The sequence below is a fragment of the Lelliottia sp. AC1 genome (assembly GCF_023278595.1).
GTDB classification, from domain to species: Bacteria; Pseudomonadota; Gammaproteobacteria; order Enterobacterales; family Enterobacteriaceae; genus Enterobacter; species Enterobacter nimipressuralis.
In genome coordinates this window covers 853,494-911,164 of the sequence record NZ_CP025699.1, presented here as the reverse complement: position 1 = coordinate 911,164, position 57,671 = coordinate 853,494, and the positions used below count along the sequence as shown (strand labels likewise).

Sequence of the window (57,671 nt, the reverse complement as noted above, 5' to 3'; positions counted from 1 at the left end):
TCGGTACGGGCACAGAGATCGAAAAGCTCGCGGAAGTAACCGCCATTGTTACGCGCTTCGATAATGGCTTCGATTGGGCCTTCGCCTACGCCTTTGATGGCGCCAATCCCGTAGACAATTTCGCCGTCGTCGTTGACGTGGAAATGGTACATCCCGGCGTTAATATCCGGAGGCAGGATTTTCAGCCCCATGCGACAGCATTCATCGACCAGGCCGACCACTTTCTCGGTGTTATCCATATCGGCGGTCATGACGGCCGCCATAAATTCTGCCGGGTAGTGCGCTTTCAGCCACAGGGTTTGATACGAAACCAGCGCATAAGCAGCAGAGTGCGATTTGTTAAATCCGTAACCGGCGAATTTCTCTACCAGGTCGAAGATTTTTATCGCCAGCTCACCGTCAACGCCACGGCTTTTCGCCCCCTCTTCAAAGGTGCCGCGCTGCTTGGCCATCTCTTCCGGCTTTTTCTTACCCATTGCACGACGCAGCATATCCGCGCCGCCAAGGGTGTAGCCGGAAAGCTCCTGAGCAATCTGCATCACCTGTTCCTGGTACAGGATAATGCCGTAGGTTGGCTCAAGAACGGGTTTCAGACACTCGTGCTGCCACTGGACGTCAGGGTAAGAGATCTCTTCGCGACCATGCTTACGGTCGATAAAGTTATCTACCATCCCTGACTGCAACGGCCCCGGACGGAACAGGGCCACCAGTGCGATCATATCTTCGAAGCAGTCGGGCTGAAGACGTTTAATCAGATCTTTCATGCCGCGCGATTCAAGCTGGAATACCGCTGTGGTTTCCGAGCGCTGCAGCATGTCGAAGCTTTTCTTGTCATCGAGCGGGATGGCGGCGATATCAATCGGCTCCAGGCCCTGTTTGGCCCGGCGCGGGTTGATCATCTTCAGCGCCCAGTCGATGATAGTGAGCGTTCGCAAACCAAGGAAGTCGAACTTCACCAGGCCCGCGTACTCTACGTCGTTCTTATCAAACTGGGTGACCGGATGTTGCCCTGATTCATCGCAATACAGCGGGGCAAAATCGGTGATTTTAGTCGGCGCGATGACCACGCCACCGGCGTGTTTACCGGCGTTACGCGTGACACCTTCCAGCTTGCGCGCCATGTCGATCAGCGCTTTCACCTCTTCGTCAGCTTCGTAGATTTCCGGCAGCTGAGGTTCCGCTTCAAAGGCTTTCGCCAGCGTCATACCTGGATCAGGTGGCACCAGTTTGGAGATGCGATCGACAAAACCGTACGGATGGCCGAGCACGCGGCCCACGTCGCGGATAACCGCTTTCGCCGCCATCGTACCGAAGGTAATAATCTGCGATACCGCGTCACGACCGTACATGTCCGCGACGTGCTCAATCACCTGGTCGCGTTTCTCCATGCAGAAGTCAACGTCGAAGTCGGGCATCGAAACACGTTCCGGGTTAAGGAAACGTTCAAACAGCAGGTCGAATTCCAGCGGATCGAGGTCGGTGATTTTGAGCGCGTAGGCGACAAGTGAACCCGCACCGGAACCACGCCCAGGGCCTACCGGCACGCCGTTATCCTTCGACCACTGGATAAACTCCATAACGATCAGGAAGTAGCCGGGGAACCCCATCTGGTTGATCACCTGGAGTTCAATATCCAGACGCTCATCGTAGGCCGGACGTTTTTCGGCGCGCTCGGCCGGATCCGGGAACAGGAATTCGAGACGCTCTTCCAGACCCTCTTTCGATTTCACCACGAGGAAATCTTCGGTGGTCATATCACCGGTCGGGAATTGCGGCAGGAAGTATTCGCCTAAACGAACAGTGACGTTACAACGGCGGGCAATTTCGACGCTGTTTTCCAGCGCTTCCGGAATGTCGGCAAACAGCTCACACATTTCGTCTTCGTTGCGCATGTACTGCTGCGACGAATAGTTACGCGGACGCTTGGGGTCGTCGAGAGTAAAACCATCGTGGATGGCCACGCGGATCTCGTGCGCATCAAAGTCGCCAGGCTCAAGGAAACGCACGTCGTTGGTCGCGACGACGGGCAGACCGCGTTCTTCCGCAAGGGCCACCGCCGCATGCAGATAGCTCTCTTCATCAGGACGACCGGTGCGGATCAGCTCAAGATAGAAACGATCCGCGAAGTGTTCTTCATAAAATGCAACGCACTGATCCACCAATGCGCTGTTGCCGCGCAGCAGGCTTTTGCCCACATCGCCCAGGCGGCCACCGGAGATCAGCAGTAAGCCCTCGTTAAGCTCTGCAAGCCACTCGCGGTCGATCCACGGACCCGCCGCGCCGTAGCCGCGCTGGTAGGCGCGGGAAATCAGCAGCGTCAGGTTCTGGTAGCCGGTGTTATTCATGGCTAAAACGGAAATCTGCGTCAGCTCATCGCCGATCAAATCGCACTGGACGTGAAAATCCGCACCGACAATCGGCTTCAGGCCGGAGCCGTGCGCCGTTCCGTAGAACTTCACCAGACCGCATAAGTTGGTGAAATCGGTGATCGCCAGCGCAGGCATGCCAAGGGAGGCCGCCTTTTTTACCAGCGGCCCGGTCTTCGCCAGCCCATCAATCATGGAGTAGTCGCTATGCACCCGCAGGTGTACGAAACGTGGTTCAGCCATCTTCAGATTCCGCGTTACTTAATTACTTGCGTATTGATTCAGGACACCAGTCCCAGTGCGCGTTTCACCGGACCAAAACTGCGCCGATGATGTTCAGTTGCGCCGTGTTCAGCCAGTCTTTCCAGATGGAAAGCGGTTGGATACCCCTTGTGCTGGGCAAAGCCATACTGGGGAAAGGTGAGGTCCAGCGCGGCCATTTCGGCATCGCGCGTGACTTTGGCAATGATAGACGCTGCGCTGATTTCAGCCACACGGCTATCGCCCTTCACCACCGCCATCGACGGCATAGGCAGCGCAGGACAGCGGTTTCCGTCGATCAGCACATATTCAGGGACGATATTCAGCCCGGCAACGGCACGCTGCATCGCCAGCATCGTGGCATGCAAAATGTTCAGCGTGTCGATCTCTTCTGGCTCGGCGCGGCCTAAGCTCCACGCCAGCGCTTTTTCTTTGATCTCATCGAACAGCGCCAGGCGGCGTTTTTCAGAAAGCTTTTTTGAGTCGTTCAGCCCGACAATCGGGCGAGCCGGATCGAGGATCACGGCAGCGGTCACTACCGCACCCACCAGCGGACCGCGTCCGACTTCGTCCACACCCGCAACCAGGTGCGTGTGAGGGTAAACAAATTCCATCATTTTGCTAACTCCAGCACCGCATCAGCCGCCTGCTCATCGGCATTACAGCGGATCTGCTGATGCAACTCCCGGAAAGTGTCATGCATCTGGTGGCTGGTTTTGCCGTCTGCCAGCAAGGGCAGCAGCGCGTCAGCTAATGCCTGAGGCTGACACTCATCCTGCAGTAACTCTTTCACCAGCTCGCGCCCGGCAAGCAGGTTAGGTAATGAGACATAATCCGTCTTCACCAGACGTTTCGCCAGCCAGAAGGTGAACGGCTTCATGCGATAACCCACTACCATCGGACATTTCGCGAGCATGCATTCCAGCGCCGCAGTTCCCGAGGCCAGCAGCGCAGCGTCGCTGGCGAACATCGCCTCGCGGCCTTTGCCATCCAGAAGGTGGATGTGCAGATCAGGGGCCACTTCGGCTTTGATACGCTCGAACTGCTCGCGGCGTTTGGCATTTACCAGCGGCACAACGACTTCAAGATCGGGGTAAGTCTGGCGAAGGATTTGCGCCGTTTTCAGGAAATCGGCGCTGAGCATTTCCACTTCAGCACCGCGGCTCCCTGGCAACAGGGCCAGACAGTGGGCGTCGTGCGGAATGCCAAGAATATCGCGCGCCGCATTTTTATCCGGATCCAGCGGCATGGCGTCTGCCATGGTATGGCCGATAAAGCGGCAAGGAACATTGAATCTATCGTAAAACGCTTTTTCGAAAGGCAGAAAAGCAAGCACCAGATCGGTCGATCTGCCTATTTTGAAAACACGTTTCTGTCGCCACGCCCAGACGGACGGACTGACGTAGTGGATCGTTTTGATACCCTGCTTTTTCAGGTTCCCTTCGAGGGTAATATTGAAATCAGGGGCATCGATCCCGACGAACACATCGGGTTTGAGATCGGTAAAACGACGGGTGAGATCGGCGCGGATGTGCAGCAGGCGGCGCAAACGGCCTAGCACTTCAACAATGCCCATTACCGCCAGCTCTTCCATTTCGTACCAGGCTTCACAGCCTTCGGCCTGCATCAGCGGGCCTGCCACGCCGACAAAGCGGGCATTGGGTACGCGAGCCTTGAGTGCGCGGATAAGACCTGCACCAAGAATATCGCCGGAGGTTTCTCCGGCGACCAGGGCTATCGTTAATGGACGAGTGTCGACCATTAACGGATCAGACCGCGAGTTGAGCGTTCAAAAAACTCGGTGAACGCTTTCACTTCAGGGTGCTGTTCTGCCAGCTCTGCAACTTCTGGCTTGGCCTCTTCCAGCGTTTTGCCGCTACGGTACAACAGTTTATACGCGTTGCGGATCGCGGTAATCGCTTCGCGGCTAAAGCCACGACGCTTAAGACCTTCAATGTTGACGCCAAACGGCGTCGCATGGTTGCCCTGCGCAATCACATACGGTGGGACATCCTGCGCCACACCGGAGCAACCGCCGACCATCACGTGTGCACCAATGATGCAGAATTGATGGACTGCGGTCATGCCGCCAATGATTGCGAAATCGTCAACCGATACGTGTCCTGCCAGCGTTGCGTTGTTGGCGAGGATACAGCGGCTGCCCACAGTACAGTCGTGCGCGATATGCGCGTTGACCATAAAGAGGTTGTCGCTGCCCACCTTCGTCAATCCACCACCCTGTACTGTGCCACGATGAATGGTGACGCTTTCGCGAATGCGGTTGCGATCGCCGATTTCCACACGGGTCGGTTCGCCAGCATATTTCAAATCCTGGTTCACTTCGCCAATGGAGGCAAACTGATAGATCTCATTATCGCGGCCAATAGTCGTATGACCATTCACCACCACGTGAGATTTCAGTACGGTACCCTCGCCAATAACGACATGGGGTCCGACAATACAAAAAGGACCAATGTGGGCGTTAGCACCAATTACGGCGCCCTCTTCCACAATGGCGGTTGGATGAATAAAGGCGGATTTATCAATCACGTATCAGGCCTCCCGGCTACGCGCACACATCATGGTCGCTTCGCAAACAACTTTGCCGTCAACCAGCGCAACGCCTTTGAAGCGCGTCAGGCCACGGCGCGTTTTTTCAAAAGTCACTTCCATGATCATCTGATCACCAGGCACGACTGGGCGCTTAAAGCGCGCTTCATCAATACCCGCGAAGTAATACAGTTCACCTGGCTCCAGTTTACCGACGCTTTTAAACGCCAGAATACCGGTAGCCTGTGCCATCGCTTCCAGGATCAACACACCCGGGAAGATAGGTTTACCAGGGAAATGTCCCTGGAAGAATGGCTCATTTACAGAGACATTTTTCACTGCGCGCAGAAAACGACCTTCTTCAAAATCCAGCACACGATCTACCAGCAAAAACGGGTAGCGGTGCGGCAGAAGCTCTAAAATCTCTTCAATATGCAGAGTATGAGTGTCGGTAGTCAAAATACTCTTCCTGTCAAAATTTACTGAATAGCAATAATAACACGGCCTGCCGGTTTATAAGAAAGCCGACAGGCCGGGAAATTTAGCGTTATAGGGATGAACGTTTAGTCTTGTTGATCGATTTTGCGCTCAATCGCTTTGAGACGCTTGCTCATATCATCAATGTTCATCACCAGAGCTGCGGTTTTACGCCACACTTTGTTCGGTTGCAGCGGAATGCCGGAGGAGTAGACACCAGGCTCAGTGATAGGACGCATCACCATACCCATGCCTGTCACCGTGACCTTGTCGCATATTTCCATATGCCCATTGATCACGCTGGCACCACCGATCATGCAGTAACGGCCAATTTTCAGACTGCCTGCCATGATCACGCCACCTGCAACAGCTGTATTGTCGCCAATCACAACGTTATGCGCAATCTGACATTGGTTATCAATGATAACACCATTACCAATGATGGTGTCGTCGAGGGCACCGCGGTCAATCGTTGTGCATGCGCCGATTTCAACGCGATCGCCGATAATTACCCGGCCGAGCTGAGGGATCTTAATCCAGTTACCACGATCGTTGGCATAACCAAACCCGTCCGAACCGATCACGGTACTGGACTGGATCAGGCAATTTTCGCCGATTTCGATCTCATGATAGACGGTCACATTGGCCCACAAACGGGAGCCTGCACCAATTTTAGTCTGTTTACCCACGAAACAACCCGCGCCAATCACCACGTTATCACCGAGAACAACATCGGATTCGATAACGGCATTCGGGCCAATTGCAACGTTATTACCCAGCTTCGCCGTCGGATCAATGACTGCACTGGCAGCAATGTTCTGCGCCGGCTGCGGCGTGGTATCAAGAATTTGAGCCATACGCGCGTAAGTCAGGTAGGGATTTTTTACTACCAGTGCGCTTGTCGTGACAAACGGAAGGTCGTCCTGCGTCAGAACGACAGCAGACGCCTGGCATTGAGCCAGGTGCTCACGGTACTTCGGGCTTACCATGAACGTTATTGTGCCTGCTTTAGCAGATTGCATGGACGCAACAGCGGTGATGACGATATCGCCATCACCGTGTAATTCTGCATCCAACTGCTGAGCGAGATCAGCCAGTCGAATTGAAGGCATTACTTATTTAACCTGTTTCAGTACATCAGCAGTGATGTCTTTCACATCGCTACTGTTGAAAGCAACGGCATTCGCATCAACAACCAGATCGATGTTCTGATCGGCTGCAACAGCTTTCACAGCAGACTGAATACGAGTTACCAGTTTGCCACGCTCTTCGTTAGAACGACGCTGACGATCCTGCTCGAAAGCCTGTGCTTTCTGAGAGAAAGTCTGACGCTGTGCCATTACGTCTTTTTCCAGCTTGCTACGGTCGCTCGCTTTCATGGTAGAACCATCGCGCTGCAGACGCTGCATTTTGGACTGAAGATCGTTTTCCATACCTTGCAGTTCACCAGCACGGCCTTTGAATTCGTTTTCCAGAGTCGCAGAAACACCCGTTTTCTGGGCTACCTGCTGGAAAAGATTACCCATGTTGACGATTGCAATTTTGTCCGCTGCCTGAGCAGAAGTCACCATTGCCAAACCCAGACCTGCAGCTAATAACCACTTTTTCACAATAAACTCCTTACCATCCCATTGGTACCCGAAGGTACCGTTCTTTGCGTGGCAAGGCGATCGTCTATGCGATCGCCGGTTGTCAGCGCTACACTGCCAACGCATTCCATTGCAACGGATAATTACCAGGTTTTACCAATGTTAAACTGGAACTGTTCCGCTTTGTCTCCATCGTATTTCTTAAACGGCTGGGCGTAGGAGAAGACCAACGGCCCCAACGGTGACATCCATTGTAATGCGATACCTGCAGACATGCGAATGTTGCTCGGATCGCTGTAATCCGGCACACCTTCTGCTTTCATCTGAGCAGTGTTATCCCAGTTGGTATCCCACACGGTACCCGCATCCCAGAAGAACGAGGTACGCACAGAGTTCGCATACTTATCGCTGATGAACGGCGTAGGCGTAATGATCTCCAGGCTGGCGACGCCCATGGCGTTACCACCCACCGCGTCATCAGAGCTACAGACTTCTGACGAAGACTTCTTATCACAGTTATCAGAGTCGTTGCCGCCGTAGTACACCGCTTTCGGACCAATGTTATTGGACTGGAAGCCACGTACTGTGCTGGAACCACCGGCATAGAAGTTTTCATAGAATGGCAACTCTTTGCCACCTAAGCCATCACCGTAACCCCAACGTGTACGACCCAGCACAACCCACTTGTGATCCTCATCAATTGGGAAGTAAGACGCCGTGTCCAGCGTAACTTTGTAGAACTCGTTATCAGAACCCGGAACGGTCACTTTACCGTTCAGGTTGACGCGAGAACCCGCTGTCGGGAAGAAACCACGGTCAAGGCGGTTATACGTCCAACCGTAGTTAAAGGTGAAGTCATCTGCAGCGAAACCGTTGTTGTCGCTGGAGGTGCTCGCCGACTGACCGATAGAGTCCAGATAACGCCACATTGCCACCTGCGGTTGCATATTGGACAGGTCGTTATGCACGTAACCTAAACCAGCACGCAGGGTGTTGTATTCGTTAATCGGGAAGCCAAGCGTGCCATCAACACCGTAACTTTTGTTGGTGTACGAGGACAGGTCCGCATCGTCTGCTTTAAAGTCGTTATAGAAAATACGACCGCCCAGGCTCACACCGTCAACGGTGAAGTATGGGTTAGTGACAGAGAACTCGGAATAGGTCTGGTAGTCGTTCTTGGTACCGTTGATGCCAACGGAATAGCCCGTACCTAACCAGTTATCCTGCTGAACGCCGACCTGGAAGCTCACGCCACTTTCGGTGCCGTAACCCACACCGAAGTTAAAGCTACCGGTGTTACGCTCTTTCACCTTGTAAACCACGTCTACCTGATCCGGGCTGCCTGATACACGCTGTGTATCGGTATCGACCGTTTCGAAGTAACCCAGACGGTTCAGACGCTCTTTACCCTGGTCAACGAGGTCGCTGCCCAACCATGCGCCTTCCATCTGGCGCATTTCGCGACGCAGTACGGAATCTTTGGAGGTATCGTTACCTTCAAAGCGAATTTTCCGCACATAGAAACGGTTACCCGCATCCACGTTAACGTGGAGCTTAACGGTTTTATCCGTGTCGTTGATTTCTGGCTGAGTCTGTACGCGCGGGTAGGCATAACCATAACGGCCGAGCAGCTTTTTAATGCCGTCTTCCATTTTGGTCACTTTCGCGCCGCTATACAGTTCACCCGGTGCAAGCTTGGTCAGACTCTCGATCTCAGCGGAATGACCCGCCAGGTTTCCGCTTACTTCAACACCGGAAAGCTTGTACTGATCGCCTTCAGTGATGTTAACCGTAATGTAGATACCTTTCTTGTCCGGAGTCAGACTGACCTGAGTAGAGTCAATGTTGAAACGGGCATAACCGCGGTCCAGATAGTAGCTACGGAGGGTTTCGAGATCGCCCGCCAGCTTCTGTTTCTGGTATTTACGATCGCCGACTACGTTCCACCACGGCACTTCATCGCGCAGCTGGAAGGTAGAGATCAGCTCGTCCGTACTGAACGCGTGGTTGCCCACGATGTTGATCTGCTGGATCTTCGCTGAAACGCCTTCCTGGAAGACGAGTTTCAGATCGACGCGGTTACGCGGCAGCGGAGTGACAACGGCTTTGACGCTCGCGCTGTACTTACCGACGCTGTAGTAGAAATCTTCCAGTCCTTTTTCGATGTCGGACAGGGTTGTGCGGTCCAGAGATTCACCCACACGAACACCAGATGCTTCAAGGTTTTGCTTGAGCATATCGTCTTTCACCGATTTGTTACCGGAGAAAGTGATACTGGCAATCGTCGGGCGTTCTTTCACCTGAACCAGCAGCGTATCACCATCGCGCAGGACGCGAACGTCCTCAAAGTTGCCAGTGGCAAACAGTGCACGAATGGTGTTACTGATATCTTCATCATTAACCGTGTCGCCCTGGCGAACTGGCATACTGAGGAGGGCCGCACCGACGGCGACACGCTGAAGACCTTCGAAATGAATATCCTTCACTACGAAACCTTCAGCACCGTATACGGTTGCGCTGCTAAACAGCAGCGACGCTATGAGCAACTTTTTCATCGCCATCGTTATTATGCATTCTTCCTAACTATCTCTCTTACAACCGAGAGAAATCATTGAAAAGCGCAAGCCCCATTAACAGCACTAGCAGTATCGAGCCAATGCGATAACTAAAGTCTTGAACTCGCTCGGATACCGGTCCACCTTTTAGCTTTTCGATCGCTAAAAACAGCAGATGCCCCCCGTCTAATACGGGAAGCGGGAACAGGTTGATTATCCCGAGGTTCACGCTAATGAGCGCGAGAAACATGAGATAGTAAATCACCCCGAATTCCGCTGACATCCCAGCCCCTTGAGCGATAGAAATCGGCCCACTGAGGTTGTTCAGTTTTACGTCACCGGTAATCAATTTCCCCAACATGTTGACCGTCAGCTTCATCAGTTGCCATGTTTTATCCGTGGCTTCAAGGATGGCGCTGAACGGCCCATACTGGCGTATTGTCTTGTACTCATCTGGCAGCGGTATCACTTTGGGCACTACGCCCGCAAATCCTTCTGCCTTACCACCGCCCGGCTTGGTGTCCGGGATTAGCGTCAAGGAGAGCGGACTCCCCTGTCGTTCGATCTCAACTGCCAGCGGTGTGCCAGGATTATCGCGCACCAGAATAACAAACGTCATCCATTGTGTTAACGGTTGACCATCGACTTTAACGATCCTGTCGCCCGCTTGCAAACCTGCTTTACTCGCCGCTGAATCAGCCTGCACTTCAGCTAACACCGGTTCGATCTGCGCACCGCGTGGGCGAATGCCCAATGCCGCAACCGGATCTTCTTTATCTGGCTCAAACGCCCAGTGACGCAAATCGAGGACTTTGTCCTGACGCTGACTGGCACCAAAGGGTGAAACAGTGATGGTGGTCTGATCATCGCCGATTTTAGAAACCAATTGCAGCCTGACAGCTTCCCAATCAGGGGTTTCGATACCATCGATCGCTTTAAGTTCCATGCCTGGTGCAATTTGCGCCGTCGCGGCGATGGAGTTGGCGTTTATTTCACCAACAACCGGACGAACACCAGGGACACCGATGATAAACACCAGCCAATAGGCGAAGATGGCGAAGATGAAGTTCGCTACCGGACCGGCAGCAATGATGGCGGCGCGCTGGCCGACGGTTTTGTTGTTGAAGGCGTAGTGTCGCATCTCAGGCGCAACAGGCTCTACGCGCTCATCCAGCATTTTCACGTAGCCGCCGAGCGGGATCAGCGCGATGACAAACTCAGTACCATGGCGATCAGTGCGACGCCAAAGCGCTTTACCGAAGCCAATCGAAAAACGCTCGACCCGCACACCGCAACGCCGCGCAACCCAGAAATGGCCAAATTCGTGCACAGTGATGAGTACACCAAGTGCAACAATGAACGCCGCCAGATTCCATAGGATGCTCAACATAAAACCTTCCGTTAAATCGTGCCAAATACCAGCAACAACAGGCATGCGAAGACCGGTACCGCAGCCGTCAGGCTATCGATGCGATCCAGTATTCCACCATGTCCTGGGATAAGGTGACCGCTGTCTTTGATCCCTGCTTCACGCTTGAACATGCTCTCGGTTAAATCCCCAAGAACGGACGCCAGCGCGGCAAAAATAGAACAAATCAGCAGCGTGGTCGGTGCGACGTCAAGATTCGCCCACACGCCATATCCCCAGGAGATAATCGCCGCCGTAAACAGACCGCCGATGAACCCCTGCCAGGTTTTGCCAGGCGACACTTTCGGCGCCAGTTTATGTTTGCCAAAGAGTTTACCAAACATATAGGCCCCGGAGTCAGCACCCCAGACGAGAATCATCACATAGAGCAGCCACAGTGAGCCGCTGTAGTGGTTGTCGTCGTAGTGCCAGACACGCAGCACAAGCATACCCCAGAAAAAAGGAACAATTGTGAGCAGGCCGAAAATCAGGCGCAGCGTTTTAGAGTTGCGCCAGAATGTTGCAGAGCCGGGATAAAAAAGCACCAGCAGCAATGCGACAACCCACCAGCCCAGCGAGGCCCACAGGGAACCCTCAATCAATGGCTGATGGATATTGTGATGGTACTCAGGCAACAACAACAGCATCAGCGCCAGTAACAGGCCACAGAGTACAGCCAGCCATACCCGCTGAGTGCGCGAAGTAAAGCCGCTAAGCTGCCCCCATTCCCACGCGGCGAGCATACACACCACCAGCGTGACAATGGCAAATCCCACCGGCGGCAGTAAAAACAGCGCCGCGATAACGATGGGTATTAATACAAAAGCGGAAATCAGGCGATACTTCAGCAAAAGCTACCCCCATCAGACTTTTTCGGCGCCTGGCTCAGTGCCGCCGAAGCGACGCTCACGATTGGCAAAGGCATTCAGCGCACCTTCAAAGTCTTGTTCATCAAAATCGGGCCAAAGAACATCCGTAAAGTAAAGTTCGGCATAGGCAATTTGCCAAAGCAAAAAGTTACTGATTCGATGTTCTCCCCCTGTCCTAATAACCAAATCCACAGGTGCCAGTTCGTTCATGCAGATTTGCTGACCCAGCGCCTCTTCATCAATTTGGTCGGGTCTTAACAGCCCTTCCTGAACTTGCTCAGCCAGATGCCGAACACCCTGGATAATGTCCCAACGTCCACCGTAATTCGCCGCGATATTGAGCGTCAGACCGGTATTGTTTTCGGTCACCGCTTCCGCTTTACGAATGCGTTCCTGCAGACGTGAGTTGAAACGACTGGTATCACCGATAATGCGCAAGCGGACGTTGTGGCGGTGCAGGCTTTTTACTTCGCTGTCGAGCGCCCACACAAACAATTCCATCAACGCAGTCACTTCCTGCGGCGGTCGATTCCAGTTTTCACTGCTGAAAGCATAGAGCGTTAACGCATCAATGCCGTTATTGGCGGCAAAAGATACGGCGCGGCGAACAGATTTCGCCCCAGCTTTATGCCCAAAGGCTCGTATCTTCCCTTGTCTTTTCGCCCAGCGGCCATTGCCATCCATGATGATTGCTACATGGCGACAGCCATGAGCTGGCAAGTTTTCGCTTATTGGTTGATTCGCAGACAACATAACGCGTTTTTAGTCCCTGAAAGGATTTAACGGTACTCAGGAATACTGAAGCCTTTCCACAAAAAAGCCGTGTAAACCACGGCTTACCTGACCACTCTACGTCAAATACCAGCGATCAGGTGGCGCAGACTATATCACCGAAGCCCAACGCTAACAAATAGCACGACGACTCGTGGGTGGATTATCGCCCGCTTGCGAGATGCGTCACTTGTTCGCGTGCAACGACGCGCGCTTGCGCATCGACTGCCAGCACTTCTTCCACGCTCTGCGGTTCACGCAAATCCATCGCCTCAAGCACCGAAAGATTGAGTGCCGCGATATCCGTAAAGCGGATGTGCTGATTCAGAAATGCCTCAACGGTCACTTCATTGGCGGCATTGAGCGCGGTAGTCGCCGCTTGTCCCTGATCGAAGGCGTTCATCGCCAGTTTCAGACAAGGGTAGCGATCGTAGTCAGGCTCGCTGAAAGTCAGTGAGCTGATTTTGCAAAAGTCGAGCGGTTTTACCCCTGAGACTACACGGTTCGGCCACGCCATCGAATGGGCGATAGGCGTGCGCATGTCCGGTTCGCCCAGTTGCGCCAGCACGCTACCGTCCTGATAGCGCACCATCGAGTGAATCACCGACTGCGGGTGGATCAGCACTTCCATCTGTTTCGCCGATGCATTAAACAACCAGCGAGCTTCAATGTATTCCAGACCTTTGTTCATCATAGTGGCGGAATCGACGGAGATTTTTCGTCCCATCGACCAGTTCGGATGCCGACAGGCCTGATCGGGCGTCATTGCGGCCAGTTCAGACAGCGGCGTTTCACGGAATGGGCCACCAGACCCGGTAAGCAAAATTGACACCACGCCATTCTGCTCAAGTGAAGCGTACCCCAGGTTTTCCTGAAAAGGTTGCGGTAAACTCTGAAAAATCGCGTTATGTTCGCTATCTACCGGTAAAAGTCGCGCACCTCGCGCTTTCACGGCTTCCATAAACAGGCGGCCGCAGGTCACCAGCGACTCTTTATTTGCCAGCAGTACCGTCTTACCGGCATCAATAGCAGCAAGCGTTGGCAGTAAACCCGCTGCCCCCACGATGGCCGCCATGACCTGGTCCACGTCACTTAGCGCAGCCATTTCGCATGCGGCCTGCTGACCACTTAAAACCTCAGTGCGACTGCCATTCTCTGTCAGTAACGTTTTGACCTGGCGAGCACTTTCCTCGTCATCCATCACCGCATAGCGGGGAGTAAACTCCAGACACTGTTCAACCATGCGCTGCACGTTCTTACCGGCCACGAGGGCGATTACCGTGTACTGGTCAGGGTTGTGACGAACAACGTCGAGAGTGCTGCAACCGATAGAGCCGGTCGAGCCGAGAAGAGTTAAATGCTTCATGAGATGCCCGGAAGAAAAGTTAGACCATATAAAAGCAAAACGCCGCCAGCAAAGTCACAGGACTTTCTGAACGGCGTTTTATCAGATGACGTCAGAAATCAGAACTGCATCAGTTCCGCTTCTTTATCTGCCAGCGCCGCGTCAACTTTCTTGATCGCAGCGTCAGTCATTTTCTGCACGTCGTCCTGAGAACGACGATCGTCATCTTCGCTGATTTCTTTCTCTTTCAGCAGTGCTTTCACTTTATCGTTCGCATCACGACGCACGTTACGCACGGCAACGCGAGCGCCTTCAGCTTCGCCACGCACGACTTTGATCAGCTCTTTACGACGCTCTTCTGTCAGTGGAGGCAGCGGAACGCGGATATCAGTGCCCGCAGAGCTTGGGTTCAGACCCAGATCGGAAGCCATGATGGCTTTTTCAACAGCAGGACCCAATGAACGATCGAAAACGTTGATTTTCAGGGTACGGGTGTCTTCAACCGTTACGCTCGCCAGCTGACGCAGCGGAGTTGGGGTACCGTAGTATTCCACTACAATGCCATCCAGCAGGCTTGGGGAAGCACGACCAGTACGCACTTTGCTGATTTGGTTTTTGAACGCTTCTACGCATTTTTCCATGCGTGTTTCAGCATCTTTTCTGATGTCGTTAATCACGTTACGAATCCTTGAACACTAGTCTCAGGCAGACTATCCGCCAGCACAGCCGCTATAGGTGTGCTAAGTATAGTCGCGTTTAATTCATGACAACGCCAAAGGCGCGTCCAGGTAACAAACCCACTACAAAAGTAATGCGGAATCTTACCTGTATTTGTCGTCAACGGAAATTATTCCGTGATCAAAGTGCCTTCTTTTTCGCCCATCACTACGCGGCGCAGTGCACCAGGCTTATTCATGTTGAAAACACGAATCGGTAATTTGTGGTCACGAGCCAGCGTGAAGGCGGCAAGATCCATCACTTTTAGCTCTTTATCCAGCACTTCATTGTAGCTCAGCTGATCATACATGGTCGCAGTCGGATCGGTTGCTGGATCGGCAGTAAACACGCCGTCGACTTTGGTGGCTTTCAGCACCACGTCTGCTTCGATCTCGATCCCGCGCAGGCACGCTGCGGAGTCGGTCGTAAAGAACGGGTTACCGGTACCGGCGGAGAGGATCACCACGCGGTTATTGCGCAGCAGGCTGATCGCCTCTGCCCAGCTGTAGTTATCACATACGCCATTCAACGGAATAGCGGACATCAGGCGGGCGTTCACATAGGCACGGTGAAGCGCATCACGCATCGCCAGGCCATTCATCACGGTTGCCAGCATACCCATGTGGTCGCCCACAACGCGGTTCATACCCGCTTTCGCCAGACCAGCGCCACGGAAGAGGTTGCCACCGCCAATAACTACGCCAACCTGGATACCCAGTTCAACCAGTTCTTTGATTTCCTGTGCCATGCGGTCAAGAATGCTTGCGTCAATACCGAAGCCTTCCGTTCCCTGCAGTGCTTCGCCACTCAGCTTAAGCAGAATGCGTTTGTACACGGGTTTTGCATTGGTAGCCATGTTTCTTTCCTGAGACTGTCAACGATTAAGATGGGGGTTAATTCTGGCGACATAGTATGCCGCTTATCAGTACAGAAACCAGAGGGCTCTGTCTGATTTACACATGAGGGGCAAAAAGAAGCCGCCCTCAGGCGGCTCCTTCGCAATCATTAAGACTGCTTGGACATTGCAGCAACTTCTGCTGCGAAGTCAGTTTCAACTTTCTCGATGCCTTCGCCCACTTCGAAGCGGATGAAGCCAGTTACGTCAGCGTTGTGCTCTTTCAGCAGCTGAGCAACAGATTTGCTTGGATCCATAACGAAAGGCTGGCCAGTCAGAGAAACTTCGCCGGTGAATTTCTTCATGCGGCCTTCAACCATTTTCTCTGCGATTTCTTTAGGCTTGCCAGACTGCATGGCGATGTCCAGCTGAACCTGGTACTCTTTTTCTACTACTTCAGCAGACACGTCTTCTGGTTTCACGAATTCTGGCTTGCTTGCAGCGATGTGCATAGCCAGCTGTTTAACCAGCTCTTCGTCAGCGCCTTTAGCCGCAACCAGAACACCGATACGTGCGCCGTGCTGGTATGAACCCAGAACGTCGCCTTCCAGTGCTGCAACACGACGGATGTTGATGTTCTCACCGATTTTAGCAACCAGAGCAACACGTTCTTCTTCGAACTGTGCTTTCAGAACGTCAACGTCAGTGATTTTGCCAGCAACCGCTGCGTCCAGTACTTTGTTTGCGAAAGCCTGGAAACCGCCGTCTTTAGCGACGAAGTCAGTCTGGCAGTTAACTTCCAGAATGATGCCGTAGGTGCCGTCGATCTTAGTGATGATCACGCCGTCAGCTGCAACGTTACCTGCTTTTTTCGCCGCTTTGATTGCGCCGGATTTACGCATGTTTTCGATTGCCAGCTCGATGTCGCCGTTCGCTTCAGTCAGCGCTTTTTTGCAATCCATCATGCCTGCGCCAGTACGCTCGCGCAGCTCTTTTACCAGGGATGCGGTAATTTCAGCCATTCTTTAATCCTCGGGAGAGATGTCCTGCCCGGTTTAAGAAACCAGACAGGCTTAAAAGTGAAAAAGGGGCCAGATAGAGGCCCCTATTTATACACGGTACTAAATAAGGGACAGAACCTTATTATTCAGCTTCTACGAAGCTTTCTTCCGCCTGGGAAGCCAGATCCTGGGAACGGCCTTCACGAACGGTAGCAGCAACAGCGCTCAGGTACAGGCTAACAGCACGGATTGCATCGTCGTTACCCGGGATAACGAAGTCAACGCCGTCCGGATCGGAGTTGGTATCAACGATAGAGAATACCGGGATACCCAGGTTGTTAGCTTCTTTGATTGCGATGTGCTCGTGATCAGCGTCGATAACGAACAGAGCGTCTGGCAGACCGCCCATGTCTTTGATGCCGCCCAGGCTGTTTTCCAGCTTGTCCAGCTCACGAGTACGCATCAGCGCTTCTTTTTTGGTCAGCTTATCGAAAGTACCGTCCTGAGACTGGGTTTCCAGATCTTTCAGGCGCTTGATGGACTGACGAACAGTTTTCCAGTTGGTCAGCATGCCGCCCAACCAGCGATGGTTCACGAAGAACTGATCGCAGCTGTTTGCAGCTTCTTTCACAGCTTCGCTTGCAGCGCGCTTAGTACCAACGAACAGAATCTTACCTTTACGGGAAGAGATCTTGTTCAGCTCAGCCAGGGCTTCGTTGAACATTGGTACAGTTTTCTCAAGGTTGATGATGTGAACTTTGTTACGCGCGCCGAAGATGAAAGGCTTCATTTTCGGGTTCCAGTAACGGGTCTGGTGACCGAAGTGAACACCAGCCTTGAGCATGTCGCGCATGGAAACAGTTGCCATGTTTAAAACCTCTATTTAAAAGTTGGGGTTATGCCTCCACGTATCCCATATTACCGACCCCGAAGGGCACCCCGGAATATGTGCCGATACGTGTGTGTTATTTACACAATGTGAGAGTTGTCGCCTCTGGTCCATCTTGTGTATTACAAATGGATCGGAAGTCCGGCGCGCTTTATACCACAAAACGCCACCATAAACCAATAATTGTTGGCGGTGTGTGCTGTTAATGATTCTCAATTTGGCAGGCAACGCTCCAGACTGGTACCATTGACAACACTTAGACTAGTATTGTCGAAAAAATCGACACCGATGGACAGATTACATGGCTATCTCTATTAAGACCCCTGAAGAAATTGAAAAGATGCGCGTCGCCGGTCGTCTGGCCGCTGAAGTGCTGGAAATGATCGAACCGTACATCAAACCGGGCGTCAGCACCGGCGAACTGGATCGCATCTGTAACGACTATATCGTCAACGAGCAGCACGCGGTCTCCGCCTGCCTCGGCTATCACGGTTTCCCGAAATCCGTCTGCATCTCTATTAATGAAGTGGTGTGTCACGGTATTCCGGATGACGAGAAGCTTCTGAAGGATGGCGACATCGTTAACATCGACGTGACCGTCATCAAAGACGAGTATCACGGCGACACCTCCAAAATGTTTATCGTCGGCAAGCCGACCATCCTCGGTGAGCGCCTGTGCCGCATCACCCAGGAGAGCCTCTACCTGGCGCTGAAAATGGTTAAGCCGGGCATCCGCCTGCGTACCATTGGTGCCGCGATCCAGAAATTCGTGGAAGCGGAAGGTTTCTCCGTCGTGCGCGAATACTGCGGTCACGGCATTGGCCGCGTGTTCCACGAAGAGCCGCAGGTTCTGCATTACGATGCGGATGACGGCGGTGTGGTGCTGCAAAAAGGCATGACCTTCACTATCGAACCGATGGTGAACTCCGGCGACTACCGCATCCGTACCATGAAAGATGGCTGGACGGTAAAAACCAAAGACAGAAGCTTGTCTGCGCAGTACGAGCATACTATTGTGGTAACAGACAACGGCTGCGAAATTATGACGTTGCGAAAGGATGACACCATCCCGGCGATACTCTCGCACAACGAATGATAAGAAGCCGGCAAATGCCGGCTTTTTTAATGGCTATAGCTTTTACTTATGGGTGGCGCACGAGATGAGTAACCTTTTACCCGAACAGTATCCGAACACGGCACTCCCCACCCTGCCCGACCAGCCGGACAACCCTGGAGTCTGGCCGCAGCGCGAGCTCACGGTGGCGGATATTAAAGCGCATATCGACGTTTTTCAGCGCTGGCTGGGTAAAGCCTTTGACGAGGGTATTTCGGCGGAAGAGCTCATCGAAGCGCGCACCGAATTTATCGATCAACTGCTGCAACGCCTGTGGATCGAGTACGGTTTTGGTCAGATAAGCGACGTCGCGCTGGTCGCCGTGGGCGGCTACGGGCGCGGTGAACTGCACCCGCTTTCCGATATCGACCTGCTGGTGCTGAGCCGCAAAAAGCTGCCCGACGAACAGGCGCAAAAAATTGGCGAACTTCTGACACTCCTGTGGGACGTGAAGCTGGAAGTTGGCCACAGCGTCCGCACGCTCGAAGAGTGCCTGCTGGAAGGGTTATCGGATCTCACGGTCGCCACCAACCTGATTGAAACGCGCCTGCTGATCGGCGACGTCGCCCTGTTCCTTGAGCTGCAAAAACATATCTTCAGCGACGGTTTCTGGCCGTCGGAGCGCTTCTTCGCCGCAAAAGTAGAAGAGCAAAACGTACGCCACCAGCGCTATCACGGCACCAGCTATAACCTTGAGCCGGACATCAAAAGCAGTCCCGGCGGCCTGCGCGACATTCACACTTTACAATGGGTCGCCCGTCGCCATTTTGGCGCGACGTCCATGGATGAGATGGTCGGTTTTGGCTTTTTAACCGAAGCCGAACGCAACGAGCTTAACGAATGCCTGCATCTGCTGTGGCGCATCCGTTTTGCTCTGCATCTGGAAGTGACCCGCTACGATAACCGTCTCTTGTTCGACCGCCAGCTCAGCGTCGCCCAGCGCCTGAACTACAGCGGTGAAGGCAACGAGCCGGTTGAACAGATGATGAAGGATTTCTTCCGCGTCACCCGCCGCGTCTCTGAGCTTAACCAGATGCTATTGCAGCTCTTTGATGAAGCCATCCTGGCGCTGACCACCGATGAAAAACCGCGTGCGATTGATGACGAATTCCAGCTGCGCGGCACGCTCATCGATCTGCGCGATGAAACGCTGTTTATCCGCGAGCCGGAAGCGATCCTGCGGATGTTCTACACCATGGTGCGCAACAGCACGATCACCGGGATCTACTCCACCACGTTGCGCCATCTGCGCCATGCGCGCCGCCATTTGACGCAGCCTCTGTGCTATATCCCGGAAGCGCGTTCACTCTTTCTGAGTATGTTACGCCACCCCGGTGCTGTCAGCCGTGGCCTGCTGCCGATGCACCGCCATAGCGTGCTCTGGGCCTATATGCCTCAGTGGTCGCACATTGTCGGCCAGATGCAGTTTGACCTGTTCCACGCTTACACGGTGGACGAACACACCATTCGCGTGATGCTGAAACTGGAAAGTTTCGCCAAAGAAGAGACACGGTCGAAGCACCCGCTGTGCGTTGAGCTTTGGCCGCGCCTCAGCCACCCGGAACTGATTCTGATTGCTGCCCTGTTCCACGATATCGCCAAAGGGCGCGGCGGCGACCACTCGGTGCTCGGTGCCCAGGACGTACTGAAATTTGCTGAACTACACGGCCTGAATTCGCGCGAAACCCAGCTGGTCGCCTGGCTGGTGCGCCATCATCTGCTGATGTCCGTCACCGCCCAGCGCCGCGATATTCAGGACCCGGAAGTGATCAAGCAGTTCGCCGAAATCGTTCAAACTGAAAACCGCCTGCGTTTTCTGGTCTGCCTGACGGTCGCGGATATCTGCGCCACCAACGAAACCCTGTGGAACAGCTGGAAGCAGAGCCTGTTGCGCGAACTCTATTTCGCGACCGAAAAACAGCTGCGTCGCGGGATGCAAAATACGCCGGATATGCGTGAACGCGTGCGTCACCACCAGCTTCAGGCACTGGCGCTGCTGCGAATGGACAACATTGATGAAGAAGCGCTGCATCAGATCTGGTCGCGCTGCCGGGCCAACTACTTTGTCCGCCACAGCCCAAATCAGCTCGCCTGGCACGCGCGGCATCTGCTGAAGCATGATCTGAAAAAACCGCTGATCCTGCTAAGCCCACAGGCAACGCGCGGCGGGACCGAAATCTTTATCTGGAGCCCGGATCGGGCCTATCTGTTTGCCGCCGTCTGCGCAGAACTCGACCGGCGCAATCTGAGCGTTCACGACGCGCAAATTTTCACCACCCGCGACGGCATGGCGATGGACACCTTTATCGTGCTGGAGCCGGACGGCAGCCCGCTCTCATCCGACAGGCACGAAGGCATTCGCTTCGGTCTGGAACAGGCGATTACCCAGCACAGCTGGCAGCCGCCACAGCCGCGTCGCCAGCCGGCGAAATTGCGCCATTTTACCGTCGATACGGAGGTCAATTTCCTGCCGACCCATACGGACCGGAAATCGTTCCTCGAACTGATCGCCCTTGACCAGCCGGGCCTGCTGGCGCGCGTTGGCCAGGTTTTTGCGGATCTGGGAATTTCGCTGCATGGCGCCAGAATTACAACCATTGGCGAGCGAGTAGAAGATTTATTCATAATCGCCACCGCCGACCGACGTGCCCTTAATAATGAGCTGCAACTTGAGGTACAACAACGGTTGACAGCAGCCCTCAATCCAAACGATAAAGGGTGACGTGTTTTTTAGTGAAATGGAAAGAGTAAAAACAATGCAGCAGTTACAGAACGTTATTGAGTCCGCCTTTGAGCGTCGCGCCGAAATTACCCCGGCAAATGTGGATACCGTCACCCGCGAAGCGGTGAATCAGGTGATTTCTCTGCTTGATTCCGGCGCGCTGCGTGTCGCGGAAAAAATTGACGGCCAGTGGGTAACTCATGAGTGGCTGAAGAAAGCCGTGCTGCTCTCTTTCCGTATTAACGATAACCAGGTTATCGACGGAGCAGAAAGCCGCTACTTCGATAAAGTGCCGATGAAATTCGCTGATTACGACGAAGCGCGTTTCCAGAAAGAAGGTTTCCGCGTGGTTCCGCCTGCGGCCGTTCGCCAGGGCGCGTTTATCGCACGCAACACCGTACTGATGCCGTCCTATGTGAACATCGGTGCTTACGTTGACGAAGGCACCATGGTGGATACCTGGGCAACCGTCGGTTCTTGCGCGCAGATTGGTAAAAACGTTCACCTGTCCGGTGGCGTCGGCATCGGTGGCGTTCTTGAGCCACTGCAGGCCAACCCAACCATCATTGAAGATAACTGCTTCATCGGCGCGCGCTCCGAAGTGGTTGAAGGCGTGATCGTAGAAGAAGGCTCAGTGATCTCAATGGGCGTCTACATCGGCCAGAGCACCCGCATTTACGATCGTGAAACGGGTGAAGTGCATTACGGTCGCGTTCCGGCCGGTTCGGTTGTCGTTTCCGGTAACCTGCCGTCTAAAGATGGCAAATACAGCCTGTACTGTGCGGTTATCGTAAAAAAAGTCGATGCGAAAACGCGGGGCAAAGTCGGTATCAACGAACTGCTGCGTACGATCGATTAATCGGGTATAACAAAAAGCGGGGGCCACCCCGCTTTTTTTACATCTGATGGTGGCGAAGATAGATTTTTTCGTTAATTATTCATAGGTTATGTTGAGCTCAAGGGTACCGCTATGTACGATAATCTGAAAAGTCTGGGCATTACCAATCCTGATGAAATTGATCGTTACAGCCTCCGCCAGGAAGCGAACAACGATATTCTGAAAATCTATTTTCACAAGGACAAAGGAGAGTTTTTCGCGAAGAGCGTGAAGTTCAAATACCCGCGTCAACGTAAAACCGTCGTCGCTGATGGCGTCGGCCAGGGGTATAAAGAGGTTCAGGAAATCAGCCCGAATCTCCGCTATGTCATTGATGAACTCGATCAGATCTGCCAGCGCGATCGCACCGAAGTCGATCTTAAACGTAAGATCCTTGACGATCTGCGTCATCTTGAAAGCGTTGTGACCAACAAGATCAGCGAAATTGAATCGGATCTTGAGAAGTTAACGCGCGGGAAATAAATGCAAAACGGCAACTCCCGGTTGCCGTTTTTTGTTTTTCACTCTTCCTTAAAAGAGGGCGGAGTTAAGGCGTCAGGCCGTACATCACCGCTGCTCATCCAGTTGCAACGCCACATACAGCAGCAACCTGTCATCGAAATTCCCCAGATCCAGACCGGTCAGTTCCGAAATACGATTCAACCGGTATTCCAGCGTATTGCGGTGAATAAACAGCGCTTTTGAGGTCGCCAGCGGCTGAACGTTATGACGAAACCAGGCCTGTAACGTACGGCGCAGTAGCCCGTTATTATCCATCGCTTTCAGGCGCACCAGCGGTCGCGCCAGCTCATTGGCCTGCCAGCCGCCGCGTAAACTGTCGAGCAGCACCGGCAACATTAAATCCTGATAGAAATAGCCCCGGCTTTCGGGCATCCGCTGTTTCCCCACCATCATGGTGGTGCGCGCCGTTCGCCATGAACGCGCGATGCTGCCCGGCCCGCTGAAATAGTTGCCGAGCGCGACGCGGAAACGCAGCTGCCCGTTCTCTTTCATGCGTGAGATAAGTTGCTCAACCCGACGCCGATGGTCTTCCGCATCCCAGCGGCCAAACGGGTTCAGCGCCGGTTTCAGCACCACCATTTCTGTCAGCGACACGATTGCTACCAGGTTATTCCGCTCCGGTGTCGCCAGCGCGTTTTGCAGCTGCTGCAGCTCCGCCATTGCGCTATCCACACCAAGCTGACCGCTGTCTACCTCAATCACCGCCACCACGCGCGGTTGATTGAGATCGATACCCAGACGCTGCGCCCACTCCGTGAGCGCCGGCGTGTGCTCTTCGGCCTGAATCAGGTTCATCACCAGCTCTTCGCGCAGACGGCTGTCCTGGGCCAGGAGGTGCATCAGGCGCGATTGCTCCAGCATCATCTCGGCGGTCATGCACACCAGTTCACCGTATTTTCGCAGTGATTCTGGCTCGCCGGTCAGGCCGATGACGCCTACGATCTCCCCTTCCAGACGTAGCGGCAGGTTTATCCCCTGACGCACGCCGTGCAGGTGTCGCGCCACCGCATCGTCGATATCCACCACCCGCCCCTGGGAAAGCACCAGAAGCGCGCCTTCGTGCAATTCCCCAATGCGCTCGCGATCGCCGCTGCCGATAATTCGCCCACGGGCATCCATTACGTTGATATTGGTATCGATGATGCGCATGGTTCGCGCCACGATTTCCTGCGCCATTTTGGTATCAAGATGCCAGCCAGCCATGTAACCCTCCTGTGAGCTGAGCTCAAGCATAGGGGAGTTCAAAGGGTGTCGCATTGTGCGGATGCACAAAGTCAGGGGGAGAAGTATGGACTTGTGGAAAGGGTCACAGAAACGAAGAAAGCCCCTGCCTGATAGCAGGCAGGGGCTGAGGGGATTACTGCATCAACAGGTACAGCGTAGTGTCACCACGCTGAATATTCAGCGCCAGCACCGTTGGTTTGCTGTCGAGAATTTTGCGCAGTTCCGCGATGTTTTTCACCGGCTGCTGGTTTGCACCGATAATCACATCGCCTTTTTTCAGGCCAATACGCGCCGCCGGAGTGTTAGCTTTGACATTGCTCACCACCACACCTTTATCCGCGCCTTTGTTGCTCATATCCGCACCTTCAATACCGCTGAAGATAGTGCTGGAATCGACCTGATTCTGGCTGCTCTGCTGCAGTTCCAGACTCACGTTCACCGGTTTGCCATCGCGCAGCAGTCCCAGGTTCACTTTGCTGCCGACCGGCATAGAGCCGACTTCAGCACGCAGCGCCGCGAAGCTGCTGATTGGCTTGCCGTTCAGGGTGGTGATCACATCACCGGCCTTGATACCGGCCTTCGCCGCAGAAGAGCTCGGCATGACCTGGCTGACGAATGCGCCGCGCTGAGCGTCAACTTTCATTGCTTTCGCCAGCTCGGAGTTCAGCTCTGTACCCAGAATACCCAGCTCGCCGCGTTTCACCTGGCCAAACTCAACCATCTGACTGGTCAGGTTTTTCACCATGTTGCTTGGGATCGCAAAGCCGATACCGATGTTGCCGCCGTCCGGTGCCAGGATCGCGGTGTTAATCCCGATCAGCTCACCGTTCAGGTTCACCAGCGCACCGCCGGAGTTACCACGGTTAATCGCCGCATCGGTCTGAATGAAGTTTTCGTAGTTTTCCGCATTCAGGCCGCTACGACCCAGCGCAGAAACGATACCGGAGGTCACGGTTTCACCCAGACCAAACGGGTTACCGATTGCCACGGTGTAATCACCGACGCGCAGAGCATCGGAGTCAGCGAGTTTAATCGCCGTCAGGTTTTTCGGATCCTGAATCTGGATCAGAGCGATGTCAGAGCGGGGATCTTTACCCACCACTTTGGCATCAAATTTACGGCCATCGCTCAGCTGCACTTTGATGGTGCTGGCGTTGTCCACCACGTGGTTGTTGGTCACAACATAGCCTTTCGCGGCATCAATAATGACACCTGAGCCGAGCGCCATGAATTTCTGCTGCTGACCGCCGCCGTTACCCGTACCTGGGCCATCATCGCCCGCGCCGCCACCCTGACAGAATGGCGAACTCTGGAACGGGGAACCGTCCTGGCAGAACGGTGAGTTGTCACCGAAGAACTGCTGGAAGTTGCGCGGCATGCGCGGTGTATTAACGGTTGTGCTCCCCTCAACGTTAATACTCACCACCGATGGCATCACTTTTTCGAGCATCGGGGCAAGGCTTGGCATCTGCTGCGCCGTGGCGGCCGAAGAGGCGGTCTCAGCTGCGGTGGCAGTCAGAGGGGATAACGCTAAACCTAAACTCAGAGCCAGTGCACTCATTGCTAATGTGGTTTTTTTCATGTTCTCAATCTCGATTTACAGATAACGCAAAATTGCTGTGTACATCAGATTCGTTTTATAGCCCGAAGTTCCGGGAATAAGTTTTTGGAAAAAGTAAAAATTTATTGTTCGTCTTTACAAAACTCATTCATTATTCCACTGCCATCAGGCGCCGGTATTCATCCCATGCATACAAATCGGTCATTCCGCTGATATAGTCCTGAATAAGACGGCAGCGATAATAATATTCCAGCACCGGCCACTGGACGGTATCGCGTTCAATTTTACTCACCGCTTCGACGTAGGCAAGACGATGGCGTGTCGAGAGTTTATGCAGCAGCCGCGTTTCTATCGGCAGACGCTTAATACGATCTTTTTCCACCAGCTCGGTAAAATCGTCGACGGATAATTGCAGCAGCGGTCGATAAATTTCCAGCAGGCCGCTGATCACCCGGTAACCCTGCAATTCCAGCTGTTCGACGTCGGGATGGCTGAATACATGCCGCATCGCAACGTTCTTATACAACTCAAGCAGTTGGCTGAAGCCACTGTCATCTTCCAGCAGCGCGTGATTAAACTCCCCGCTAAAAATCGCCGGCAAATTATCGATAAAACGTGATGCCGCGTAGGGCACCAGTTTATTTAATGTATTGACGCGCAAATACATGAAGAACTGATCTTCGGTGCTGCGACTCAATGAATTAGAACGCGATTTATCCCACGCATTTTCGACCACCTGAGAAAACAGAGAGCCTTTCTCATGCGTGCCCCAGGCCTCGTAAAGATGCTGGTAAAGCTCTTCAACGCTAAATATTCTTTTCTCAACCGCGTCTTCCAGATCGGCCACGCAATAGGAGATATCGTCCGCGGCTTCCATAATCCAGGTCAATGGAAAGCGGCCATGCGGGGTCAGCGAAAGTTCTTTACGCAGCCTTTCAATATAGCGTTCTTCGGATAAATAATAGCCGGGCTTTTTCATTAAATAGCTGTGCGTCGCGGGCGGTTCACCCATCCACCACGCCGGGCGGGTGTATTTCAGAATGCAGCCAACCTGCGCCCACGTCAGGTTCATGCGCATCAGGGAGTGCACCAGCCGAATCCCCTGTGCATTGCCTTCGAACTGGCAAAGATCCTGCCGCACCTTGCGGCGCAAATCGTTTAAGGTCTCCTCGCCTTCGCGCAGACGAAGCGCCCTGACGATACAACGGTCATCGCTCAGCGGCTGGCTTGCCGCATCGGAGGGGAACAGCTTCTGTTTGAACCAGTCGTTTATCGCCGCCTCGCCAAAATGACCAAACGGCGGGTTGCCAATGTCATGCATCAGACAGGCCATCTCTACGATGCTCTCGAACGGTCCGGTCAGTTCATCCAGACCGTAGGTTTCGAGCAAACGCTGCTCTTTCAGGCGACTTAAAATCTCTTTGGCGATGTAACGCCCGACCTGCTGTACTTCCATGGAATGGGTGAGGCGCGTGCGAACCGCGGCATTACGCTCCAGCGGGAACACCTGGGTTTTTTGTTGCAGGCGGCGGATCGCCGGGGAGTTCACAATGCGCCCGCGATCGCTTTCAAAGATACGCAGGATCTCGTGCTCGCTCTTTTCTCCCTGCGGAGAACGGAAACGACGATGCCAGTTAATTTTGTTGCGAAAATCGATTGGTGCCATGAGCTCCCCCGCCTGAGAATGCGTTTCCCCTGATGCGCATGATAGACTATGCATCTTAACAAGGCACATCGCGAGTAAATCTATGAAAATCGGCATTATTGGTGCAATGGAAGAAGAAGTTACGCTGCTGCGTGACAAAATTGAGAACTGTCAGACGCTCTCTCTGGGTGGATGTGAAATCTACACCGGCCAGTTGAACGGAACTGACGTCGCTCTGCTGAAATCAGGCATCGGTAAAGTGGCGGCAGCACTGGGCGCGACCCTGCTGCTTGAGCGCTGCAAACCGGACGTAATCATCAACACCGGTTCTGCGGGCGGTCTGGCTCCTACGCTGAAAGTGGGCGATATCGTGGTCTCCGATGAAGCGCGCTATCACGATGCCGATGTCACGGCATTCGGTTACGAATATGGCCAGCTGCCTGGCTGCCCGGCAGGCTTTAAAGCCGACGATAAGCTGATTGCTGCCGCAGAAAGCTGCATCGCCGAGCTGAACCTGAACGCCGTGCGCGGTCTGATTGTCAGCGGTGATGCGTTCATCAATGGCTCTGTCGGTCTGGCGAAAATCCGCCACAACTTCCCTCAGGCGATTGCCGTAGAGATGGAAGCGACCGCTATTGCACATGTGTGCCACAACTTCAGCGTGCCGTTTGTGGTGGTTCGCGCCATCTCCGACGTGGCCGATCAGCAATCCCACCTGAGCTTCGACGAGTTCCTGGCAGTTGCCGCCAAACAGTCCACCATCATGGTTGAAACCCTGGTGCAGAAACTGGCGCGTGGCTAAGTATGCAAGGGCGCTGGTCGCCCTCTTCTTACTTACACCGGCGTGGCTTGTGGCCGCGCCGCGTGTTATTACCCTCTCCCCCGCCAATACGGAACTGGCTTTTGCCGCCGGGATCACCCCCGTGGGCGTGAGCAGCTTTTCTGACTATCCCCCGGAAGCGAAAAAGATCGAAGAGGTCTCGACCTGGCAGGGGATGAATCTCGAGCGCATCGTGGCGCTAAAGCCGGACCTGGTGCTTGCCTGGCGCGGCGGGAATGCCGAACGTCAGGTCAATCAGCTCTCATCGCTGGGGATAAAAGTGCTGTGGGTCGATGCCATCAGCATTGAGCAAGTGGCGCAGGCGTTACGTGATTTAGCCCCCTGGAGCCCGACGCCTGAAAAAGCGCTGCAGGCCGCACAGCAAATGCTGAACGACTACGCTGCACTGAAGAAAAAATACGACACGCCGGTGAAAAAGCGCGTCTTCCTGCAGTTTGGCAGCCAGCCGCTGTTTACCACCGGAAAAGGGTCGATTCAGAATCAGGTTCTGGAAGTGTGTGGCGGTGAAAATATCTTCGCAGCAAGCCGCGTTCCCTGGCCTCAGGTCAGCCGTGAACAGGTACTGGCGCGTCAGCCACAGGCCATTGTGGTGATAGGGAATGCGAGTGAGATTCCGAAAATTGAAAATTTCTGGCAAAGCCAGCTAAAAATTCCCGTTATTGCCCTACACAGTGACTGGTTTGAACGGGCAAGCCCGCGTATTATCCTCGCCGCAAAACAACTCTGCTCTGCCCTGGCGCAGAGCCATTAATTAGGCCCTCATTCTCTGAGGATTGAAAAATGCTCGTTTATTGGCTGGATATCCTTGGCACAGCCGTTTTTGCTATCTCCGGCGTTCTGCTTGCGGGCAAATTACGCATGGACCCCTTTGGCGTATTAGTGCTCGGCGTGGTGACGGCCGTCGGCGGTGGGACGATCCGCGATATGGCGCTCGATCATGGCCCGGTGTTTTGGGTCAAAGATCCCACCGACCTGGTGGTCGCGATGGTGACGTGCCTGCTGACCATCGTGCTGGTGCGCCAGCCACGCCGGTTACCAAAATGGATCCTGCCGGTGCTTGATGCCGTGGGTCTGGCGGTGTTTGTCGGGATTGGCGTCAATAAAGCCTTCATGGCAGGAACCGGCCCGCTGGTGGCAATCTGCATGGGCGTATTGACCGGCGTTGGCGGCGGGATTATCCGTGATATTCTGGCGCGCGAAATCCCAATGATTCTGCGCACCGAAATCTACGCCACCGCCTGTATTATCGGCGGAATTGTCCATGCAACCGCGTTCTACACCTTTGGTGTAGAGCTGGAAACCGCAGCGATGATCGGCATGGTGGTGACGCTGGTGATCCGTCTGGCGGCAATTCGCTGGCACCTTAAGCTGCCGACGTTTGCACTGGATGAAAACGGAAGGTAAAAGCAAAACGGCAACCCAGGGTTGCCGTTTTTGGTGTTCGTACCCTCTCCTGGTCGGAAAAGGCCGCATCACAGTTAAATACTGAACGAAGATCCACACCCACAGGTGCTTTTCGCGTTCGGGTTAGTCACCACAAAGCGCGAACCTTCCAGGCCTTCGGTGTAATCCACCGCGCCACCGACCAGATATTGCAGGCTCATCGGGTCAACGACCAGCGCGACACCCTGCTTCTCAATGGTCATGTCACCGTCGTTGATCTGATCGTCAAAGGTGAAACCATACTGGAAGCCGCTGCAGCCACCGCCGGTAATATAAACACGCAGTTTCAGCTCCGGATTATTTTCATCCGCAATCAGGCTTTTCACTTTAATGGCTGCTGCTTCGGTAAACTGCAACGGCAGCGCTACGTCATCACTCATTTTTTGCTCCCATGAATACTGCTACTGAATCGGATTAAAAAACATCCAATTCTTTTTTTCATTATCTAATACCCTGGTAATTCATTCAAGTATTCTGCTTCTCAGCCAGTGCCGCCTCCTGCTTCGCCAGGGTACGCGCAAGAATGGTGGAGTATAACGGCTTTCCGCCCAGGAATTGGGCTAATAGTGTCGCGCCGAGACAGGTAATGATCATTGGCAAAATGAGCTGATAATTGTCGGTCATCTCCAGAACCAGCACGATGGCGGTCAGCGGCGCGCGCAACGACGCCGCCAGCAGCGCCCCCATTCCGGCAACGGCAAAGGTCCCGGCCTGCAACTCATACGCCGGGAATCCCGCTGCGGCGGCCATTCCAAAAGCGGTGCCGAGCAACATTCCCAGCGCCAGCATCGGCGCAAAAATTCCGCCCGGGGCGCCCGAGGAAAAACAGAGCAGCGTCGTCACCACGCGGGAGATAAACAGAAACAGGAGCATTCCCAGGCTAAAATTGCCGGCCACGGCGATGGGAATCAGGTTGAATCCGCCGCCTGCTGCACCCGGTTCGATCACGCCCAGCACACCGCACATCCCGCCGAGCAGACCGCCGATCAACACCCATTTCGTGATATTACCGCCGTGAATGCGCTGGAACATATCCTGTGTTTTAAGTATCAGAAAATTAAACAGCGGCCCCAACACGCCAAAAATCATCCCCAGAATCAGATACAGCCACAGCGTGTTCACTGGCGCATTGGTGAGCTTACCCACCTCAATGACTGCGGATTCGCCGTTGAAAATGCGAAACACAATGCTCGACATGATCACGCCAGTGAAGACCGCCTTGATCGAGATAAGGTTGTAGCGAAACTGCGGGCGCATCTCTTCGATGATAAACAGTATCCCGGCCAGCGGCGCGTTGAAGGCCGCCGAAAGCCCCGCCGCGGCCCCGGTCGCCAGCAGCGTATGGCGCGCTTCGCCGCTGCGCATGCGGAAAACATCTGCCACCATCCGCCCGATATTTCCGCCGAGCTGCACCGTTGGCCCTTCACGGCCTAACACCATGCCTGCCCCGAGCGTCCCCATCCCACCGATAAATTTCACCGGAATCACGCGCCACCAGCGCACCGGACGCAGCTCTTCCAGCGCGCCTTCGATCTCGGGAATACCGGAACCGCCCGCCTCCGGGGCAAATTTGCGTACCAGGAAATAGCCCAGCATTGCCAGAAGCGCCGACAAGCCAAAAGCCATCGACCACAGCAGCCACGGGTTATCGGCCACACCGCCCAGCGTGCCGATGCGCCAGTTTTGTACGCCATTGACGGCTTTCTCAAACGCCACGCCCACAAGCCCTGCGAGCGTTCCGACTACTGCGGCCATCACCAGGATCACCAGCGGCGTTTTGTCGCGATTCAATAAGCGTCGAACGCTGACCCGACGGCGCTGGCGGGCAAATTGCTGTTCTTCAAAAGAGGAGTTTTGTGCTGTCATCACGGCTTCTTTTATTGGTCATACAATTAACGCAGGGATTTTAATGCCCCTGACGCTGCCCGTCGCCTGAAAAATCCTAAACAATTGTTCAGGATCATTGGGGCAAAATTTTATAACCTTCGGCGAATCCCTTAGAATAGCTGGCTAAACCCTTTTCTACGAACCAGGAACGACGCTATGAGTAAGTCTGAAAACCTCTACAGTGCAGCACGCGAGCTAATCCCAGGCGGGGTCAACTCTCCTGTTCGCGCCTTTACCGGCGTCGGCGGAACGCCGCTGTTTATTGAACGTGCGGACGGCGCGTATCTGTACGATGTGGACGGCAAAGCCTATATCGATTATGTCGGCTCCTGGGGTCCGATGGTGCTGGGTCACAACCACCCGACTATCCGCAATGCGGTAATTGAAGCGGCACAGCGCGGCCTGAGCTTCGGTGCACCTACCGAGATGGAAGTCAAAATGGCGGAGCTGGTGACCGAACTGGTCCCGACCATGGACATGGTGCGCATGGTGAACTCCGGTACGGAAGCCACCATGAGCGCTATCCGCCTGGCGCGCGGCTTTACCGGTCGCGACAAAATCATCAAATTCGAAGGCTGCTATCATGGTCACGCCGACTGCCTGTTGGTAAAAGCCGGTTCCGGCGCGCTGACCCTCGGCCAGCCGAACTCTCCGGGCGTACCGGCAGATTTTGCCAAACACACCCTGACCTGCACCTATAACGATCTGGAGACGGTTCGCGCCGCATTCGAACAGTATCCGCAGGAGATCGCCTGCATCATCGTGGAACCGGTCGCGGGTAACATGAACTGTATCCCTCCGCAGCCAGAATTCCTGCCAGGCCTGCGCGCGCTGTGCGACGAATTCGGTGCGCTGCTGATCATTGACGAAGTAATGACCGGCTTCCGCGTGGCGCTGGCGGGTGCTCAGTCATACTACGACGTGGTGCCAGACCTGACCTGTCTGGGCAAAATCATCGGCGGCGGTATGCCGGTGGGCGCCTTTGGCGGACGCAAAGAGGTGATGGAAGCGCTGGCCCCGACGGGTCCGGTTTATCAGGCGGGTACCCTGTCCGGTAACCCGATTGCGATGGCGGCAGGTTTTGCCTGCCTGACCGAAGTGGCGCAGCCGGGTATTCACGAAACCCTGACCGATTTGACCACCCAACTGGCGAACGGGCTGTTGGAAGCCGCAGAAGAAACGGGCATTCCGCTGGTGGTGAACCACGTGGGCGGCATGTTCGGGATCTTCTTCACCGATGCGAAAACCGTGACCTGCTATCAGGACGTGGTGAAGTGCGACGTTGAGCGCTTTAAGCGTTTCTTCCATCTGATGCTGGAAGAGGGTGTGTATCTGGCACCGTCAGCGTTTGAAGCGGGCTTTATGTCCGTGGCGCACAGCGAAGAAGATATCAATAACACCATCGACGCAGCGCGTAAGGTGTTTGCGAAGCTTTAATCGCCACGCGACAAACAAAGTAAATGCAAAACGGCAGCCTCTCGGCTGCCGTTTTTTTATCGGCTCTGCTTTCTCAGCAAATAAATAAAGTACGGCGCACCAATAAACGTCGACAGCAGCCCCGCCGGGATCTGATACGGAAACAGCACCATCCTGCCCAGCCAGTCGGCGATCACCAGTATCATTCCGCCCACCAGCGCGGAGATCACGATATGCGGCATCGTGCGGCGGAACCCCATCATGCGCGCGATGTGCGGCGCCATCAGACCAACAAAGCTGAGTGGGCCAATGGTCATGGTCGCGACGGCGGTCAGGCAGGCCGCCAGCAGCAGCAAGCCGACGCGCGAGGGCGTCAATGCAATCCCGACCGCACGTGCCGTTTCACCGCCCAGCGGCAGAATCGTCATCCAGCGGCGGCACAACGGCGTGATTGCCAGCAGCAAGATCATCGCAATCCCGGAATGCACCACCTGTGCCCCCGTCGCGCCGTAAGTCGAACCAGAAATCCAGGTCAGGATCTGCGCCATGCGCGGATCGCCGCTGGCCTGCAGCATCATCAACAGCATGGTAAATGCAGTGCTAAGCGCCATACCGGCAAGCAGCATCCGGTGCGGAGAAAAGCCCCCGCGCCCGGCGGCGATCATAATGATCATCAGCGTCGCGGCGGCACCGATACTGCCCGCAGGCATCAGCCAGCCAAACGCATCGCCCGGTACGAAGAACAGCATCATCACTACGCCAAACGCCGCGCCGGAGCTGATGCCCAGCACTTCCGGGCTGGCCATCGGATTACCCGTCAGACGCTGGATAATGCACCCGGCGACAGCCAGCATCACCCCTGCGATCAGCGCCGAGAAAATACGCGGCCAGCGCCATTGCAGCAATTCATCCAGCATCGGGCCTGTCGCCCAGTGCCAGCCGCTGGCATCGCGCCCCAGTGAGAGGGCAATCCAGGCGACAATCAGCAACACGATCAGCCCGGTCAGCACAAACCACTGAATGTGCTGACGCTCGGCATAGACTTTATCCCCGGCGTCCATCGCGGGCGCGCTCATGCTGCGCAGACGCGGCAGCAGCCATAGCAGCAACGGCGCCCCAATCAATGCGGTGACGGAACCGGTGGAGACTTCCATCCACACGCGGGCGAGCCAGAGAATGATTTGATCCGACAGCCAGAGGATCAGCGCCCCAATCAGCGGCGCCAGCATCAGTCGCGACAGCAGGCGACGCGCACCGAGCATTTTCGCCAGCAACGGTGCAAACAGGCCGATAAAGCCGATAATCCCGACCGCATTTACCAGCAGTGCGCTGAGCACAATCGCCAGCGTCAGCGCGGCAAGACGTGCCAGAGAAAGCGCCAGCCCGAGATTGCGCGCCACGCCATCATCCAGCCCCATCAGCGTCAGCGGACGCAGCAGCAGCAAGGTCAGCACTACGCCGCCGATCAGCTGTGGCCACAGGCGTTGCACGATACTCCAGTCGGTCTGGGTCAGCGTCCCGGTGCTCCACAGGAACATGCTTTGCAGTTCGTCATGATGGAACAGCACCAGCAGCTGGTTGATGGCCCCGCAGTAGAGGCTCACCACCAGCCCCGCCAGAATCAGCGTTACCGGAGAAAGACGTTTCCCCCACGCCACACCGAAGACCAGCGCACCGACCACACAGGCCCCCGCCAGCGCAGCGAACTGGCTGGTGAGTGCGCCGGGCAGCGCCCAGAGCGTGGTGATGGTGATACCAAGCTGTGCGCCAGTGGCGACGCCAAGCGTCGTCGGTTCCGCCAGCGGGTTACGCAGCACCTGCTGGAACAGAACGCCGACCAGCCCCAGCCCCGCGCCCACCAGCAATGAAATCGCCAGGCGTGGCAACAGGCTGTAGTGGAACAGCATCTGCTGGATGTTATCGATATCCGGTAAGGAGAAGGCCTGGCCCCACTGCGCGCGCGGCAGCGCAATCGACAAATTTGACCAGGTTAAGAACAGTGCAACGACGAAAACGACGGTTAACAGCAGCGTCGGGAAAAGTGCGATCCGCGATCTCATGCTTTGCCTCCCAATGCGCTATCAAGCACGCGGGCAAAGTGCATCGCCGACAGCGTCGCTCCGTAGAACCACACCGCAGGCACACGCTGGAAACGCTGCTCGCGCACGAACGGCATCGCCTGCCACAGCGGCGTCGCCATCAGGGTTTGCATCTCACGGTCATTGCCATGATCGAAACAGAGCACGTCTACATCGCGGAACTGCGCCAGACGATCGATGCCGACAGTGGTACTGCCCCAGAAGGTCATCTCCCCTTCCCAGGCATTCGTAATAGCGAAGCGATCGAGCACTTCCTGGAACAGGCAGTTTTTGCCAAATACCAGCACGTGACGCGCATCCAGCAGCGTGACCATCAGCAACGGACGGTTGCCACGCGCGGCAAAGCGGGGTTTGAGCGAATCGATAAAACCGTCGAAATGGTCGAGGTGCTGTTTTGCCGCCGCCTCGCGGTCCAGAAGCTGGGCCATTTCATTAATCGAATGACGCGCCATGGTCAGCGGTTTTTTACCGTCGCTGAAGGTGAACCCCCGCCCCGGCGCAATGCGTGCCAGCGTCTCCGGCGAAGGGCCGTAGCCCGCAGACCAGACCAAAAACGAGGGTTTCATCTGCGTCAGGAGTTCGAGATTCGGCTCGGTGCGCAGGCCGATATCGATGGTTGACGCGGGGATCTTTGGCTCGTTGACCCACATGTTGTAGTTAGGAATATCCGCCACGCCGTACGGCGCGATGCCCAGCGCCAGCATCAGCTCAACCGGCAGCCACTCCAGCGCCACAATGCGGTGCGGATCAATAGAAGCCGCACGCGCGGTATTCATTTTTAACAGCAGTGGCGAAAGCGCCAGCGCCGTCAGTAACCGACGGCGACTTATCAACGTTGGATCCAGCATCAATACACAAAGCTCACCGGTGCAGCCCCTGACGGGTGAGGCAGGATACCCATTGGAATTCCGTAGATCAGTTCCAGCGTTTCGCCGCGCATCAGCTCAGACGGCATACCTTGCGCAATCATCTCGCCCCCACGCAGGGCCACCAGATAATCGCAGTAGCGCGCGGCCATATTGATATCGTGCAGAACGGCGATCACCGTCAGCCCTTTCTGCTGGCTGAGGCGATGAATCAGCGCCAGCACATCCACCTGATGGGCGATGTCCAGCGCCGAGGTTGGTTCGTCCAGCAGCAGGCAGTTACTGTCCTGAGCCACCAGCATCGCGATCCACGCGCGCTGACGCTCGCCGCCGGAGAGGCTATCCACCAGACGGTGCGCCAGCGGTTTTAACCCCACCAGCGCGATCGCCTCTTCCACTTTCTCTCTGTCAGCCACACCAAACCGCCCGAGCGCGCCGTGCCACGGATAACGTCCAATCGCCACCAGTTCGCGCACGGTCATCCCTTCAGCCTGCGGCAGTTGCTGCGGCAGATAGGCGACTTTGCGGGCAAAGGCTTTGCTTTTCCAGCTCTCAAGCGGCTGCCCGTCGAGCAGGATCTCCCCTTCGGACGGCGGCTGATGGCGCCCCAGCATTTTGAGCAAGGTGGATTTACCCGAACCGTTGTGACCGATAAGGCCCGTGACTTTGCCGACAGGGAATGTCAAAGAGAGCGGATGCAGCAGCGTGCGTCCTGGGACGCGAAAGGAGGTGTTATTAAGCGCAAACGTGGTATCGGAGTGCGGTCTATTTTCCTGCATAGTGGCCAACTTGTTAAAGGGCACGGCGAACCGTGCCCGAAGAGAGATTAGAAGCGGAAGGTCGCCGTGGCGACAACCTGGCGTTCAGCACCCCAGAAGCAGCCGTAGGTGTTGAAGCAGCTTGCGACGTATTCACGATCCAACAGGTTGTTGACGTGAACCGCCACGTTGGAACCCGCCATACCGAAGCGCGCCAGATCGTAACGTACCAGGGCATCGACAACGGTGTAACTGCCCACTTTGAAGGAGTTCGCCGGGTCGCCATAGCTGGAGCCGGTCAGACGGCCGCCGGTCCCCAGTGTCAGGCCAGACAGTGCGCCATCAAAGAAGGTGTAGTCACCCCACAGGGAAGCCATGTGTTTTGGCACCTGCGCAGGCGTGTTGCCTTTGTAGTTGGTGTCGGTGGTGTATTCCGCATCCGTGTAGGTGTAAGACCCTACGACGTTAACACTCGCAGACAGCGCCGCTTTAGCTTCAATTTCCACGCCGCGTGAACGAATTTCGCCACCCTCAACGGAGAAGAATGAGCCTGCCGGATCAGCCATCAGGTTGTTGGTTTTGGTCAGTTGGTAGACCGCACCGGTCAACACGATAGGACGATCGCTCGGCACATATTTCACGCCCGCTTCGTACTGCTTACCTTTAGACGGTGAGAACAGTTTACCCTGCGCATCGGTCTGAGACGCCGGTTCGAAGGATTCGCTGTAGCTGAAGTACGGGGTTACGCCGTTATCAAACAGGTAGTTAACGCCACCACGCCAGGTGAACTGGGTATCGTCACGTTTGGAGGTGGTGTTGTAAACACGGTTGTAGGATTCCTGATCGGCCCAGTCGTAACGACCGCCCAGAGTCACCAGCACTTTATCCCACTGCGCCTGGTCCTGAACGTACAGACCCGTTTGCTTCTGACGGTTCAGGATCTGATACGGACCGGACGTAGCCGGATCTTTCGAATTGAAATCGAAATCGGTGTACACCGGATTGTAGAGATCCAGCAACGGCACGGAGTCGTCGTAGCCGAACCAGGAGTTGATGTCGTTACGCATACGCATAAAGTCAACGCCGGTCAGCAGGGTGTGGTCAACGGCACCGGTCGCAAATTTGCTCTGCAACTGGGTATCCACGGTGAAGTTTTGCAGCTTCTCATCATCAACCACGTATTTACGCGCCAGATAATGACCTTTGTCCGCCGGCGCTAAGGCCGCACACTGTTTGCTGCCCGCATTCGCCGGATCGGTACATACACCGTAACCGTAGACGCTGTTTTGCGAGGTTTTATTCTCAGCAAAGCGCAGGTTCTGACGCACGGTAAAGGTGTCGTTGAATTCGTGGTCGAAGCTGTACCCAACCATTTTCTGGTTACGGGAGTAGGTATTGTTCTTCGCACCTTCGTTGAAGTCGGTCGGCAGACGGCTGCCGTTTGGCAGTGGCTCAACCGTACCCTCTTTTGGCAACCAGCCGTAGTAGCCCGTTTCTGGCTCATTCTGGAAGTAAGAGAGGAAGGTGAAGTTAGTTTTGTCATCCGGACGCCAGGAGAACGACGGCGCGATAGCATAACGCTGCTCTTCCGCACGCTCCTGCTGGGCGTTATTGGAACGCGCTACGCCGGTCAGACGGTAGGAGTAGACGCCGTCATCATCAATTGCATCGCTGAAGTCAAACCCGGTCTGGAACAGGCTGTCGGTGCCGACTTTGAACTGGATCTCTTTCAGCGGCTCCGTCATTGGGCGCTTGCTCACCATGTTCAGCAAACCGCCTGGGCTGCTTTTTCCGTACAGCACGGAAACCGGACCGCGCATGATTTCAGCGCGCTCCAGCATATAAGGGTCAATCACCGCGTCGTTATAGAAGTTGCCCTGCATCTTCATACCGTCGAGGTAGTTGTTCTGGCTCTGACCATCGGCCGCAAAACCACGAATGACCAGATAGTCATAGGTGTTTGATGCGCCACGCGTGCCAACTGCAACGCCTGGGGTGTAGCTCAACGCCTCTTTTACCGAGCGTGGCTGATGCAGCGCCATCTCTTCGGCGGTCACCACAGAAATAGACTGCGGGACTTTTTGAATAGGGGTATCGGTTTTGGTGCCGGTTGCGGACTGACGCGCCGCGATGGTTGCCGCCGGTCCCCATGCACTTTCTTGTGCCGCTGGGGCCGCCGTCACCGTAATGGTGTCTTCTTTTTTGGGGGTGTCAGCCGCATGTGCAAAAGCAGACATGCCGCCTACCGCTGTGGCTACAACGACCGCGATTTTACGCAGCGAAGGACTCTTTGGCTGAGCAGTTTTGAGCGCCATTGGTATATCTCTGATGAAAGAGTGAATGATAACGTAAACGAGAATTATTATTATGACCGCAGAATAATATGCGAAACGCTGGCGGCATAGCAAGCGATATGCGGCCCTACAAGAATTGAGGGTTTAAGAAATAACCAGAGGGAAAATGAGGAGTTAAAGCAGGATTAAATAAGGGTTAGGAATATGTTCTTTATGCGTGAATAAACTCCCTCTCCCGCAGGAGAGGGAATTCTCAGACTTAGTTACTGCCGAACATATCTTTGATCCAGCCCGCCACGCCGTCGCTGTCTTTCTTCTCATTCTGCGGCTGCTGCTGTTGTTGCTGCGGCTGCTGTTGAGGCTGAGACTGCTCAAACGGATTGCCCGTCGGCTGTTCTGGCTGGCTTTGCTGGCACAGCGATTCCGGTTTGTCCGTCCAGACCGGCAGAGAACGCATCCCGCCGCCGCAGACGAAGTTACCCGATTCATCCACACCCATATCGACGATATCTTCCGGCGGCGTCAGGTTCAGCGGCACCGGCGACTGGTTGGTCAGGTAACGCTGGTAGATAGACATCGCGCCGCTCGCACCGTACAGACGGGTCGGCTGGTTGTTATCGCGTCCAACCCAGGTGATCACCACTTCACGGCCATCAATCCCGGCAAACCAGGTATCGACGTTGTTGTTGGTGGTCCCGGTTTTACCCGCCAGATGCAGGCCCGGATATTTCGCGCCCAGCTGGCGACCCGTACCGCGCTGCACCACTTGCTGCATGGTCCACAGGGTCATGTAAGCAGCCTGCGCGGGAACCACGCGTTCTGCCTGCGGGAAGCTCTGATAAAGCACCGTACCGTCTTCAGCAATCACCGAGCGCACCGCAGAGAGCTGCGCACGGTTACCGCCGCTGGCGATGGTCTGGAAGGCCTGCGCCACTTCGATAGGCGTCAGGTTCAGCGCCCCCAGAATCATCGCTGGCACCGGATGCAGCTGATCTTTTGGCACACCCAGTTTCTGCCAGGTGTCGGTAATCGCCGGCAGACCCAGCGCCATACCGAGGTTAACCGTCGGGACGTTCATCGAACGCGTCAGAGCATCCACCAGCATCACCTGGCCGCTGAACTGTTTATCGTCGTTCTGCGGAGACCATACCTGGCCATTCGGCTGACGCAGCGCAATCGGCGCATCGGCAATCCAGGTATTGAGTCGATACTGATTCGGCTGGCTCAGAGCAGTCAGATAGGTCGCCGGTTTTGCCAGAGAACCAATCGAACGACGCGCCTGCATCGCACGGTTGTAGCCCGCAAACTGCGGCTCTGCCCCGCCAACCATCGCGCGCACTTCACCGCTATAACGATCGACGACGACCATCGCGGTTTCCAGATCGCTCAGCTTGCGCTGCTTTTTCAGTACCGGAATGCCGTCAACGGCAGCTTTCTCAGCGGCGTCCTGCGCCACGGAGTCAAAGGTGGTAAAGATCTTCACGCCGGAGAGATCTTTCACTTTGTCGCCGAGTTTGGTCTGCAGCTCCTGACGCACCATCTGCATAAATGCAGGCTGTGGCGAAATCACGCCACCGCGCGGTTGCACGCCCAGCGGACGCGCGCTCAGCATGTCGTAAAGCTCCTGATCGATCACCTGCTGCTGTTGCAGCAAGCGCAGAACCAGGTTACGACGCTCCAGCGCCAGTTTCGGGTTGCGCCACGGGTTATAGATTGACGCGCCTTTCACCATCCCCACCAGCAGTGCCTGCTGGTCGAGGCTCAGCTCTTCCACCGGACGGCCAAAGTAGTAGAGGCTCGCCAGCGGGAAACCGCGGATTTCGTTATCGCCGCTCTGACCGAGATACACCTCGTTCATGTACAGCTCAAGAATACGATCTTTGCTGTAGCGGGCGTCCATCAGCACCGCCATGTACGCTTCGTTGGCTTTACGCCAGTAAGAGCGTTCGCTGGAGAGGAACAGGTTTTTCACCAGCTGCTGGGTCAGGGTACTCGCCCCCTGCACCGTACGACCGGCCGTCAGGTTCGCCAGCACCGCACGCCCGATGGAGTACAGGCTCACGCCGTCATGCTCGTAGAAGTGGCGGTCTTCGGTGGCCAGCAGGGTATCAACCAGCAGATCCGGGAAGCCATTACGCGCGACAAACAAGCGCTGCTCGCCGTTTGGCGAGGAGAGCATGGTGATCAGACGCGGATCGAGACGGAAGAAACCGAACTGACGGTTGCTGTCCAGGTTCTCGATGGTTTCCAGATGGTCGCCGTCAAAGGTCAGACGCGCGCGCACCTGCCCCTCTTTGCTGTCCGGGAAATCGAACGGACGACGAATCATCTCGATGCTGCTCGCCTGCACGGTAAACTCGCCAGGACGGGTCATTTTCGACACCTGACGGTACTGCGTGGCTTCCAGCAGTTTGACCATTTCGTTCTTGCTGATGGACATGTCCGGCTCAAGGTTCACCATGCGACCGTACACCGCCGCAGGCAACTGCCAGACTTTACCGTCGATACGGCTGCGGATCTTCTGATCCAGGTACACACCGTAAATCGCCATCAGAACAACAAATACAATAAACAGCTTCAGCAGCAGCCAGAACCAGCCGCGTCTGCCACGAGGCTTCCGCCCTTTGCCTTTTCCTTTCCGCGGCATGGGTTCATCCTCATCATCGTCTTCATAGTCATCGTCATACTCCTCATCTCTGAGGCGACGACGGCTGATTTTTTCCTTCGCCGGACGCGCAGGTTTACCCTTACGTCCTATTGGCTCGCGGTCATTCCCCGCCATGCTTTCTCTCCGCAACATTCCAGGCGCAATGGCCCGATTCTCTTTTCTTCCACCCAACGGTGAAAGAAGAAATCTCTCAAAACCTATGAATACTTCTTCGTCCGCCGCGTCGGCGCGGTATTCGCCGGATCGTCCGGCCAGACGTGTTTCGGATAACGCCCTTTCATCTCTTTCTGCACGTCGCGATAGCTACCGGCCCAAAAAGCACCGAGATCGCGCGTGATTTGCAATGGACGATGGGCGGGCGACAGCAGCTCCAGCACCAGTGGAACGCGCCCGTCGGCTATCGACGGCGTGGTGGCTTCACCAAACATCTCCTGCATCCGTACCGCCAGTGCCGGAGGATTATCCTCATGATATCGAATGGCGATCCGGCTTCCGGTCGGCACAGTGTAATGCGAGGGGAGCGAACTCACCAGTCGTTGACGTAATGACCAGTCGAGTAAATTCTCAAGTGCGGCCTTCACATCCAGTGATTTAAGGGCTTTCAGGGAGTGCACACCGCCCATTTCTGGCAGTAACCAGGTTTCCAGGGAGGCCAGCAGCGCATCGTCGTCCACCTCGGGCCACGGGTACTCCGGCAGCCAGCGCGCGGCGCAGTGTAAGCGCAGGCGATACTGTTCCGCTTCCGGCGTCCAGTTCAGCACAGTCAGCCCTTTATCGCGAATACCGTTGAGCATCGCCTGATGCAGCTCGTCTTCTGACGGTTTTGCCAGCGGTTTAACGCTGACGGTCAGTTTGCCGATCTGGCTGCGGCGAAACGCTTTCAGGGTGCCCTGCGCGTCGTCCCACTCGATGGTGTCCGACTGCTGCAACAGCTGCGGGCAAACGCGTGTGAGCGCGTCGATATCCACCGCTATCGCCTGTAAAATTCGCGCGTCCGGGGACGAACTACCCTGCAACAGCAGCGGCGCGATCAGCCATTCGTGGCGAGTGAGCGCGTCATCGCTGTCAAGCATCGCGCCTATGCCGTTCGCCAGCTGGTAGCGGCCATCAATGCCCCGCCTGCGTGCGATGCGATCCGGGAAAGCCTGCGCCAGCAGGCCGGGGATCAGATCGCTGTCCAGCGCTCCGCCACGGCGGTTCAGGCGCTGACAAAGCCGCTGGGCGCGCTGCTGCCAGTTGGGCTGATTGCGCGAAAAGGCCGAGGCCAAATCGCTGCTCCCGCCGCGTGGAGGCTCTTCCAGAATCGCCGCCAGCTTCGCGGCAGTGGCGATTTCATCATCCTCATTTGCCGCCACCAGCATCGCCGCCAGACGCGGTTCGTTGCCAAGGGTCGCCATTTTCTGGCCGCGAGGTGTCAGGCGTTCATTCTCTAGCGCACCAAGCTGAGTAAGCAGCCTGCGCGCCGCCGCCAGATTCACTGCAGGCGGCTGATCGAGCCAGGTCAGTTGACTCGGGTCCGGGCAGCCCCATTGCAACAGCTCCAGCAGCAGGCCGGAGAGATCGCTTTGCAGAATTTCCGGCGTGCTCTGCGTCGCCGCACGTTCTGCCTGCTCGGCGCTGGTCAGGTGCAGACAAATCCCCGGCTCCAGGCGTCCGGCGCGGCCTGCGCGCTGGGTCATGGATGCCTGGCTAATACGCTGCGTGAGCAGGCGGGTCAGGCCGGTGCGCGGATCGAAGCTCGCCACCCTCTCCTGCGCCGTATCGACCACCAGACGAATGCCCTCGATCGTTAAACTGGTTTCGGCAATGTTGGTTGCCAGCACCACCTTGCGCTGCCCGGCAGGTGCCGGAAGAATCGCTTTACGCTGTTCGTTCAGCGACAGTGCGCCATACAGCGGGCAGAGCAGCACATCGCTGCCAACGCGTGACGCCAGTTTCTCCTGCACGCGCTGAATTTCGCCGACGCCTGGTAAAAAGAGCAGCAGCGAGCCAGACTCGTGGCGCAACAGCTCCGCGGTAGCGATAGCGACCGCCTCATCAAAGCGCAGGTTCACCGACAGCGACTGGTAGCGGCGATCGACGGGAAATGCCCGCCCTTCGGAGGCGATCACCGGTGCATCGGGAAGGATCTGTTGCAGAAGTGGGTTGTCGAGCGTCGCCGACATCAGCAGCAGCCTGAGATCGTCGCGCAGCCCGTGCTGAACATCGAGCAGCAGCGCCAGCGCCAGATCGGCCTGCAGGCTGCGTTCGTGGAATTCATCGAGGATCACCAGCCCCACGCCGTTCAGCTCCGGATCGTTTTGCAGCATCCGGGTGAGAATGCCCTCCGTCACCACTTCGAGGCGCGTCGCGGGGCCGACGCAAGTTTCGGCGCGCATGCGGTAGCCGATCGTTTCGCCCGGCTTTTCATTCAGCAGTTCGGCGAGGCGTTGTGCCACGTTGCGGGCCGCCAGTCGGCGCGGCTCCAGCAGAAGAATTTTTCCGGGAATATTCCCCTCTTTGAGGATCTGCAGCGGCAACCAGGTCGATTTACCGGCGCCCGTGGGTGCATTCAGCAGGATCTGAGGGGCATGTTGTAACGCGGCAAGTAGCTCGGGAAGTACGGCGGCGACCGGCAATGAGGACACGAACAGCTCCAGAGGGTTAACATTAGACGGCGGACATTGTAGCATCGGCGCATATCATTACCGAGCCCCCCTATGTCTGATTCAAAACGACTGTTTTTCGCCATTGAGCCACCGGCCACTGTTCAGCGGCAAATCGTCCGCTGGCGCGCGGCGAATTTTCCGACCGAAGCGGGCCGCCCGGTTGCGGCCGCCAACTTACACCTGACGCTGGCGTTTCTCGGTGAGGTCAGCGCAGAAAAGCAGCAAGCGCTGTCGGCGATGGCCGGGCGGATCCGCCAGCCGGGTTTTACCCTCAATCTGGACGACGCCGGGCAGTGGCTGCGCTCTCGCGTTGTGTGGCTCGGGACGCGTCAGCCGCCGCGCGGATTGTTGCAGCTGGCGAATCTCCTGCGCGCCCAGGCCGCTCGCAGTGGCTGCTATCAAAGCCCGCAGCCCTTTCACCCGCACCTCACCCTGCTGCGTAATACCGCGCATGCGGTTGCCATTCCCGCCCCAGGCTTTAGCTGGGCCTTTCCGGTAACCGAATTTGTACTCTACGAATCCGTATTCCATCAGGGACGCACCCGCTATACGCCGCTGACGCGCTGGACGTTAAGCGAATAATCAAGGACTCACGATGAAGTTTAGCCCTGCCTTACAGCAAGCCACCCTGATTCAGCGCTATAAGCGCTTTCTGGCCGACGTGATCACCCCCGAGGGCGAGCATCTCACGTTGCACTGCCCGAACACCGGTGCGATGACGGGCTGCGCCACGCCGGGCGATACGGTCTGGTACTCCACCTCTGCCAATCTTAAGCGTAAATATGCGCATACCTGGGAAATCACCGAGACCCAGCAAGGGGCCTTTATCGGCGTGAATACCCAGCGCGCCAACCCGCTGGTGAAAGAGGCCATCGACGCCGGGCTGATTCCAGAGCTTATGGGCTACAGCACGCTGAAAGGCGAAGTGAAATATGGCGAGGAAGGCAGCAGAATTGACTTCGTGCTACAGGCGGATGACCGCCCTGAGTGCTATATTGAAGTCAAATCAGTGACGTTAGCAGACAGGGATAATGGCTACTTTCCGGATGCGGTGACGCTACGCGGCCAAAAGCATCTGCGAGAGCTAATGAGTGTTGCGGCGGCGGGCAAGCGCGCCGTATTGCTGTTTGCCGTGTTGCATTCAGCGATTGAACGATTCTCACCCGCCCGCCACATTGACCCAAAGTACGCACAATTGTTGAATGAGGCACAAAAGCAGGGGGTAGAAGTTTTCGCTTATAAAGCGGAACTTTCTGCCGATAATATGACTCTGAAGTCGACGCTCCCCGTTGTGTTATAAGGGGTTAGAAGATGACGATTTGGTGTTCTGGCCGCGTGCGCAAATACGCTTTTCCTCACAGGCTTGTCAAGTGTTACGTTTAGATAATTGCCTTACGGAAAAGCATCTGCTATTTATAGCGACCTGATTTTTCCCCCACACGGGGATCGATAGTGCGTGTTAAGGAGAAGCAACATGCAAGAAGGGCAAAACCGTAAAACATCGTCCCTGAGTATTCTCGCCATCGCTGGGGTGGAGCCGTACCAAGAGAAACCGGGCGAAGAGTATATGAACGAAGCCCAGCTGTCTCACTTCAAGCGTATTCTTGAAGCATGGCGTAATCAACTTAGGGATGAAGTCGATCGCACTGTTACCCATATGCAAGACGAAGCAGCAAACTTCCCGGACCCGGTAGACCGTGCCGCTCAGGAAGAAGAGTTCAGCCTCGAACTGCGTAACCGTGACCGCGAACGCAAACTCATCAAAAAGATTGAGAAAACGCTGAAGAAGGTCGAGGACGAAGATTTCGGATACTGCGAGTCCTGCGGTGTGGAAATTGGCATTCGTCGCCTGGAAGCGCGTCCGACTGCCGATCTGTGCATCGACTGCAAAACGCTGGCTGAAATCCGCGAAAAACAGATGGCAGGTTAATTCCTGTTCTGTCGTAACGATCATAAAGGCGGGAGTCACTCCCGCCTTGTGACTTTTTGTCTGCTGTGACTATGCCTCAATCCGACTATATCGGGCGCTTTGCGCCATCTCCCTCTGGTGAACTGCACTTCGGTTCGCTCATCGCCGCTCTCGGCAGCTACCTGCAAGCGCGTTCTCAGCACGGCCTCTGGCGCGTGCGTATCGAAGATATTGATCCCCCTCGTGAAGTTCCCGGTGCAGCAGAAACCATCCTGCGTCAGCTGGAACATTACGGTTTGAACTGGGATGGAGAGGTACTGTGGCAGTCAAACCGCCACGAGGCTTACCGCGAACAGCTGGCGTGGCTGTATGAGCAAGGGCTGTCTTATTACTGCACCTGCACCCGTGCGCGTATTCAGCAGGCAGGCGGCGTCTACGACGGCCATTGCCGAACCCTGAATAACGGGCCGGAGAATGCGGCGGTGCGTCTGCTTCAGCATCATCCTGTCACCCGCTTTAAGGATTTACTGCTCGGCGAAATTACCGCCGATGAGCGTCTGGCGCGTGAAGATTTTATTATTCATCGTCGCGATGGCTTATTTGCTTATAATCTTGCTGTGGTGGTGGACGATCATTTCCAGGGCGTGACAGAAATTGTGCGCGGCGCAGATTTGATTGAACCGACGGTGCGACAAATTTCGCTCTACCAGCAGTTAGGCTGGAAGGTTCCGGACTATATTCATTTGCCGCTGGCGCTGAATGAACACGGGAATAAACTTTCTAAGCAGAATCACGCGCCCGCGCTGCCTGACGGGGATCCGCGCCCCGTTTTGATCGACGCATTACGATTTCTAAACCAAAATGTGAACAATGAATGGCAGGATTTATCCGTTGATGAATTGCTGAAAAAAGCCGTCGAGGGCTGGTCGCTCTCTGCCGTGCCAAAAATCCAGCATTCTCAAACGCGTCTCGCTGAGCTATGATTAGCCGCTTTTTACACGAAGCATCTCCGCTGTATCAAGGCGGCAACTGAGTGAATCACCGCGAGTTTACGTTTGTAAACGGCCCGTGAGAGCGAAGGCAGCCAACGCAGAGGCAGCATAAAAGATGACGTGTAATTTTTTGTCCAATATATGAAACACACTACCGAGGTGTACTATTTTTACTCGAGTCGCTAATTTTTGCCGTAAGGTGCTAAGCCGCGATGAGAGCGTAGCGAATGACGCTATTGCTCAATCCCATATGTCGGTTATTCCGCGTGAGCAGCACACTATTTCCCGCAAAGATATCAGTGAAAATGCCCTCAAGGTGCTCTATCGTCTGAATAAAGCAGGCTACGAGGCCTATCTCGTGGGCGGCGGGGTTCGCGATTTACTGCTTGGCAAAAAACCAAAAGATTTTGATGTGACGACCAGCGCCACGCCGGAACAGGTGCGTAAATTATTCCGCAACTGTCGTCTGGTAGGCCGTCGTTTCCGTCTTGCACACGTGATGTTTGGTCCGGAAATTATCGAAGTGGCAACCTTCCGTGGCCACCACGAAGCCGGCGCACCAACCGATCGCACGACCTCTCAGCGTGGCCAGAACGGCATGCTGCTGCGTGACAACATCTTTGGTTCCATCGAAGAAGATGCCCAGCGTCGCGATTTCACCATCAACAGCCTTTACTACAGCGTGGCCGATTTCACGGTGCGTGATTTCGTGGGCGGCGTACAGGACCTGAAAGAGGGCGTGATTCGCCTGATTGGCAATCCTGAGACCCGCTACCGTGAAGATCCGGTGCGCATGCTGCGCGCCGTGCGCTTTGCTGCCAAGCTGAATATGCAGATAAGCCCAGAGACCGCTGAGCCGATTCCGCGTCTGGCGACGCTTATCAACGACGTGCCACCGGCGCGTCTGTTCGAAGAAGCGCTGAAAATGCTGCAAGCCGGTTATGGGTATGAAACCTATAAACTGCTGCGCGAAAACAGCCTCTTCCAGCCGCTGTTCCCGACCATCGTGCGCTACTTCACCGAAAGCGGTGACAGCCCGATGGAGCGCATTATCGCTCAGGTGCTGAAAAACACTGACACCCGCATTCATAACGATATGCGTGTGAACCCGGCGTTCCTGTTCGCGGCAATGTTCTGGTATCCACTGCTCGAAACTGCGCAGAAAATTGCTCAGGAAAGCGGCCTGGCCTATTACGATGCTTTCGCGCTGGCCGCCAACGACGTGCTGGATGAAGCCTGCCGTACGCTGGCAATTCCTAAGCGCATCACCACCCTGGTTCGCGATATCTGGCAGCTGCAATTGCGCATGTCTCGCCGTCAGGGCAAGCGTGCGTGGAAGCTGATGGAGCATCCGAAATTCCGCGCGGCTTACGATCTGCTGGCGCTACGCGCTGAGATCGAGAACAACAAAGAGCTGCAAAGTCTGGCCCAGTGGTGGGGCGAGTTCCAGGTTTCCGCTCCGCCGGAACAGAAAGGGATGCTCACCAATCTGGATGAAGAGCCAGAACCGCGTCGTCGTCATCGTCGCCCACGCAAGCGCGCACCGCGCCGCGAAGGCAGCGCATGACCCTCGCGTATATCGCCATCGGCAGCAATATGGCCTCTCCTCTGGAGCAGGTTAATGCTGCCGTTCAGGCGTTAGGCGAGATCCCACAGAGCCATCTCGTGCAGGTTTCTGCGTTTTACCGCACGCCGCCGCTCGGGCCGCAGGATCAGCCTGATTACCTGAACGCCGCCGTGGTGCTTGAAACATCCCTCGATGCCGAAACCTTGCTGGATAACACCCAGCGTATTGAGCTTCAGCAGGGCCGCCAGCGTAAAGCAGAACGCTGGGGACCGCGCACGCTGGATCTCGATATCATGCTGTTCGGTGATGAAGTCATTAATACGGACCGCCTGACGGTGCCGCATTACGACATGAAAAATCGCGGTTTTATGCTCTGGCCGCTGTGGGAAGTCGCCCCTGAATTAACCTTCCCCAACGGTGAATCGCTGCAGGCGATTTTGCAACAGCTCAACGCCGAAAAACCCGCCCTCTGGTAATCCCGTTATTTTGCTGATAACCCCTAAAATAATTGGTGTTAATCGGTTGCCTAAAATCATTGTTCCCCCGAATGTTACTGTTAGAATGCGCAAAGATTCGTTTTGGGCTATCAGGAAACATTATGAAACCAACCACCATCGCCTTATTGCAGAAATGCAAACAGGAAAAAAAACGCTTCGCCACGATCACCGCCTATGACTACAGCTTTGCGAAGCTGTTTGCCGACGAAGGCATTAAGGTCATGCTGGTCGGCGACTCGTTAGGGATGACGGTTCAAGGACATGATTCCACCCTGCCAGTGACGGTAGAAGATATTGCTTACCATACCCGCGCCGTTCGTCGCGGTGCCCCAGAGTGCCTGCTGCTTTCCGACCTGCCTTTCATGGCCTATGCCACGCCAGAACAAGCCTTCGAAAATGCCGCCGCCGTGATGCGCGCAGGCGCCAATATGGTGAAAATCGAAGGCGGTGCCTGGCTGGTCGACACCGTGAAAAAACTGACCGAGCGCGCGGTGCCGGTTTGCGGCCATCTCGGTTTAACGCCGCAGTCGGTGAATATCTTCGGTGGATATAAAGTTCAGGGTCGCGGCGAAGCAGGTCAAACGCTGCTGGACGACGCGCTGGCGCTGGAAGCCGCCGGTGCGCAGCTGTTGGTGCTGGAGTGTGTGCCCGTTGAACTGGCCAAACGCGTCACCGAAGCGCTCTCAATCCCCGTGATTGGCATTGGCGCAGGCAACGTGACCGACGGGCAAATCCTGGTGATGCACGACGCTTTCGGCATCACCGGCGGCCACATCCCTAAATTTGCGAAAAATTTCCTAAGCACCGCGGGCGACATGCGCGCTGCGGTCAGGCAGTATATTGCCGACGTCGAATCCGGTGTTTACCCGGCTGAAGAACACAGTTTCCATTAAGGAGTCTCATTGTGCTAATCATTGAAACCTTGCCACTGCTGCGTCAGCACATTCGCCGCCTGCGTCAGGAGGGTAAACGTATCGCCCTGGTCCCGACCATGGGCAATCTGCATGATGGCCACATGAAACTGGTCGACGAAGCGAAAGCCCGCGCCGATGTCGTCGTGGTGACGATTTTCGTTAATCCGATGCAGTTTGATCGTGCCGACGATCTGGCGCGCTACCCGCGCACGCTGCAGGAAGATTGTGAAAAGCTCAAAAAACACCATGTGGATTTCGTCTTCTCACCCACGCCTGACGATATTTATCCGCAGGGTACCGAAGGGGCGACCTTCGTCGATGTGCCGGGCATTTCGACCATGCTCGAAGGGGCCAGCCGTCCGGGGCATTTCCGCGGCGTTTCGACCATCGTCAGCAAGCTCTTCAACCTGGTGCAGCCGGATATCGCCTGCTTTGGCGAGAAGGATTTCCAGCAGTTGGCCCTGATCCGCAAAATGGTCGCAGACATGGGCTACGACATCGAGATCGTCGGCGTGCCGATTGTGCGCGCCAAAGACGGGCTGGCACTTAGCTCACGCAACGGGTATCTGACCGCAGACCAGCGCAAAATCGCGCCGGCGCTGAGCAAAGTGATGAACGCGATGGCGGAGAAGCTGGAAGCTAACGAACTGACGGCGGAAGAGATTATCGCTATCGCGGAACAAGAGCTGAACGAAAAAGGGCTGCGTGCCGACGACGTTCAAATCCGCGATGCGGACACGCTCCTGGCACTTTCAGACACCAGCAAACGCGCGGTGATTCTGGTGGCCGCATGGCTCGGTCAGGCGCGCCTCATCGACAACAAAGTGGTTGAGCTGACGCAGTAGACAGCGACCAAAAATCGGGCAATACTGCGCTAATATTTGCCTGGGGAATGTTTCCCCCCACCCTGCCCTCTCCAGCCGGAGAGGGACTGCATGAAGAGTAAAGGTAACGTTATGATTCGCACAATGCTGCAAGGTAAGCTTCACCGCGTCAAAGTGACGCAGGCAGACCTGCATTACGAAGGTTCCTGCGCGATTGACCAGGATTTCCTTGAGGCGGCGGGTATTCTCGAATACGAAGCCATTGATATTTACAACGTAACCAACGGCAAACGCTTCTCTACCTATGCGATTGCCGGTGAGCGTGGCTCAAAAATCATCTCCGTCAACGGCGCGGCGGCGCACTGTGCTGACGTGGGTGATATCCTGATTATCGCCACCTACGTCACCATGCCGGACGAACAGGCGCGCAGCTGGCAGCCTAAAGTGGCCTATTTTGACGGCGACAACGAGATGAAACGTACCGCGAAAGCCGTACCGGTTCAGGTTGCCTGATGTTACCCCTGCGGCTGATTGCTGATCAGCCGCGACATTGTCTCCAGCGAATCCGTTCTTAAGATATACAGGCGTTTCAGTAAGAACGGATTATCTCCCGGTTTCACCTTCCCTTTTACCGTCGTCACCGCCAGATGAAAACCGGCGTCGTTCGCCGCTTTCACCGCTTTGTCATCGTAACCGCCGAACGGATACGAGAGATAGAGCACGCGCGGGTTGAACTGTGCCAGCGAGCGCCGCGAGCGTTCAAAATCAAACAGAATGACGTGGTAGCTACGGCTCAGCAAAATAGGATGTTTATTGCCATCGACGCGGTGCAGGAAGTGGGTGTGCGACTGGATATCAAACACATCCTGAATCTCTTTCAGCTCCGACACGCTCATAAACTGCAGCGATTTCGGGTCCCACTTCTGCGGATGGCCTTTGATTCGCGACGAGATGATAAACGCCGTCGCCTTAAAGCCATACTGCTTCAGAATCGGCCACGCGTAGCGGTTGACCGACTTCAGACCGTCGTCAAAGGTAATCACCACCGCGCGGGCGGGCAGGTTCATTTTATTGCGCACGTAGCCTTCCAGCTGATAGAGCGTCAGCGTGGTGTAACCCTGATCGCGCAGCCAGGTCATCTGGTTGTTAAAGGCGCGCACGCTGGTGGTCGTGGAGGTGTGGCGGAAACGGGTGTTCTCTTCGTCGCGCAAAATATGGTGATAAGTGATCACCGGAATACCGCTGTCTTCCTGCGCATCCAGGCTGCTGATCCACGCCAGACGGTTGCCCATGCGGATTTGAAACCAGGTCTGGTTGAGTCTGTCTTTCAGCTTGCTGAGAATGGGATAGCGCAGGTTTGAACTCAGCGTACCAAACGGGGCGCTGCCGCTGTTGGGTGCGTTATACACCGGGGTGTCTTTCCAGGTGATCAGATTCTGGTTACTGAGCGGCTTATTGAGATCGCCCAGGCTGTCCTGAACGCGCTGTTTCCCCTGCACCTTTTCCAGATGGCCTTTGTCGATAAACCCGGTGCCAAAGCCGAAGCGAAATTCGTAATAGTCTGCCGCCGTAGGAACGACCGCAAGAATCTGCCCCGCGCGCACATTGCCGACGTTAACAACCTCGTTGCCCACCTGCGCCCAGATCGCCGCATCTTCAGTGGTTTGCATATATTGAGCGGGTAAGCCCTGTTGGCTTAATAAACTGGCAGAGACGCCGCCGGAGACCAGCAGCAACAGAAGGGAAAAAACGCGTATAAACATGGGATTATTATCGACACTAAAAATCAGTCGCCATTGTAGCAAAAGCGACATCAATACCAATGTTTAATTCTTATACAGGTCGTGGAGCAGGACAAAAGGCGGGTTTTTCTGCTGCTGATGCCAGAGGCTACTGACGCCGGGGATCTCCTGCCCGACCAGCGTATCGCGGAACTCCGCGCTGCTCAGCGTTTCGCGCAGCGGGTACATCATCTCCAGCAACGCGTAGTTAATCCCGGAAATCACTTCACAGTTTTCATGCTTGTGACTCAACAACGCGGCGGCGCGATACGGCGCGGCGCCCGATTTGTCGGTCATAAAAATGACGCCTTCACCGGTATCCGTCTCATGCAGCGCATCGCACATCATACGGCTCAGCATGTTGGTGCTCAGCCCGCGCCAGTAGTTCACCGCCCGGCACTGAGGCAGCGGACCCAATTTTTTTTCCAGGCGATCGATCATTGCCTGGGCATCGTCATCATGACAGGTAATCACCCAACCCAACATAGCGTCTCTCCTTTAGGGGAAAGTAGTTTAGCGGAGTGAAGATTAATTTATGGTGATAACTATCAAAGAAAATGCCCCGGCAGGCAGAGTGCTGCCGGGGATGCGGCTTAGCTGCGCAATCCGCGTCCGCGCTGGATCAGATACCAGCACAGAATATAGAAAGCGATGATGAAGACGGCGAGGACGATGACGGTGGTAAACAGCGGCACGTCAGTTATGCCGAGGAAGCCAAAGCGGAATCCGCTGATCATGTAGACAATCGGGTTCAGGTGCGACAGCGCCTGCCAGAACGGTGGCAGCAGCGTCAGGGAGTAGAACACCCCACCGAGATAGGTCAGCGGCGTCAGGACAAAGGTCGGGATCAGGCTGATGTCATCGAAAGTGGTCGCAAACACTGCGTTCAACAGGCCAGCCAGCGAGAACAGAATCGCGGTCATCAGCAGGGTCAGCGCTACGAACATCCATGAATGCACCTGGAACGGGACAAAGAACAGCGAAATAGCCGTCACCAGAATCCCTACCGCCAGCCCGCGCGCTACGCCGCCGCCAACATAACCGGCGATGATGACGTGCGTTGGCACCGGGGCCACCAGCAGCTCTTCAATGTTACGCTGGAACTTCGCGCTGAAAAACGACGACGCCACGTTGGCATAGGCGTTGGTGATCACCGCCATCATGATCAGGCCCGGCACGATAAACTGCATATAGGTAAAGCCATGCATTTCACCAATACGGGAGCCAATCAGATTCCCGAAGATGATGAAATAGAGCGTCATGGTGATCACCGGCGGCACCAGGGTTTGCACCCAAATGCGCATAAAGCGGTTAATCTCTTTGGCCCAGATACTTTTTAGCGCCACCCAGTAAAGATGCATCATGCCTGCTCTCCTTGTTTATCCTGGACCAGCGAGACAAACAGTTCTTCCAGTCGGTTAGCTTTGTTACGCATACTTAATACCTGAATGCCCTGCGCGCTCAGCTGCGCAAAGACGCTGTTAATGCCCTGCTCGCGCAGGACTTCCACTTCAAGCGTCGACGTGTCTACCAGACGATACTGATAGCCCTCCAGCTTCGGCAGCGGGCTTTTGGCCGCCAGATCGAGGATAAAGGTTTCGGACTTCAGCTTGGACAGCAGGTTCTTCATCGAGGTGTTTTCCACCAGCTCGCCGCGCTGAATGATGCCGATATTGCGGCACAGCATTTCAGCTTCTTCGAGGTAGTGGGTGGTCAGAATGATGGTGGTGCCTTTGTCATTCAAATCTTTGAGGAAACCCCACATCGAGCGGCGCAGTTCGATATCCACGCCTGCCGTTGGCTCATCAAGGATCAGCAGTTTTGGCTCATGCATCAAGGCGCGGGCGATCATCAGACGGCGCTTCATCCCGCCGGAGAGCATGCGCGCACGTTCGCCGCGTTTTTCCCACAGATCGAGCTGTTTAAGGTACTTTTCGCTGCGCTCGATGGCGTCCTGACGTTCTACGCCGTAGTAACCCGCCTGATTGACCACAATTTGCTGCACGGTTTCAAACGGGTTGAAGTTAAATTCCTGCGGCACCAGCCCCAGCTGACGTTTGGCGTTGACCACATCTTTTTCGAGATCATAGCCAAACACCGCGACGCTGCCCGAAGACTTGTTCACCAGCGAGCTGATGATGCCGATGGTCGTGGATTTCCCCGCGCCATTCGGCCCCAGCAGGGCGTAGAAATCCCCCGCTTCGACCTGCAAATCAATTCCGCGCAGCGCCTGAACGCCGCCCGGATAGACTTTTTTAAGCTGCTTAAGCTCAAGTGCGATAGTCATGAATTAAACTTACCTATAGTTCTGACACACGTTGTGTGGTTTCAATAAAAGTCGAGTTACCCTATATTAGCGCAACGCTATTACTCGGTTACAGGTCGTTAACCTCTATGAATGACATAGATACACTCATCAGCAACAATGCACTATGGTCAAAAATGCTGGTAGAAGAGGACCCGGGATTTTTTGAGAAGCTGGCGAAGGCGCAGAATCCACGTTTTTTATGGATTGGATGCTCTGACAGCCGCGTCCCGGCGGAACGCCTGACAGGCCTTGATTCGGGTGAGCTGTTCGTTCACCGTAACGTCGCAAACCTGGTCATTCACACCGATCTCAATTGTCTTTCCGTCGTGCAGTACGCGGTTGATGTGCTGGAAGTTGAGCACATTATTATCTGCGGCCATTACGGCTGCGGTGGTGTGCAGGCGGCGGTCGAAAACCCGGAGCTGGGGCTGATCGACAACTGGCTGCTGCATATTCGCGATATCTGGTTCAAACATAGTTCACTGCTGGGCGAAATGCCGCAGGAGCGTCGCCTCGACACCCTGTGCGAGCTTAATGTGATGGAGCAGGTCTATAACCTTGGCCATTCCACCATCATGCAGTCAGCATGGAAGCGCGGGCAGAAAGTCTCCGTTCACGGCTGGGCGTACGGTATCCATGATGGATTGCTGCGCAATCTGGAAGTGACTGCCACCAACCGCGAAACCCTTGAGCAGCGCTATCGTTCCGGGATTGCCAACCTGAAGCTCAAGCACGTTAACCACAAATAACCTGCAAAAAAGCCGGGCGGCGGCTTCGCCTACCCGGCCTGGGATGTGCCGTTCACGCTTTACAGGCCCGGTCAGCACAGCGCTTCCGGGCTAGACCGCTGAGATTACTCGTCCAGCAGTACCACTTTCCCGACATACGGCAGATGGCGATAACGCTGTGCGTAATCGATGCCGTAACCCACCACGAACTCATCCGGAATCGAGAAACCAACAAATTCAACCGGGACGTCAACTTCACGGCGAGTCGGTTTATCGAGCAGGGTGCAGATCGCCAGGGATTTCGGGCCGCGCAGGCTCAGGATCTCGCGCACTTTAGAGAGCGTGTTACCGGAGTCGATAATATCCTCTACGATTAACACATCCTTGCCGCGAATATCTTCATCCAGATCTTTCAGGATTTTCACGTCACGGGTGGTCGACATACCGCTGCCGTAGCTGGACGCGGTCATGAAATCCACTTCATGGGACACCTGAACTTCACGGCACAGGTCTGCCATGAACATGAATGAGCCGCGCAGCAGACCCACCAGCACCATATCGCTGCCGCTGTCCTGATAACGTTCGGTGATTTGACGACCCAGTTCGGCGATACGCGCTTTGATCTCCGCTTCCGGGATCATCACTTCAACACTATGTTTCATATTACTAACCGTATGATTTAAAACCAATCTATCACTGCGGATGCAGATACGTCCGGCAATGATTCACAAGTACGGCAGTATACCAGCAAATGGATTCGCCTGGCGCATGAGTTACAAAAAGCTCATTTTGTGATTCCGATCACACTTGTTAATACCTATAATTAATTGCTATCAAATAATTAACAAACTACAGAGTACTTTTCTATGGCTGAAATAAAATCTCAACAGCCGCGTCTACTGGTAACGTTAACAGCCGCTTTTGCCGCATTCTGCGCGCTGTATCTGTTAATCGGTGGCGTATGGCTGGTCGCGCTTGGCGGCTCCTGGTACTACCCGATTGCGGGCCTGGTCATGATTGCTGTGACCGTCCTGCTTTTGCGACGTAAACGTTCCGCGCTGTGGCTTTACGCAGCACTTCTGCTCGCAACGATGATCTGGGGTGTCTGGGAGGTCGGCTTCGATTTCTGGGCGCTCACGCCGCGTAGCGACATTCTCGTCTTCTTTGGTATCTGGCTGATCTTGCCCTTCGTCTGGCGTCGCCTGCTGGTGCCGTCCAGCGGTGCGGTTGCGGCACTGGTCGTGGCGTTGCTCATCACCGGTGGCATTCTGACCTGGGCCGGATTTAACGATCCGCAGGAAGTGAAAGGTACTCTGAGTGCCGATTCCACGCCTGCCGCCGCCATTTCTCAGGTGGCTGACGGCGACTGGCCGGCGTATGGGCGCAATCAGGAAGGACAACGTTACTCGCCGCTGAAGCAAATCAACGCCGATAACGTGAAAAACCTGAAAGAAGCCTGGACGTTCCGTACCGGCGATCTGAAGCAGCCGAACGATCCGGGTGAGCTGACTAACGAAGTCACCCCAATCAAAGTGGGCGACATGCTGTACCTGTGTACCGCTCACCAGCGTCTGTTCGCGCTGGATGCGTCGACCGGTAAAGAAAAATGGCACTTTGATCCGCAGCTGAACACCAACACCTCCTTCCAGCACGTGACCTGTCGTGGCGTCTCTTACCACGAAGCGCGCGCGGACAACGCCAGCCCGGACGTGGTGGCTGACTGTCCTCGCCGTATCATGCTGCCGGTGAACGATGGCCGTCTGTTTGCGATCAACGCCGAAACCGGCAAGCTGTGCGAAACCTTTGCCAACAAAGGTATCCTCAACCTGCAGACCAATATGCCGGATACCACGCCGGGCCTGTACGAGCCGACGTCACCGCCGATCATCACCGATAAAACCATCGTCATTGCCGGTTCTGTCACGGATAACTT

General features: G+C 55.4%; 51 protein-coding genes (2 of these 51 cut by a window edge). 19 read left to right on the top strand and 32 right to left on the bottom strand.

Features of this window, described 5'->3' with window-relative positions:
* From dnaE to rpsB, 16 genes are all read right to left on the bottom strand, one after another.
* Window positions 1-2,609, bottom strand: the 5' portion of a protein-coding gene (gene dnaE / locus C0560_RS04240) for a DNA polymerase III subunit alpha (RefSeq protein WP_248859694.1). Its footprint begins 874 nt before the window's first position; 2,609 of the gene's 3,483 nt are visible here — the first part of the coding sequence; its start codon is at window positions 2,607-2,609; the stop codon falls past the left edge of the window.
* Between the two features lie 38 nt (window positions 2,610-2,647).
* Window positions 2,648-3,244, bottom strand: a complete 597-nt coding sequence (gene rnhB / locus C0560_RS04235) for a ribonuclease HII (protein WP_102104634.1) — start codon at window positions 3,242-3,244, stop codon at window positions 2,648-2,650.
* The gene (gene lpxB / locus C0560_RS04230) at window positions 3,241-4,389 is read right to left on the bottom strand and encodes a lipid-A-disaccharide synthase (protein WP_181827358.1); all 1,149 of its coding nucleotides are present in this window, start codon (window positions 4,387-4,389) and stop codon (window positions 3,241-3,243) included. Before lpxB ends, rnhB begins: the two co-directional genes overlap by 4 nt.
* A complete protein-coding gene (gene lpxA / locus C0560_RS04225; protein ID WP_100777550.1) occupies window positions 4,389-5,177 on the bottom strand; it encodes an acyl-ACP--UDP-N-acetylglucosamine O-acyltransferase in 789 nt (262 codons plus the stop codon). The genes lpxB and lpxA overlap by 1 nt, the downstream gene beginning before the upstream one ends.
* Before the next feature lie 3 nt (window positions 5,178-5,180).
* The gene (gene fabZ, locus C0560_RS04220) at window positions 5,181-5,636 is read right to left on the bottom strand and encodes a 3-hydroxyacyl-ACP dehydratase FabZ (RefSeq protein ID WP_007373234.1); all 456 of its coding nucleotides are present in this window, start codon (window positions 5,634-5,636) and stop codon (window positions 5,181-5,183) included.
* A 104-nt stretch (window positions 5,637-5,740) separates the two neighbouring features.
* Window positions 5,741-6,766 carry a UDP-3-O-(3-hydroxymyristoyl)glucosamine N-acyltransferase gene (lpxD, locus tag C0560_RS04215; RefSeq protein ID WP_248859693.1) on the bottom strand — a complete coding sequence of 342 codons (1,026 nt, stop codon included), beginning with the start codon at window positions 6,764-6,766 and terminating at the stop codon, window positions 5,741-5,743.
* Window positions 6,767-6,769: 3 nt separating this feature from the next.
* A complete protein-coding gene (skp, locus tag C0560_RS04210; protein ID WP_100777552.1) occupies window positions 6,770-7,264 on the bottom strand; it encodes a molecular chaperone Skp in 495 nt (164 codons plus the stop codon).
* A gap of 122 nt (window positions 7,265-7,386) precedes the next feature.
* A complete protein-coding gene (bamA, locus tag C0560_RS04205; RefSeq protein WP_102104632.1) occupies window positions 7,387-9,804 on the bottom strand; it encodes an outer membrane protein assembly factor BamA in 2,418 nt (805 codons plus the stop codon).
* A gap of 31 nt (window positions 9,805-9,835) precedes the next feature.
* Window positions 9,836-11,188, bottom strand: a complete 1,353-nt coding sequence (gene rseP / locus C0560_RS04200) for a sigma E protease regulator RseP (RefSeq protein WP_123429459.1) — start codon at window positions 11,186-11,188, stop codon at window positions 9,836-9,838.
* Between the two features lie 11 nt (window positions 11,189-11,199).
* A complete protein-coding gene (gene cdsA, locus C0560_RS04195) occupies window positions 11,200-12,057 on the bottom strand; it encodes a phosphatidate cytidylyltransferase (RefSeq protein WP_107702222.1) in 858 nt (285 codons plus the stop codon).
* A gap of 12 nt (window positions 12,058-12,069) precedes the next feature.
* The gene (ispU, locus tag C0560_RS04190) at window positions 12,070-12,828 is read right to left on the bottom strand and encodes a (2E,6E)-farnesyl-diphosphate-specific ditrans,polycis-undecaprenyl-diphosphate synthase (protein ID WP_100777556.1); all 759 of its coding nucleotides are present in this window, start codon (window positions 12,826-12,828) and stop codon (window positions 12,070-12,072) included.
* A gap of 181 nt (window positions 12,829-13,009) precedes the next feature.
* The gene (gene ispC, locus C0560_RS04185; RefSeq protein WP_123429460.1) at window positions 13,010-14,212 is read right to left on the bottom strand and encodes a 1-deoxy-D-xylulose-5-phosphate reductoisomerase; all 1,203 of its coding nucleotides are present in this window, start codon (window positions 14,210-14,212) and stop codon (window positions 13,010-13,012) included.
* Window positions 14,213-14,310: 98 nt separating this feature from the next.
* A complete protein-coding gene (gene frr, locus C0560_RS04180) occupies window positions 14,311-14,868 on the bottom strand; it encodes a ribosome recycling factor (RefSeq protein WP_095280841.1) in 558 nt (185 codons plus the stop codon).
* Window positions 14,869-15,038: 170 nt separating this feature from the next.
* A complete protein-coding gene (pyrH, locus tag C0560_RS04175; protein ID WP_100777558.1) occupies window positions 15,039-15,764 on the bottom strand; it encodes a UMP kinase in 726 nt (241 codons plus the stop codon).
* 149 nt (window positions 15,765-15,913) lie between these two features.
* Window positions 15,914-16,765: a translation elongation factor Ts gene (tsf, locus tag C0560_RS04170; RefSeq protein ID WP_100777559.1), complete on the bottom strand. Its 852-nt coding sequence runs from the start codon at window positions 16,763-16,765 to the stop codon at window positions 15,914-15,916.
* Between the two features lie 121 nt (window positions 16,766-16,886).
* Window positions 16,887-17,612: a 30S ribosomal protein S2 gene (gene rpsB, locus C0560_RS04165; RefSeq protein ID WP_100777560.1), complete on the bottom strand. Its 726-nt coding sequence runs from the start codon at window positions 17,610-17,612 to the stop codon at window positions 16,887-16,889.
* A 322-nt stretch (window positions 17,613-17,934) separates the two neighbouring features.
* On the opposite strand from rpsB, the gene map reads away from it, so the two are divergent.
* The 4 genes from map (at window position 17,935) to C0560_RS04145 (ending at window position 22,829) form a co-directional block, all read left to right on the top strand.
* A complete protein-coding gene (map, locus tag C0560_RS04160; protein WP_102104629.1) occupies window positions 17,935-18,729 on the top strand; it encodes a type I methionyl aminopeptidase in 795 nt (264 codons plus the stop codon).
* Between the two features lie 64 nt (window positions 18,730-18,793).
* Window positions 18,794-21,469, top strand: coding sequence for a bifunctional uridylyltransferase/uridylyl-removing protein GlnD (glnD, locus tag C0560_RS04155; RefSeq protein ID WP_102104628.1), 2,676 nt, complete (start codon window positions 18,794-18,796; stop codon window positions 21,467-21,469).
* A gap of 34 nt (window positions 21,470-21,503) precedes the next feature.
* A complete protein-coding gene (gene dapD, locus C0560_RS04150; protein ID WP_248859692.1) occupies window positions 21,504-22,328 on the top strand; it encodes a 2,3,4,5-tetrahydropyridine-2,6-dicarboxylate N-succinyltransferase in 825 nt (274 codons plus the stop codon).
* A 111-nt stretch (window positions 22,329-22,439) separates the two neighbouring features.
* A complete protein-coding gene (locus C0560_RS04145; protein WP_100777563.1) occupies window positions 22,440-22,829 on the top strand; it encodes a DUF3461 family protein in 390 nt (129 codons plus the stop codon).
* Between the two features lie 84 nt (window positions 22,830-22,913).
* Here the strand turns inward: C0560_RS04145 and cdaR are convergent, their stop codons facing one another.
* The 3 genes from cdaR to dgt all read right to left on the bottom strand — a co-directional run bounded on the left by cdaR (window position 22,914) and on the right by dgt (window position 27,319).
* Window positions 22,914-24,071 (bottom strand): DNA-binding transcriptional regulator CdaR, encoded by a 1,158-nt coding sequence (gene cdaR, locus C0560_RS04140; protein ID WP_181827355.1) that lies wholly within the window; start codon window positions 24,069-24,071, stop codon window positions 22,914-22,916.
* A 154-nt stretch (window positions 24,072-24,225) separates the two neighbouring features.
* Window positions 24,226-25,674, bottom strand: a complete 1,449-nt coding sequence (degP, locus tag C0560_RS04135; protein ID WP_123429461.1) for a serine endoprotease DegP — start codon at window positions 25,672-25,674, stop codon at window positions 24,226-24,228.
* A gap of 130 nt (window positions 25,675-25,804) precedes the next feature.
* Window positions 25,805-27,319 carry a dGTPase gene (gene dgt / locus C0560_RS04130; RefSeq protein ID WP_248859691.1) on the bottom strand — a complete coding sequence of 505 codons (1,515 nt, stop codon included), beginning with the start codon at window positions 27,317-27,319 and terminating at the stop codon, window positions 25,805-25,807.
* A gap of 82 nt (window positions 27,320-27,401) precedes the next feature.
* On the opposite strand from dgt, the gene mtnN reads away from it, so the two are divergent.
* From mtnN to C0560_RS04115, 3 genes are read left to right on the top strand one after another with little or no spacing between them, the layout of a single operon-like run.
* The gene (mtnN, locus tag C0560_RS04125) at window positions 27,402-28,100 is read left to right on the top strand and encodes a 5'-methylthioadenosine/S-adenosylhomocysteine nucleosidase (RefSeq protein ID WP_100777567.1); all 699 of its coding nucleotides are present in this window, start codon (window positions 27,402-27,404) and stop codon (window positions 28,098-28,100) included.
* Window positions 28,093-28,890 carry a vitamin B12 ABC transporter substrate-binding protein BtuF gene (btuF, locus tag C0560_RS04120; RefSeq protein ID WP_123429464.1) on the top strand — a complete coding sequence of 266 codons (798 nt, stop codon included), beginning with the start codon at window positions 28,093-28,095 and terminating at the stop codon, window positions 28,888-28,890. Before mtnN ends, btuF begins: the two co-directional genes overlap by 8 nt.
* Window positions 28,891-28,919: 29 nt before the next feature.
* Window positions 28,920-29,543, top strand: coding sequence for a TRIC cation channel family protein (locus C0560_RS04115; protein WP_100777569.1), 624 nt, complete (start codon window positions 28,920-28,922; stop codon window positions 29,541-29,543).
* A gap of 74 nt (window positions 29,544-29,617) precedes the next feature.
* On the opposite strand, the gene erpA is transcribed toward C0560_RS04115, so the two are convergent.
* Together erpA and clcA are read right to left on the bottom strand one after the other, a co-directional pair.
* Complete coding sequence (gene erpA / locus C0560_RS04110; RefSeq protein WP_100777570.1) at window positions 29,618-29,962, bottom strand: iron-sulfur cluster insertion protein ErpA; 345 nt, start codon at window positions 29,960-29,962, stop codon at window positions 29,618-29,620.
* 85 nt (window positions 29,963-30,047) lie between these two features.
* Window positions 30,048-31,448 (bottom strand): H(+)/Cl(-) exchange transporter ClcA, encoded by a 1,401-nt coding sequence (gene clcA, locus C0560_RS04105; RefSeq protein WP_107702230.1) that lies wholly within the window; start codon window positions 31,446-31,448, stop codon window positions 30,048-30,050.
* Between the two features lie 177 nt (window positions 31,449-31,625).
* On the opposite strand from clcA, the gene hemL reads away from it, so the two are divergent.
* The gene (hemL, locus tag C0560_RS04100; protein WP_100777572.1) at window positions 31,626-32,906 is read left to right on the top strand and encodes a glutamate-1-semialdehyde 2,1-aminomutase; all 1,281 of its coding nucleotides are present in this window, start codon (window positions 31,626-31,628) and stop codon (window positions 32,904-32,906) included.
* 56 nt (window positions 32,907-32,962) lie between these two features.
* On the opposite strand, the gene fhuB is transcribed toward hemL, so the two are convergent.
* The 6 genes from fhuB to hrpB all read right to left on the bottom strand — a co-directional run bounded on the left by fhuB (window position 32,963) and on the right by hrpB (window position 44,197).
* Window positions 32,963-34,945 carry a Fe(3+)-hydroxamate ABC transporter permease FhuB gene (gene fhuB / locus C0560_RS04095; protein WP_248859690.1) on the bottom strand — a complete coding sequence of 661 codons (1,983 nt, stop codon included), beginning with the start codon at window positions 34,943-34,945 and terminating at the stop codon, window positions 32,963-32,965.
* Window positions 34,942-35,832, bottom strand: a complete 891-nt coding sequence (gene fhuD, locus C0560_RS04090) for a Fe(3+)-hydroxamate ABC transporter substrate-binding protein FhuD (RefSeq protein WP_123429466.1) — start codon at window positions 35,830-35,832, stop codon at window positions 34,942-34,944. The genes fhuB and fhuD overlap by 4 nt, the downstream gene beginning before the upstream one ends.
* Window positions 35,832-36,629, bottom strand: coding sequence for a Fe3+-hydroxamate ABC transporter ATP-binding protein FhuC (gene fhuC / locus C0560_RS04085; protein WP_248859688.1), 798 nt, complete (start codon window positions 36,627-36,629; stop codon window positions 35,832-35,834). The genes fhuD and fhuC overlap by 1 nt, the downstream gene beginning before the upstream one ends.
* Window positions 36,630-36,676: 47 nt before the next feature.
* A complete protein-coding gene (fhuA, locus tag C0560_RS04080; RefSeq protein ID WP_248859686.1) occupies window positions 36,677-38,923 on the bottom strand; it encodes a ferrichrome porin FhuA in 2,247 nt (748 codons plus the stop codon).
* A 238-nt stretch (window positions 38,924-39,161) separates the two neighbouring features.
* Entirely contained in the window at window positions 39,162-41,684 is a 2,523-nt protein-coding gene (mrcB, locus tag C0560_RS04075; protein ID WP_100777577.1) for a bifunctional glycosyl transferase/transpeptidase, read from the bottom strand.
* A gap of 83 nt (window positions 41,685-41,767) precedes the next feature.
* On the bottom strand, window positions 41,768-44,197 hold the full coding sequence (gene hrpB / locus C0560_RS04070; protein WP_248859684.1) for an ATP-dependent helicase HrpB: 2,430 nt from the start codon (window positions 44,195-44,197) through the stop codon (window positions 41,768-41,770).
* Window positions 44,198-44,269: 72 nt separating this feature from the next.
* Here hrpB and thpR point away from each other — a divergent pair, with 72 nt between their 5' ends.
* The 9 genes from thpR (at window position 44,270) to panD (ending at window position 51,434) form a co-directional block, all read left to right on the top strand.
* A complete protein-coding gene (gene thpR / locus C0560_RS04065) occupies window positions 44,270-44,800 on the top strand; it encodes an RNA 2',3'-cyclic phosphodiesterase (RefSeq protein WP_123429470.1) in 531 nt (176 codons plus the stop codon).
* Window positions 44,801-44,813: 13 nt separating this feature from the next.
* Window positions 44,814-45,518, top strand: coding sequence for a DNA/RNA nuclease SfsA (sfsA, locus tag C0560_RS04060; protein ID WP_248859683.1), 705 nt, complete (start codon window positions 44,814-44,816; stop codon window positions 45,516-45,518).
* Window positions 45,519-45,692: 174 nt separating this feature from the next.
* Window positions 45,693-46,148, top strand: coding sequence for an RNA polymerase-binding protein DksA (dksA, locus tag C0560_RS04055; RefSeq protein ID WP_001155232.1), 456 nt, complete (start codon window positions 45,693-45,695; stop codon window positions 46,146-46,148).
* Between the two features lie 71 nt (window positions 46,149-46,219).
* Window positions 46,220-47,110 carry a tRNA glutamyl-Q(34) synthetase GluQRS gene (gene gluQRS, locus C0560_RS04050; RefSeq protein ID WP_248859681.1) on the top strand — a complete coding sequence of 297 codons (891 nt, stop codon included), beginning with the start codon at window positions 46,220-46,222 and terminating at the stop codon, window positions 47,108-47,110.
* Window positions 47,111-47,285: 175 nt separating this feature from the next.
* Complete coding sequence (pcnB, locus tag C0560_RS04045) at window positions 47,286-48,686, top strand: polynucleotide adenylyltransferase PcnB (protein ID WP_100777582.1); 1,401 nt, start codon at window positions 47,286-47,288, stop codon at window positions 48,684-48,686.
* Window positions 48,683-49,162 carry a 2-amino-4-hydroxy-6-hydroxymethyldihydropteridine diphosphokinase gene (gene folK / locus C0560_RS04040; protein ID WP_248859679.1) on the top strand — a complete coding sequence of 160 codons (480 nt, stop codon included), beginning with the start codon at window positions 48,683-48,685 and terminating at the stop codon, window positions 49,160-49,162. The genes pcnB and folK overlap by 4 nt, the downstream gene beginning before the upstream one ends.
* A gap of 122 nt (window positions 49,163-49,284) precedes the next feature.
* Window positions 49,285-50,076, top strand: a complete 792-nt coding sequence (panB, locus tag C0560_RS04035) for a 3-methyl-2-oxobutanoate hydroxymethyltransferase (RefSeq protein WP_123429473.1) — start codon at window positions 49,285-49,287, stop codon at window positions 50,074-50,076.
* Window positions 50,077-50,087: 11 nt separating this feature from the next.
* Window positions 50,088-50,942, top strand: coding sequence for a pantoate--beta-alanine ligase (panC, locus tag C0560_RS04030; protein ID WP_100777585.1), 855 nt, complete (start codon window positions 50,088-50,090; stop codon window positions 50,940-50,942).
* A 111-nt stretch (window positions 50,943-51,053) separates the two neighbouring features.
* Window positions 51,054-51,434, top strand: coding sequence for an aspartate 1-decarboxylase (gene panD / locus C0560_RS04025; protein ID WP_095284178.1), 381 nt, complete (start codon window positions 51,054-51,056; stop codon window positions 51,432-51,434).
* A gap of 2 nt (window positions 51,435-51,436) precedes the next feature.
* Here the strand turns inward: panD and C0560_RS04020 are convergent, their stop codons facing one another.
* The 4 genes from C0560_RS04020 to C0560_RS04005 form a co-directional block, all read right to left on the bottom strand.
* Window positions 51,437-52,684, bottom strand: a complete 1,248-nt coding sequence (locus C0560_RS04020; protein ID WP_100777586.1) for a polysaccharide deacetylase family protein — start codon at window positions 52,682-52,684, stop codon at window positions 51,437-51,439.
* 63 nt (window positions 52,685-52,747) lie between these two features.
* On the bottom strand, window positions 52,748-53,188 hold the full coding sequence (locus C0560_RS04015) for a PTS sugar transporter subunit IIA (RefSeq protein ID WP_100777587.1): 441 nt from the start codon (window positions 53,186-53,188) through the stop codon (window positions 52,748-52,750).
* A gap of 107 nt (window positions 53,189-53,295) precedes the next feature.
* Window positions 53,296-54,066, bottom strand: coding sequence for an ABC transporter permease (locus C0560_RS04010; protein WP_100777588.1), 771 nt, complete (start codon window positions 54,064-54,066; stop codon window positions 53,296-53,298).
* The gene (locus C0560_RS04005; protein ID WP_100777589.1) at window positions 54,063-54,989 is read right to left on the bottom strand and encodes an ABC transporter ATP-binding protein; all 927 of its coding nucleotides are present in this window, start codon (window positions 54,987-54,989) and stop codon (window positions 54,063-54,065) included. Before C0560_RS04005 ends, C0560_RS04010 begins: the two co-directional genes overlap by 4 nt.
* A gap of 107 nt (window positions 54,990-55,096) precedes the next feature.
* Here C0560_RS04005 and can point away from each other — a divergent pair, with 107 nt between their 5' ends.
* Window positions 55,097-55,759 carry a carbonate dehydratase gene (can, locus tag C0560_RS04000; RefSeq protein ID WP_095280808.1) on the top strand — a complete coding sequence of 221 codons (663 nt, stop codon included), beginning with the start codon at window positions 55,097-55,099 and terminating at the stop codon, window positions 55,757-55,759.
* A gap of 104 nt (window positions 55,760-55,863) precedes the next feature.
* Here the strand turns inward: can and hpt are convergent, their stop codons facing one another.
* Entirely contained in the window at window positions 55,864-56,400 is a 537-nt protein-coding gene (hpt, locus tag C0560_RS03995) for a hypoxanthine phosphoribosyltransferase (protein WP_100777590.1), read from the bottom strand.
* A 204-nt stretch (window positions 56,401-56,604) separates the two neighbouring features.
* Here hpt and C0560_RS03990 point away from each other — a divergent pair, with 204 nt between their 5' ends.
* On the top strand, window positions 56,605-57,671 hold the 5' portion of the coding sequence (locus C0560_RS03990; protein ID WP_129035411.1) for a glucose/quinate/shikimate family membrane-bound PQQ-dependent dehydrogenase. Its footprint extends 1,324 nt past the window's final position; the window shows 1,067 of its 2,391 coding nt (coding positions 1-1,067); its start codon is at window positions 56,605-56,607; its stop codon lies off the right edge, out of view.

What these genes read in the sequence shown, in the direction of transcription:
- rnhB (WP_102104634.1), bottom strand. Translation starts at nt 3,244, where the DNA reads ATGATGGAATTTGTTTACCCTCACACGCACCTGGTTGCGGGTGTGGAC.
- lpxB (WP_181827358.1), bottom strand. Translation starts at nt 4,389, where the DNA reads ATGGTCGACACTCGTCCATTAACGATAGCCCTGGTCGCCGGAGAAACC.
- lpxD (WP_248859693.1), bottom strand. Translation starts at nt 6,766, where the DNA reads ATGCCTTCAATTCGACTGGCTGATCTCGCTCAGCAGTTGGATGCAGAA.
- bamA (WP_102104632.1), bottom strand. Translation starts at nt 9,804, where the DNA reads ATGGCGATGAAAAAGTTGCTCATAGCGTCGCTGCTGTTTAGCAGCGCA.
- rseP (WP_123429459.1), bottom strand. Translation starts at nt 11,188, where the DNA reads ATGTTGAGCATCCTATGGAATCTGGCGGCGTTCATTGTTGCACTTGGT.
- ispU (WP_100777556.1), bottom strand. Translation starts at nt 12,828, where the DNA reads ATGTTGTCTGCGAATCAACCAATAAGCGAAAACTTGCCAGCTCATGGC.
- ispC (WP_123429460.1), bottom strand. Translation starts at nt 14,212, where the DNA reads ATGAAGCATTTAACTCTTCTCGGCTCGACCGGCTCTATCGGTTGCAGC.
- pyrH (WP_100777558.1), bottom strand. Translation starts at nt 15,764, where the DNA reads ATGGCTACCAATGCAAAACCCGTGTACAAACGCATTCTGCTTAAGCTG.
- tsf (WP_100777559.1), bottom strand. Translation starts at nt 16,765, where the DNA reads ATGGCTGAAATTACCGCATCCCTGGTAAAAGAGCTGCGCGAGCGTACT.
- rpsB (WP_100777560.1), bottom strand. Translation starts at nt 17,612, where the DNA reads ATGGCAACTGTTTCCATGCGCGACATGCTCAAGGCTGGTGTTCACTTC.
- map (WP_102104629.1), top strand. Translation starts at nt 17,935, where the DNA reads ATGGCTATCTCTATTAAGACCCCTGAAGAAATTGAAAAGATGCGCGTC.
- glnD (WP_102104628.1), top strand. Translation starts at nt 18,794, where the DNA reads ATGAGTAACCTTTTACCCGAACAGTATCCGAACACGGCACTCCCCACC.
- dapD (WP_248859692.1), top strand. Translation starts at nt 21,504, where the DNA reads ATGCAGCAGTTACAGAACGTTATTGAGTCCGCCTTTGAGCGTCGCGCC.
- C0560_RS04145 (WP_100777563.1), top strand. Translation starts at nt 22,440, where the DNA reads ATGTACGATAATCTGAAAAGTCTGGGCATTACCAATCCTGATGAAATT.
- cdaR (WP_181827355.1), bottom strand. Translation starts at nt 24,071, where the DNA reads ATGGCTGGCTGGCATCTTGATACCAAAATGGCGCAGGAAATCGTGGCG.
- degP (WP_123429461.1), bottom strand. Translation starts at nt 25,674, where the DNA reads ATGAAAAAAACCACATTAGCAATGAGTGCACTGGCTCTGAGTTTAGGT.
- dgt (WP_248859691.1), bottom strand. Translation starts at nt 27,319, where the DNA reads ATGGCACCAATCGATTTTCGCAACAAAATTAACTGGCATCGTCGTTTC.
- mtnN (WP_100777567.1), top strand. Translation starts at nt 27,402, where the DNA reads ATGAAAATCGGCATTATTGGTGCAATGGAAGAAGAAGTTACGCTGCTG.
- C0560_RS04115 (WP_100777569.1), top strand. Translation starts at nt 28,920, where the DNA reads ATGCTCGTTTATTGGCTGGATATCCTTGGCACAGCCGTTTTTGCTATC.
- erpA (WP_100777570.1), bottom strand. Translation starts at nt 29,962, where the DNA reads ATGAGTGATGACGTAGCGCTGCCGTTGCAGTTTACCGAAGCAGCAGCC.
- clcA (WP_107702230.1), bottom strand. Translation starts at nt 31,448, where the DNA reads ATGACAGCACAAAACTCCTCTTTTGAAGAACAGCAATTTGCCCGCCAG.
- hemL (WP_100777572.1), top strand. Translation starts at nt 31,626, where the DNA reads ATGAGTAAGTCTGAAAACCTCTACAGTGCAGCACGCGAGCTAATCCCA.
- fhuB (WP_248859690.1), bottom strand. Translation starts at nt 34,945, where the DNA reads ATGAGATCGCGGATCGCACTTTTCCCGACGCTGCTGTTAACCGTCGTT.
- fhuD (WP_123429466.1), bottom strand. Translation starts at nt 35,832, where the DNA reads ATGCTGGATCCAACGTTGATAAGTCGCCGTCGGTTACTGACGGCGCTG.
- fhuC (WP_248859688.1), bottom strand. Translation starts at nt 36,629, where the DNA reads ATGCAGGAAAATAGACCGCACTCCGATACCACGTTTGCGCTTAATAAC.
- fhuA (WP_248859686.1), bottom strand. Translation starts at nt 38,923, where the DNA reads ATGGCGCTCAAAACTGCTCAGCCAAAGAGTCCTTCGCTGCGTAAAATC.
- mrcB (WP_100777577.1), bottom strand. Translation starts at nt 41,684, where the DNA reads ATGGCGGGGAATGACCGCGAGCCAATAGGACGTAAGGGTAAACCTGCG.
- thpR (WP_123429470.1), top strand. Translation starts at nt 44,270, where the DNA reads ATGTCTGATTCAAAACGACTGTTTTTCGCCATTGAGCCACCGGCCACT.
- sfsA (WP_248859683.1), top strand. Translation starts at nt 44,814, where the DNA reads ATGAAGTTTAGCCCTGCCTTACAGCAAGCCACCCTGATTCAGCGCTAT.
- dksA (WP_001155232.1), top strand. Translation starts at nt 45,693, where the DNA reads ATGCAAGAAGGGCAAAACCGTAAAACATCGTCCCTGAGTATTCTCGCC.
- gluQRS (WP_248859681.1), top strand. Translation starts at nt 46,220, where the DNA reads ATGCCTCAATCCGACTATATCGGGCGCTTTGCGCCATCTCCCTCTGGT.
- folK (WP_248859679.1), top strand. Translation starts at nt 48,683, where the DNA reads ATGACCCTCGCGTATATCGCCATCGGCAGCAATATGGCCTCTCCTCTG.
- panB (WP_123429473.1), top strand. Translation starts at nt 49,285, where the DNA reads ATGAAACCAACCACCATCGCCTTATTGCAGAAATGCAAACAGGAAAAA.
- panD (WP_095284178.1), top strand. Translation starts at nt 51,054, where the DNA reads ATGATTCGCACAATGCTGCAAGGTAAGCTTCACCGCGTCAAAGTGACG.
- C0560_RS04020 (WP_100777586.1), bottom strand. Translation starts at nt 52,684, where the DNA reads ATGTTTATACGCGTTTTTTCCCTTCTGTTGCTGCTGGTCTCCGGCGGC.
- C0560_RS04015 (WP_100777587.1), bottom strand. Translation starts at nt 53,188, where the DNA reads ATGTTGGGTTGGGTGATTACCTGTCATGATGACGATGCCCAGGCAATG.
- C0560_RS04010 (WP_100777588.1), bottom strand. Translation starts at nt 54,066, where the DNA reads ATGATGCATCTTTACTGGGTGGCGCTAAAAAGTATCTGGGCCAAAGAG.
- C0560_RS04005 (WP_100777589.1), bottom strand. Translation starts at nt 54,989, where the DNA reads ATGACTATCGCACTTGAGCTTAAGCAGCTTAAAAAAGTCTATCCGGGC.
- can (WP_095280808.1), top strand. Translation starts at nt 55,097, where the DNA reads ATGAATGACATAGATACACTCATCAGCAACAATGCACTATGGTCAAAA.
- hpt (WP_100777590.1), bottom strand. Translation starts at nt 56,400, where the DNA reads ATGAAACATAGTGTTGAAGTGATGATCCCGGAAGCGGAGATCAAAGCG.